The 57,671-nt window shown below is 56.1% G+C and carries 48 protein-coding genes and 1 tRNA gene (1 of these 49 running past the window's edge); 31 read left to right on the top strand and 18 right to left on the bottom strand.

Features of this window, described 5'->3' with window-relative positions:
* The 4 genes from CPJ18_RS05985 to CPJ18_RS27430 form a co-directional block, all read left to right on the top strand.
* Nucleotides 1-1,249, top strand: partial view of an extracellular solute-binding protein gene (locus CPJ18_RS05985; RefSeq protein ID WP_407026463.1) — the 3' portion only. Its footprint begins 74 nt before the window's first position; only the last 1,249 of its 1,323 coding nucleotides appear in the window; its start codon lies beyond the left edge, outside the window; its stop codon occupies nucleotides 1,247-1,249.
* 210 nt (nucleotides 1,250-1,459) lie between these two features.
* On the top strand, nucleotides 1,460-2,872 hold the full coding sequence (locus CPJ18_RS05980; RefSeq protein WP_103657555.1) for a cytochrome ubiquinol oxidase subunit I: 1,413 nt from the start codon (nucleotides 1,460-1,462) through the stop codon (nucleotides 2,870-2,872).
* A complete protein-coding gene (cydB, locus tag CPJ18_RS05975) occupies nucleotides 2,865-3,866 on the top strand; it encodes a cytochrome d ubiquinol oxidase subunit II (protein WP_103657418.1) in 1,002 nt (333 codons plus the stop codon). Before CPJ18_RS05980 ends, cydB begins: the two co-directional genes overlap by 8 nt.
* On the top strand, nucleotides 3,866-3,976 hold the full coding sequence (locus CPJ18_RS27430; protein WP_103657417.1) for a DUF2474 family protein: 111 nt from the start codon (nucleotides 3,866-3,868) through the stop codon (nucleotides 3,974-3,976). The genes cydB and CPJ18_RS27430 overlap by 1 nt, the downstream gene beginning before the upstream one ends.
* Nucleotides 3,977-4,214: 238 nt before the next feature.
* On the opposite strand, the gene CPJ18_RS05965 is transcribed toward CPJ18_RS27430, so the two are convergent.
* The gene (locus CPJ18_RS05965; protein ID WP_103657416.1) at nucleotides 4,215-5,816 is read right to left on the bottom strand and encodes an inorganic phosphate transporter; all 1,602 of its coding nucleotides are present in this window, start codon (nucleotides 5,814-5,816) and stop codon (nucleotides 4,215-4,217) included.
* A 339-nt stretch (nucleotides 5,817-6,155) separates the two neighbouring features.
* Entirely contained in the window at nucleotides 6,156-7,676 is a 1,521-nt protein-coding gene (locus CPJ18_RS05960) for a hypothetical protein (RefSeq protein WP_103657415.1), read from the bottom strand.
* Nucleotides 7,677-7,939: 263 nt separating this feature from the next.
* On the opposite strand from CPJ18_RS05960, the gene CPJ18_RS05955 reads away from it, so the two are divergent.
* The 6 genes from CPJ18_RS05955 to CPJ18_RS05930 all read left to right on the top strand — a co-directional run bounded on the left by CPJ18_RS05955 (nucleotide 7,940) and on the right by CPJ18_RS05930 (nucleotide 15,672).
* Nucleotides 7,940-8,452, top strand: a complete 513-nt coding sequence (locus CPJ18_RS05955) for an RNA polymerase sigma factor (RefSeq protein ID WP_077107404.1) — start codon at nucleotides 7,940-7,942, stop codon at nucleotides 8,450-8,452.
* A gap of 31 nt (nucleotides 8,453-8,483) precedes the next feature.
* Entirely contained in the window at nucleotides 8,484-9,425 is a 942-nt protein-coding gene (locus CPJ18_RS05950) for a FecR family protein (protein ID WP_103657414.1), read from the top strand.
* A gap of 101 nt (nucleotides 9,426-9,526) precedes the next feature.
* Complete coding sequence (locus CPJ18_RS05945) at nucleotides 9,527-11,971, top strand: TonB-dependent siderophore receptor (protein WP_245445342.1); 2,445 nt, start codon at nucleotides 9,527-9,529, stop codon at nucleotides 11,969-11,971.
* A gap of 4 nt (nucleotides 11,972-11,975) precedes the next feature.
* A complete protein-coding gene (locus CPJ18_RS05940) occupies nucleotides 11,976-12,863 on the top strand; it encodes an ABC transporter substrate-binding protein (RefSeq protein WP_245445341.1) in 888 nt (295 codons plus the stop codon).
* Entirely contained in the window at nucleotides 12,860-14,848 is a 1,989-nt protein-coding gene (fhuB, locus tag CPJ18_RS05935; RefSeq protein ID WP_103657412.1) for a Fe(3+)-hydroxamate ABC transporter permease FhuB, read from the top strand. The genes CPJ18_RS05940 and fhuB overlap by 4 nt, the downstream gene beginning before the upstream one ends.
* A gap of 14 nt (nucleotides 14,849-14,862) precedes the next feature.
* On the top strand, nucleotides 14,863-15,672 hold the full coding sequence (locus CPJ18_RS05930) for an ATP-binding cassette domain-containing protein (protein ID WP_077107410.1): 810 nt from the start codon (nucleotides 14,863-14,865) through the stop codon (nucleotides 15,670-15,672).
* Nucleotides 15,673-15,880: 208 nt separating this feature from the next.
* On the opposite strand, the gene CPJ18_RS05925 is transcribed toward CPJ18_RS05930, so the two are convergent.
* Nucleotides 15,881-16,867 (bottom strand): aldo/keto reductase, encoded by a 987-nt coding sequence (locus tag CPJ18_RS05925; RefSeq protein ID WP_103657411.1) that lies wholly within the window; start codon nucleotides 16,865-16,867, stop codon nucleotides 15,881-15,883.
* Between the two features lie 10 nt (nucleotides 16,868-16,877).
* The gene (locus CPJ18_RS05920; protein WP_103657410.1) at nucleotides 16,878-17,648 is read right to left on the bottom strand and encodes an SDR family NAD(P)-dependent oxidoreductase; all 771 of its coding nucleotides are present in this window, start codon (nucleotides 17,646-17,648) and stop codon (nucleotides 16,878-16,880) included.
* A 106-nt stretch (nucleotides 17,649-17,754) separates the two neighbouring features.
* Between CPJ18_RS05920 and CPJ18_RS05915 the strand changes: the two genes are divergently transcribed.
* On the top strand, nucleotides 17,755-18,699 hold the full coding sequence (locus tag CPJ18_RS05915) for a LysR family transcriptional regulator (protein WP_077107398.1): 945 nt from the start codon (nucleotides 17,755-17,757) through the stop codon (nucleotides 18,697-18,699).
* A 103-nt stretch (nucleotides 18,700-18,802) separates the two neighbouring features.
* Here CPJ18_RS05915 and CPJ18_RS05910 read toward each other — a convergent pair whose 3' ends face one another.
* Nucleotides 18,803-19,564: an IclR family transcriptional regulator gene (locus CPJ18_RS05910; protein ID WP_077107397.1), complete on the bottom strand. Its 762-nt coding sequence runs from the start codon at nucleotides 19,562-19,564 to the stop codon at nucleotides 18,803-18,805.
* Nucleotides 19,565-19,688: 124 nt separating this feature from the next.
* On the opposite strand from CPJ18_RS05910, the gene CPJ18_RS05905 reads away from it, so the two are divergent.
* The 6 genes from CPJ18_RS05905 (at nucleotide 19,689) to CPJ18_RS05880 (ending at nucleotide 25,680) form a co-directional block, all read left to right on the top strand.
* A complete protein-coding gene (locus CPJ18_RS05905) occupies nucleotides 19,689-20,666 on the top strand; it encodes a mannonate dehydratase (protein ID WP_077107396.1) in 978 nt (325 codons plus the stop codon).
* A 5-nt stretch (nucleotides 20,667-20,671) separates the two neighbouring features.
* On the top strand, nucleotides 20,672-21,604 hold the full coding sequence (locus tag CPJ18_RS05900) for a carbohydrate ABC transporter permease (RefSeq protein ID WP_103657409.1): 933 nt from the start codon (nucleotides 20,672-20,674) through the stop codon (nucleotides 21,602-21,604).
* 4 nt (nucleotides 21,605-21,608) lie between these two features.
* Complete coding sequence (locus CPJ18_RS05895) at nucleotides 21,609-22,451, top strand: carbohydrate ABC transporter permease (RefSeq protein WP_103657408.1); 843 nt, start codon at nucleotides 21,609-21,611, stop codon at nucleotides 22,449-22,451.
* A 29-nt stretch (nucleotides 22,452-22,480) separates the two neighbouring features.
* Nucleotides 22,481-23,764 (top strand): ABC transporter substrate-binding protein, encoded by a 1,284-nt coding sequence (locus CPJ18_RS05890; RefSeq protein WP_103657407.1) that lies wholly within the window; start codon nucleotides 22,481-22,483, stop codon nucleotides 23,762-23,764.
* Between the two features lie 69 nt (nucleotides 23,765-23,833).
* Nucleotides 23,834-24,577, top strand: a complete 744-nt coding sequence (locus tag CPJ18_RS05885) for a ribonuclease activity regulator RraA (RefSeq protein ID WP_103657406.1) — start codon at nucleotides 23,834-23,836, stop codon at nucleotides 24,575-24,577.
* A 20-nt stretch (nucleotides 24,578-24,597) separates the two neighbouring features.
* Complete coding sequence (locus CPJ18_RS05880; protein ID WP_103657405.1) at nucleotides 24,598-25,680, top strand: ABC transporter ATP-binding protein; 1,083 nt, start codon at nucleotides 24,598-24,600, stop codon at nucleotides 25,678-25,680.
* A gap of 652 nt (nucleotides 25,681-26,332) precedes the next feature.
* Here the strand turns inward: CPJ18_RS05880 and CPJ18_RS05870 are convergent.
* On the bottom strand, nucleotides 26,333-26,479 hold the full coding sequence (locus CPJ18_RS05870; protein ID WP_077107390.1) for a DUF1127 domain-containing protein: 147 nt from the start codon (nucleotides 26,477-26,479) through the stop codon (nucleotides 26,333-26,335).
* Nucleotides 26,480-27,181: 702 nt separating this feature from the next.
* On the opposite strand from CPJ18_RS05870, the gene CPJ18_RS05860 reads away from it, so the two are divergent.
* Complete coding sequence (locus CPJ18_RS05860) at nucleotides 27,182-29,077, top strand: ABC transporter ATP-binding protein/permease (protein ID WP_103657403.1); 1,896 nt, start codon at nucleotides 27,182-27,184, stop codon at nucleotides 29,075-29,077.
* 52 nt (nucleotides 29,078-29,129) lie between these two features.
* Nucleotides 29,130-30,653, top strand: coding sequence for a cryptochrome/photolyase family protein (locus CPJ18_RS05855; protein WP_077107387.1), 1,524 nt, complete (start codon nucleotides 29,130-29,132; stop codon nucleotides 30,651-30,653).
* A 290-nt stretch (nucleotides 30,654-30,943) separates the two neighbouring features.
* Here CPJ18_RS05855 and CPJ18_RS05850 read toward each other — a convergent pair whose 3' ends face one another.
* From CPJ18_RS05850 to CPJ18_RS05825, 6 genes are read right to left on the bottom strand one after another with little or no spacing between them, the layout of a single operon-like run.
* Nucleotides 30,944-31,606, bottom strand: coding sequence for a flavin reductase family protein (locus CPJ18_RS05850; protein ID WP_077107386.1), 663 nt, complete (start codon nucleotides 31,604-31,606; stop codon nucleotides 30,944-30,946).
* Between the two features lies 1 nt (nucleotide 31,607).
* Nucleotides 31,608-33,032: a M24 family metallopeptidase gene (locus tag CPJ18_RS05845; RefSeq protein WP_077122035.1), complete on the bottom strand. Its 1,425-nt coding sequence runs from the start codon at nucleotides 33,030-33,032 to the stop codon at nucleotides 31,608-31,610.
* Nucleotides 33,033-33,056: 24 nt separating this feature from the next.
* The gene (locus CPJ18_RS05840) at nucleotides 33,057-33,884 is read right to left on the bottom strand and encodes an ABC transporter permease (protein WP_077107384.1); all 828 of its coding nucleotides are present in this window, start codon (nucleotides 33,882-33,884) and stop codon (nucleotides 33,057-33,059) included.
* The gene (locus tag CPJ18_RS05835) at nucleotides 33,877-34,704 is read right to left on the bottom strand and encodes an ABC transporter permease (RefSeq protein ID WP_077107383.1); all 828 of its coding nucleotides are present in this window, start codon (nucleotides 34,702-34,704) and stop codon (nucleotides 33,877-33,879) included. Before CPJ18_RS05835 ends, CPJ18_RS05840 begins: the two co-directional genes overlap by 8 nt.
* 9 nt (nucleotides 34,705-34,713) lie before the next feature.
* Nucleotides 34,714-35,754 carry an extracellular solute-binding protein gene (locus CPJ18_RS05830; protein ID WP_103657553.1) on the bottom strand — a complete coding sequence of 347 codons (1,041 nt, stop codon included), beginning with the start codon at nucleotides 35,752-35,754 and terminating at the stop codon, nucleotides 34,714-34,716.
* Between the two features lie 23 nt (nucleotides 35,755-35,777).
* Nucleotides 35,778-36,893, bottom strand: coding sequence for an ABC transporter ATP-binding protein (locus CPJ18_RS05825; RefSeq protein ID WP_103657552.1), 1,116 nt, complete (start codon nucleotides 36,891-36,893; stop codon nucleotides 35,778-35,780).
* 630 nt (nucleotides 36,894-37,523) lie between these two features.
* Here CPJ18_RS05825 and CPJ18_RS05820 point away from each other — a divergent pair.
* From CPJ18_RS05820 to CPJ18_RS05805, 4 genes are all read left to right on the top strand, one after another.
* Complete coding sequence (locus CPJ18_RS05820) at nucleotides 37,524-38,456, top strand: ABC transporter substrate-binding protein (protein WP_103657402.1); 933 nt, start codon at nucleotides 37,524-37,526, stop codon at nucleotides 38,454-38,456.
* A gap of 3 nt (nucleotides 38,457-38,459) precedes the next feature.
* Complete coding sequence (locus CPJ18_RS05815; protein ID WP_103657401.1) at nucleotides 38,460-39,332, top strand: amino acid ABC transporter permease; 873 nt, start codon at nucleotides 38,460-38,462, stop codon at nucleotides 39,330-39,332.
* Between the two features lie 78 nt (nucleotides 39,333-39,410).
* The gene (locus CPJ18_RS05810) at nucleotides 39,411-40,535 is read left to right on the top strand and encodes a sugar phosphate isomerase/epimerase family protein (protein WP_077107610.1); all 1,125 of its coding nucleotides are present in this window, start codon (nucleotides 39,411-39,413) and stop codon (nucleotides 40,533-40,535) included.
* A 139-nt stretch (nucleotides 40,536-40,674) separates the two neighbouring features.
* Nucleotides 40,675-41,427, top strand: coding sequence for a GntR family transcriptional regulator (locus CPJ18_RS05805; protein WP_077122031.1), 753 nt, complete (start codon nucleotides 40,675-40,677; stop codon nucleotides 41,425-41,427).
* 325 nt (nucleotides 41,428-41,752) lie between these two features.
* Here the strand turns inward: CPJ18_RS05805 and CPJ18_RS05800 are convergent, their stop codons facing one another.
* On the bottom strand, nucleotides 41,753-42,712 hold the full coding sequence (locus CPJ18_RS05800) for a bile acid:sodium symporter family protein (RefSeq protein WP_077107605.1): 960 nt from the start codon (nucleotides 42,710-42,712) through the stop codon (nucleotides 41,753-41,755).
* Between the two features lie 284 nt (nucleotides 42,713-42,996).
* Between CPJ18_RS05800 and nhaA the strand changes: the two genes are divergently transcribed.
* On the top strand, nucleotides 42,997-44,187 hold the full coding sequence (gene nhaA, locus CPJ18_RS05795; RefSeq protein ID WP_103657400.1) for a Na+/H+ antiporter NhaA: 1,191 nt from the start codon (nucleotides 42,997-42,999) through the stop codon (nucleotides 44,185-44,187).
* 66 nt (nucleotides 44,188-44,253) lie between these two features.
* Here the strand turns inward: nhaA and CPJ18_RS05790 are convergent, their stop codons facing one another.
* From CPJ18_RS05790 to CPJ18_RS05780, 3 genes are all read right to left on the bottom strand, one after another.
* The gene (locus tag CPJ18_RS05790) at nucleotides 44,254-45,528 is read right to left on the bottom strand and encodes a DUF2254 domain-containing protein (RefSeq protein WP_077107603.1); all 1,275 of its coding nucleotides are present in this window, start codon (nucleotides 45,526-45,528) and stop codon (nucleotides 44,254-44,256) included.
* A 256-nt stretch (nucleotides 45,529-45,784) separates the two neighbouring features.
* Nucleotides 45,785-47,164, bottom strand: coding sequence for a GntP family permease (locus CPJ18_RS05785; protein ID WP_153366932.1), 1,380 nt, complete (start codon nucleotides 47,162-47,164; stop codon nucleotides 45,785-45,787).
* Between the two features lie 462 nt (nucleotides 47,165-47,626).
* Entirely contained in the window at nucleotides 47,627-48,547 is a 921-nt protein-coding gene (locus CPJ18_RS05780) for a LysR family transcriptional regulator (protein ID WP_077122028.1), read from the bottom strand.
* Nucleotides 48,548-48,762: 215 nt separating this feature from the next.
* On the opposite strand from CPJ18_RS05780, the gene CPJ18_RS05775 reads away from it, so the two are divergent.
* From CPJ18_RS05775 to CPJ18_RS05750, 6 genes are all read left to right on the top strand, one after another.
* Nucleotides 48,763-49,455, top strand: coding sequence for a hydrolase (locus CPJ18_RS05775; RefSeq protein ID WP_077107600.1), 693 nt, complete (start codon nucleotides 48,763-48,765; stop codon nucleotides 49,453-49,455).
* A gap of 61 nt (nucleotides 49,456-49,516) precedes the next feature.
* The gene (locus tag CPJ18_RS05770) at nucleotides 49,517-49,807 is read left to right on the top strand and encodes a XapX domain-containing protein (RefSeq protein WP_077107599.1); all 291 of its coding nucleotides are present in this window, start codon (nucleotides 49,517-49,519) and stop codon (nucleotides 49,805-49,807) included.
* The gene (locus CPJ18_RS05765) at nucleotides 49,807-51,789 is read left to right on the top strand and encodes an amidohydrolase (RefSeq protein WP_077107598.1); all 1,983 of its coding nucleotides are present in this window, start codon (nucleotides 49,807-49,809) and stop codon (nucleotides 51,787-51,789) included. Before CPJ18_RS05770 ends, CPJ18_RS05765 begins: the two co-directional genes overlap by 1 nt.
* Nucleotides 51,790-51,958: 169 nt before the next feature.
* Nucleotides 51,959-52,399, top strand: coding sequence for a DoxX family protein (locus tag CPJ18_RS05760; RefSeq protein WP_103657399.1), 441 nt, complete (start codon nucleotides 51,959-51,961; stop codon nucleotides 52,397-52,399).
* On the top strand, nucleotides 52,399-54,000 hold the full coding sequence (locus CPJ18_RS05755) for an MFS transporter (protein ID WP_103587364.1): 1,602 nt from the start codon (nucleotides 52,399-52,401) through the stop codon (nucleotides 53,998-54,000). The genes CPJ18_RS05760 and CPJ18_RS05755 overlap by 1 nt, the downstream gene beginning before the upstream one ends.
* A gap of 269 nt (nucleotides 54,001-54,269) precedes the next feature.
* Nucleotides 54,270-55,106: an alpha/beta fold hydrolase gene (locus tag CPJ18_RS05750; RefSeq protein ID WP_305764698.1), complete on the top strand. Its 837-nt coding sequence runs from the start codon at nucleotides 54,270-54,272 to the stop codon at nucleotides 55,104-55,106.
* Nucleotides 55,107-55,154: 48 nt separating this feature from the next.
* Here the strand turns inward: CPJ18_RS05750 and CPJ18_RS05745 are convergent, their stop codons facing one another.
* Nucleotides 55,155-56,060, bottom strand: a complete 906-nt coding sequence (locus CPJ18_RS05745) for a helix-turn-helix transcriptional regulator (protein WP_244554323.1) — start codon at nucleotides 56,058-56,060, stop codon at nucleotides 55,155-55,157.
* A 277-nt stretch (nucleotides 56,061-56,337) separates the two neighbouring features.
* Between CPJ18_RS05745 and CPJ18_RS05740 the strand changes: the two genes are divergently transcribed.
* The gene (locus tag CPJ18_RS05740; protein WP_077107609.1) at nucleotides 56,338-57,171 is read left to right on the top strand and encodes a helix-turn-helix domain-containing protein; all 834 of its coding nucleotides are present in this window, start codon (nucleotides 56,338-56,340) and stop codon (nucleotides 57,169-57,171) included.
* Between the two features lie 298 nt (nucleotides 57,172-57,469).
* On the opposite strand, the gene CPJ18_RS05735 is transcribed toward CPJ18_RS05740, so the two are convergent.
* Nucleotides 57,470-57,546: transfer RNA gene (locus tag CPJ18_RS05735), tRNA-Met, on the bottom strand.
* Between the last annotated feature and the right edge of the window lie 125 nt (nucleotides 57,547-57,671).

Here is a 57,671-nt window from a genome sequence, read left to right as displayed (position 1 = left end):
AGCCACGGAACTGACCTTGCAGCGCTTTTTTGGTGCCTGCGATGCAGACTTCGGCACCAATACAGATGTTACCAAAGCCGTGGGCGAATGCGGGATCATCACCTCGATCATCAACAAGTTCAACGCCGACAATCCCGACATCCACATTTCGGTCACCACGGTTGAATGGCCGGGCTATGACCAGTTGACCGCGCAGTTCGCTGCCGGTGATCCGCCTGATATCGTCTCGATCCATCACTCGGCGATCTCCGACTACCAGTCCAAGGGATTGCTGCTTCCGCTTGACGAGTTGCTCTCGAAGAACGGCATTACGCCAGACCTCTTCACAGACGCGGCACGTGGCGGTGTGACAAAGGAAGGCAAGATATATGGCCTTCCGATTGATAACTGGACCATGTTGTTTCACATCAACATGGATCTCTTCAAAATGGCAGGTCTCGTCAATGCAGATGGCACGCCGGAGCTTCCGACAAGCGTCGAAGAGCTTCTGGCGCAGGCCAAGCAGTTCCGGGAAAAGACCGGCAAGCCATACATGATCCAGAACCTCGCCAATGAAAAGGCGTTGTTTGCAAGGAATTTCTACACCTACCTCTTCCAGCAGGATTCTGATTTCTTCGCCGATCCGACCAAGGTCAAGCTGCAAACGCCCGAGGCCAAGAAGGTCCTTGAACTCTACAAGGCGCTTTACGATAACAACGATACCACCAAGGACATGGACTATGCGGGTGCAATCAACGCATTTCTGGCCGGCGAAGGCGGCGTGCAGCTAAACGGCACCTGGGTTATCGGCGATTACAATGCCTCCTCGGAAACGAAGGGCACCGCGCTGAACAAGGGCGGCTATGCCGTATACCCCTACCCACAGCTCTTCTCCGGCAAGAAGGCGCAATATGCCGACGGCCATGCCTGGGGCATTTCCCAGAAGGACCGGAGCGAGGAGCAAACTGCCGCCATTGGCAAGTTCCTGAAATTCTTCGCCGACAACGACTTCGAATGGGCGCGCACCGGCCATCTGCCCTCGGTGAAGGCCGTTCTGGACAGCGCAGCATTCAAGGCCCTGCCGCATCGCGACACGGTGTCGGCCATCGCAACGCTGGGTACGCCGCTGCCGCCTACGGTCCAGCGCCAGTTTGCGATCCAGGATATTGTCGGCGAGGAAATGAACGCCGCGATCATCGGCCAGAAGGACGTCGACGCGGCGCTTGCCGATATGGAATCGCGGATCAACGACCTGCTCGCCAATCTCTGAAGGTCCATTCTCCCAGACCTTCAACGCCACGGCCCGCTGCTCTCCATTGAGCAGCGGGCCGTGTGCTTTAATCTGTTGCCAGTTGGGAGGAGATGTGAAAGCGTCACAATGCCGCGTGTGATGTTTTGGCACGCGGTAATTTGGCACGCAGCCGTCCAGCACAAACAGGAATAGAAAGACAAGCAATCTCGTGCCTTGATGGAGGTCAAATTGTTTGATGGTTTCAGTGCGGAGCTTTTGGCACGCATACAGTTTGCGTTTACAGTATCCTTCCACTTTATCTTCCCGGCCTTCTCAATCGGCACCGCCAGCTATCTTGCGGTGCTGAATGCGCTATGGCTGTGGAAACGTGACCCGGTCTATCTGAAGCTCTTCGAATACTGGAAACCGATCTTTGCCATCACCTTCGGCATGGGTGTCGTCTCCGGTATCGTGATGAGCTATCAGTTCGGCACGAATTGGGCGGTATTTTCCGACAAGGTCGGGCCGGTGATAGGCCCGCTCATGGGCTATGAGGTTCTGACCGCGTTTTTCCTTGAGGCTGGATTTCTGGGCATCGCTTTGTTCGGGCGCAAACGCGTGGGCGATAGCCTGCATATGTTTGCCGTTGCCATGGTGGCTGTCGGTACCCTCATTTCCGCCACCTGGATATTGTCTGCCAACAGCTGGATGCAGACACCGCAGGGTTTCACCATTGGTGAAAACGGGCAGTTTCTGCCTGCGGACTGGTGGAAGATCATCTTCAATCCGTCCTTTCCCTATCGCCTCGTTCACACCGTGCTGGCCGCATTCCTGACCACGGCTTTTGGCGTTGGTGCTGTCGGTGCCTATCACCTGTTGCGAGACAAGAGCAATCGGCAGGCGCAGGTCATGTTTTCCATGGCCATGTGGATGGCGGCTCTCGCCACCCCTATCCAGATATTTGTCGGCGATCTGCACGGCATCAACACGCTGGAACATCAGCCAGCAAAAATTGCCGCGATGGAAGGTCATTACGAAACACACCGCGGTGCGCCACTCATTCTCTTCGGAATTCCCGATGATGAAGCCGAAGTGACGAAATATGCAGTAAAGATACCTAGGCTTGGTTCATTGATTCTCACCCATTCGCTGGACGGTGAGATCAAAGGACTGAAAGAATGGAATAAAAACGACCGTCCCAAAGCGCTGATCCCGTTCATCACCTTCCGAGTCATGGTCGGGCTTGGCGTGCTGATGCTGCTTGTTGGCGTTTGGTCGTTGTGGGCGCGGTGGAGAGACTGTCTCTATGACAATCGTCTGCTTCATAGAGCCTCATTAATGATGGGACCATCGGGATTTGTGGCCGTGCTTGCGGGTTGGTACACGACCGAAGTGGGCCGCCAGCCCTATACGGTCTACGGTCTATTGCGAACATCGGACAGCCTGTCTCCCATCGATGCACCCGCGGTCGGCGCATCGCTCATCGCTTTCATCATCGTCTACTTCCTCGTGTTCGGCGCAGGCGTGTTTTACCTGCTTCGGCTGATGCGACGCACACCCGTGCTTGATGAGGATCATGAGCTGGATCACGCCCCAACCCGCACCGCGGGGATAACGCCCGGCCCCACTCAGAACCTTTCGGGAGGCCATCATAATGTTTGATCTCGCGTTTATCTGGGCTGCCATCATCGCCTTCGCCGTGCTGGCCTACGTCATCCTCGATGGCTTCGATCTCGGCATCGGCATTCTGTTCCCATTCTTCCCGAAAAGACATGACCGGGACGTTATGACGAATTCCATCGCTCCGGTGTGGGATGGAAACGAAACATGGCTGGTGCTGGGCGGTGGCGGGTTGATGGCTGTCTTTCCCGTTGCCTATGCCACGGTTCTGCCTGCCCTTTACATGCCTATCATCCTCATGTTGCTAGGGCTGATCTTTCGTGGCGTTGCGTTCGAGTTTCGCTGGCGAACGACGCGCGGTAGCATCTGGTGGGATTGGGGCTTCTGCATCGGCTCGACAATCGCCGCCATGATGCAGGGCATCGCACTTGGAGCGTTGGTGCAGGGCATCCAGATTACCAACCGCGCCTATTCCGGCGGATGGTGGGATTGGCTGACGCCGTTCAGCATCACAACCGGACTGGCCGTTGTCGTGGGTTACGCATTGCTGGGTGCAACTTGGCTCAACCTGAAGACGATCGGCGAGTTGCAAGCGAAGGCACGCAAGATTGCCATGGGGACTGCTGCGGGGACCCTTGCCCTCATCGGAGTGGTCAGTCTCTGGACGCCCTTTATAAACCGGGTTTATTTCGACCGCTGGTTCGGCTGGCCCACAGCATTTTTCTCAGCCTTCGTACCACTGCTTGTCGCATTATGTGCAGCAGCGCTCTGGCAGGGCTTGAAGCAAGACAAGCACCTGCAGCCTTTTCTGGCAGCGCTTGGCATCTTCGTCATCTGCTTCGCTGGTCTGGGCGTCAGCTTTTATCCCTATATCGTGCCGGGAGCTCTGACGATCTGGGAAGCGGCAGCACCGGATAGCTCTCTGGCATTCCTGCTGGTGGGTGCAAGTGTGCTGATACCCATAATCCTTACCTACACAGGCTATGCCTACTGGGTCTTTCGCGGCAAGATCGATCCGGAAGAGGGATATCACTGATGCCAACATCTCTTTCCAGACGGCTGTTGTGGTTCGTTGGCATCTGGCTGAAAAGCGTGCTCATTCTCTCCGTCGTCGCATACGTAATCCGACTGATGATCTTGGGATAGAGCTGATTACGCGTCGAGCGGACGCGATATGGTTACCTTCTGATCACGAGCGCTATCAGTGGGCTCCGTCGGGGTTGGTCACGGACGACGTCGAGTGGATCATTCCGGGAAAGGACGGGCCAGTGGCCGGCACACACTCGGGTATCGCCTATTTTTCGAAGACTGACGCCCTTCGCATGGATGAATGCTCGTCAAAGCGAGATGCCCGATCGGTTGATATCCGGCATCTCCTTCGCCCTCAGAAAATCTGCCGCAAGATGACGTAAAGCACGAAGGCAATAGCGATCGAGGCCGGAAGCGTCAGCACCCACGCGACCATCATGTTGCGAACGGTCGACAATTGCAAACCCGAACCGTTGGCCGCCATGGTGCCCGCTACGCCGGATGAAAGCACATGCGTTGTGGACACCGGCAGTCCAAAATGGTCGGCGGCACCAATGGTGACCATGGCGACGACTTCCGCGGCCGCCCCCTGCCCGTAGGTCAGATGGGTCTTACCGATCTTTTCGCCCACGGTTACAACGATGCGCCGCCAGCCGATCATCGTGCCAAGGCCAAGCGCCAAGGCGACTGCGACCTTGACCCAAGTCGGGATGAACTTCGTCGCGTTGTCGACGGCCATATGATAGGAGGTCACTGCTGCGAGATCCGCCTCCTCCATGGCCAAGAGTTTCTTCTTGTCGATCAGCTTCAGCGCTTCGCCGATCAGGTAAATGTCATTGCGGACGTTGCCAACCATCTCATTCGGGACAGCCTCAAGGGTCGGAAAGGCTGCGACTTCGCCGCTCGTCTGATGAATGAACTGTTGCAAAGCCGGTGTGGTCTGATCGCTCCAGGTTTTTGTACGGACTGCGTCGCCAACAGCTGCCTTGGCATCCGTGACGGTCACTCCCGGCTTCACATATTTTCCAAGAGCCGTTTCGACTTGTGCCGATGCGGCTTTGTACGCCTCGAGGTAATTCACATCCGGGGTCCGGTTCAGCGCAAATGCGGTCGGGACCAGGCCGATGAGGATAAGCATAATCAGCCCCATCCCCTTTTGGCCGTCGTTGGAGCCATGGGCGAAGCTGACGCCGGTGCAAGTGAATATCAGCAGTCCGCGGATCCAGAGCGGCGGTGGGGCGCTGGATTTCGGCTCCTGATAAAGGGCCTGGTTGCGCACAAACACCTTCATCGCCAGGAGAAGCAGGGCAGCAAAACCAAAGCCGATGAGCGGTGACAGAAGCAGCGACAGTCCGATATTGCTGGCTTGCGACCAGTCGACGCCGCTCGTTGCGGTGCCTGCCGGGGCCAGGAATTGATTGGCGAGACCGACGCCGATAATGGAACCAATCAGCGTATGCGAGCTGGACGACGGCAAGCCAAGATACCAGGTGCCGAGGTTCCAGATGATCGCAGCGCTCAACAATGCAAACACCATAGCAAGCCCGGATCCTGAGCCAACCTGCAAGATAAGCTCGACTGGCAGGAGTGCCAGAATGCCGAAAGCGACCGCGCCGCTTGATGTTAGAACCCCAAGGAAATTGAAAATGCCCGACCAGATCACCGCGAACTCCGCCGGCATCGAGCGCGTATAGATCACAGTGGCAACTGCATTGGCCGTATCATGAAAGCCATTCACGAATTCGAAGCCCAGCGCGATCAAAAGCGCGAGCCCAAGGAGAAGCCACGGAACCGCAGCAGCGGTGGTGAGGTCTTGAGCGAGCGCATAGCCCACATACGCAAGCCCACCGAGGATGACGATCGCGAGGACGGGGATGAACCATTTCCCCGCACCGGAATTTTCGAGGGGGTGGGGAACCGGTTCGGTTCGTAGCTTTCCTGCGCTGAGATCGACCATTGGCTTGCTCCAGATGCGTTTCCATTTTGGTAGGACTCTGGAATGAACCTTTCATGACAGTGGACGTAGCAATGCCGAAAGCTTGCCTCACAACTGTTGCGGACCGAGATAACGCATAGCTACATTGCCCGAGAATCAAGGTGCCACGCGTGCACAGGACTTATAGCTGGTGCAACTGGTGTGCGGCAGAAACCGCATCTTGACCGCGACGACCGTCTCTTCCAGATGCCATTTGTCGGCGATCCTTACTTTGGAGCACAGCTGGATGACGGGATATCGTCCCGGCCGAACTTGCCAGCGACGCTTCCAAGGCCCGCTTTCAAAGCGGGCCTTGGTCAATCAGGGCTTGGTATCGTCGGAAGGTGCTGACTCATCCGAGGGAGCCGCCTCATCAGTGGCAGGTTCGTCCGGCCCCTTAATCTGCTGGCCGTTGACGCTGACTGAGCCGTCGCTGGCAACTGCCACGTCCCAGCGCTGCGCGCCATCCGGATCGGCCTTGGCAAAGCCCTTGATCATCATCAGTCCGAACGACACCTGGGTCATATCCGGGTTGGTCTTTGCCAGTTCCTGCACGGCCGCAATCGTCTTGTCGTAATCGCGCGCCACGATCGATGCGTTGACCTTGTAGTCCGTCTGCGTGCTGACGAGGCCTTCCATCTCCCCGGATACCTCGACGTCATAGACGCTAGACTTGGCGCTGACCTTCGGAAAATCAACCTTCAGGATACCGCCCGGGAAGAGCTTTTCGGCAGCCTGTTGCCCCGCCGTCTCGCTGTCGCCGGTCGACTCGGTGAAATCCACCTTCATGAACTCGTCGCCGAGGGCTGCGAAATTCATGCCTGGGACGCCGAACTGGATATCGAGCGCCTGCGGCAGGAAGGCGGTGTAACCGGCAGGAACCAGCACGCTGTCGAGCGTCACGTCGACGGCATCCATAGCCACGCCGATGCGCGTTGCGTTGCTCGGCCCATCGACCGTGAAGTGATAGCCGAAGGACTTGGCACCACCGCTGCCGACAGCGCTGGTGACGCCGAAGTTGTTCAGCCTGATGGTTTCCTCGAGCGAGCTCAGCAGCGGAAATGCATTGTCGAGCATGCCCTTGAACTTGGTCTCGCTATCCTTGGTAAGATGCTCCTGCTCGACGTGATCGAGCACGAACAGGACCATTTCCTTCAAGTCCTTGGCTGCAACGCCATTAACCTTGGCATCAAAATCTACGCTGTCTGCCGAAATCTGGATCGGCGGCATTTCCTTGCCGCTGATCTGCTCCGCAAAGGTACTGAACTTGCCGTTGGCAGCAAAATCGAGGCGGCCGGCAGTGGCGCTTTCGGCAGAGTTCAACTTGTAGATCATGTCGCCGAAGCTGGCATTGACCACTTCGGTATCGGTGGCCGAGGTGAATTTCAGTTCCTTGGCGCTGAAATCACCGGAGCGGAAATAGCTGATTGCCGGGTCGAAGACCGAGTTAAACACCATGTCGGCAACCGAATAGGTGAAGTCCGAGCGCGTCTTGTCAGGACCGGTGAAATGGCCGGTAACATTGAGGTTATTTTTGCCTTCGAGATCCCAGAGCCCGCTGTCCTGCGGTGTCGCGAACATTTTGAAGGGCGTCAGGCCCTTGATGTCGAAATCCTCTTTCTTAACCTTCGCCAGCAGTTTGGCAAAGTCATAGACGATCTCGTAGCGCGACCCGGCCGGTGTGACCGTAACAGGGGCACTCTTGGCGAGATCCTTGGGCAGCAGTTGATTGAGATTGTCACGGATGTCGTTGGCACCGTCCTGGCTGATATCCGCCGCGGATGCCCCCGTGGTCAAAGCTATAATAATGGTGCTCGTCGCCGTGATAAGCCTGTGACGCATCTCGATAAATCTCCCTAGGCAGCCTGAAGGCGCGCATGTGAGATTGCCGCAGACCCGATGTCAAGCCTGCAAAGCGGTTAATGCGAAAGCTTCTAAAAGGGACAATGGCATTCGTCATGTGTGATGATCACTGACAAGCTGCGATCCAAATCAGGGTTCGAATAAAATGCTACCAAAAAACTATCCTCAAAGGTCGGCATAAACTTGATGATGAAATTCATCTTATCTTGATTTGATGCTTCGCCAGTGCTAGCAGCGTTCTCATGGAAAGTGCAAAACACCCTGAAATCCTTGAGACCTTTATGGGCGTTCGCTCTCGTCTGACGCGCGTCATCTATCGCCGCGTCCACTGCCCGGCCACCACTGCCGACCTCCTTCAGGATACTTTTCTGCGCTTTTGGGAACGTCCTGGCCTGTTACGCGATGTTGTCGACTTGGCAGCCTATTTCATGATTACCGGCCGCAATCTTGCGCTTGATCACGAACGCCGCCGGAAGATCGCGCCCTTTGTCGATGGGATCGAAGGCCTCGAATCTATTTGTGATCCAGCACCATCTGCGGAAGCAGCTACCATCAGCCGTCAGGAATTGCTCCGCGTTCAGGCCGCACTTGAACGCATGCCTGCCCGCGCGCAGCAGGTTTTTGTGCTCGCGCGTATTCACGGCCTGACATATGTCGAGATCGGCGAACGACTCGGAATATCGCCAAAGACGGTCTTCGGTCATATGGTGGTGGCGCTCGATCGGCTGCGTGTGGAGATCAACGGCGAGCGCTGAAGTCGTGCGGCGACCGAGAATGAGGCGGCGGATGCAGGATTTTTCACTTCAGGAACACTGTCCCGACAATAACCGAGAGATTTCGCGTTGCGCAGCCGAGTGGTTCGCGCTGCTTCTCGATGAGAGCGCGACACCAATCGACCGTGCCAATTTTAGGGTTTGGCTCGAACAAAGCCCGGCCCATGCGAAGGCCTATGCCGAGTTGGAACGCTTGTGGCTTGGAGCATCGGCCTTGCCAGAGGTATCCGACCCTACCTCTCTCAAACGGCGAAAAATCCTCAAGTCAGGCGGAGCGCTTGTTATCCTGACAGCCGCTGGGCTTAGCACGAATGCATATCTCAGGCAGCAAGCAGATTATCGGACCGGCGTCGGAGAGACCGCGCGCTTCACCTTGCCAGACGGATCGATTGCCGAACTGTCGACAGGCAGCGCCATATCGTTAAATTTCACGGCGGACCAACGACAAGTCATTTTGCAGGAGGGCGAAGCATTTTTCACCGTCCTCTCAGACGCTGCTCGACCGTTCTCTGTTGATTGTAGGGACCTTAGAGCTACGGCGCTTGGCACTCAGTTTTCTGTGGGCATACATGAGGAAGGTATCGTCGTCGCTGTTGCAGAACACACGGTAAAGGTCTCTTCGTCGAGCCAGGAGCGGGTAGTCCGGGAGGGCCAGTCCGTGCTCTTCGCGAATGACAAACTGTCAGCACCATCACAGATGGATATTGAAACGAAACTTTCGTGGCGAGGCGGAAAGCTCGTTTTCATCTCGGCTCCATTCGAGGACGTCGTTGCTACCCTTTCAAAGTGGCGGTACGGCAAGATGATTGTCATGGACAGGGCTCTGGCCCGTCGACCGATCAGTATCATCGTGGACGTGCGCAGGGCTGGGCGAATATTGGAAAGTCTGGAGAACGGCCTGCCTATCCGCATTGCGAGCTACTCACCTTTGCTGACGTTGATCTATCCGCAATAAAAAAATGGAAAATCGACCAAGGTTTTTTCGAAGCTGAAGCGTCCCCTGTTTAGAAGCCCGAAAATGCTCGGGTATTGGTCCGTTTGCAGGGGGCAAAACGAGTGACACAGAAAAACCAAGTCGGCGGCGTTTGCATCAGGCTGTACCGTATCATGTTGCTGGCGGCCTGCGCCAGTTTCACCGCAGTCGTCGTGTCAACGGGAGCAGGTGCTCAGACTGCCAAGAGCTACGAGTTTGCGATCTCCGGTCAGCCTCTGTCGGCTGCGCTGGTGCGCTTCTCATCGGTGACCGGTATCGATGTCGCTTTTGACGGCCCTCTGCCGGCGAATCTGCGCAGCGTTGGTACAGCGGGAAATCTCTCGGCCGAGGGCGCGCTGAGACGCCTTCTCGCGGGCACGGGCCTGACCTACCGATTTACGACCGCAAATACGGTCCTTCTGGTCAACCCGCAAAACTCTCCGTCAAGCGGCAGTGCGACTGGCGAGACAATCCTTGAGCCGATCGTTGTGCAGGGCGAGAACGCTCGTGGGCCTGTAGACGGGTTTATCGCTACACAAAGTGCCACAGCGACCAAGACCGGCACCTCACTTAAAAACACTCCACAGGCTGTCAATGTTGTAACGAAAGACCAGATCGCTGCTCAAGGTTCGGCCACGCTGACCCAGGCGCTTCGCTACACGCCAGGCGTCATCAGCCAATATGGCGACGATTCCCGCTATGACTGGTTTACGATACGTGGGTTTCGCCCGAGCCGATATTTGGATGGCCTGCGCCTGCCGTTTGGATCTCGCGGCTATGCCCAGCCACGCGTCGAGCCATTCAGCCTCGAGCGCGCCGAAGTCCTCAAGGGTCCAGCATCGGTCCTTTACGGCCAAGGCGATCCCGGTGGTCTGATCAATATGGTATCAAAAAGGCCAAGCGCAACCGCTCTCAATGAAGTGGAGATGCAGTTCGGCACCGATAAGCGTCTACAGACAGCGTTCGATCTCGGCGGCGGTGCTGGTGACGATGACAGTTTTCTCTATCGCATCGTCGGCGTCGGCCGGTTAACCGATACCCAATATGACTATGTGCGCGAGAAGAAGGGATACATTGCGCCTTCATTCACCTTCAAGCCGGATGAGGGAACATCGCTGACGTTCTACGGGAGCTATCAGCATATTGACTCTCCCGGCGGCGGGGGAGCGCCGGCGCTTCCCGCGAATGGCACACTTTATACCGGCATATATCCAGAACTGCCGCGCAGTGCGTTTCCAGGCGAACCCGGCTACGACCACTACAAGAGCGATCAGGCATCTGTGGGTTACGAGTTCGAACATGAGGTCGATGACACCTGGACAATCAGACAGAACCTTCGCTACTCCTATATCGGCACAGATACGCAGCGTGTTCAGCCCTATTGCCCGACGGTCTGCGACCCGACCGCCTTCTATCGCTACGCTTGGGCCTTTCCCGAGAGCGCTCGGGCGGTTACCGTGGACAATCAAGCCATCGGAAAGTTCCAAACGGGCGACGTTGCTCATACCGCATTGTTCGGCCTCGACTATTCCTACGAGAGCAGCCGGTACGAAGAGTCGGCGCTTTCTCCAATATTCACTCCGTTCAATGGTCTTGATCCGGTCTACGGTGCGACCCCGATCGCGCGCCCGCCGATCGCAACCCGGATCGATCAGAACCGTAGCCAAATTGGTCTCTATGCTCAGGATCAAATGGAGTGGAACAATTATGTGTTCTCTCTCGGTGGCCGTTACGATTGGGCAAATACCGATACATTGACCCGGTCAAGTACTGGCCGCCAGCTCGACCAGAGAGATGGCAAGTTTACTTGGCGTGCCGGCGTCGTCTATAATTTTGACAACGGTCTCTCTCCATATGCTGGTTACTCAACATCGTTTAGTCCGGCGGGGACTGATGCTAGTGGCAACGTCTTCAAGCCGACCACCGGTGAGCAGTTCGAGGTCGGTGTCAAATATCAGCCTGACGGAAGCAACAGCTTTGTTACTCTTTCCGCTTACAATCTGACACAAGACAATGTTCTAACCCCAGATCCTAATAATACGAACAGAAGCATCCAGACGGGTCAGGTCAGAATGCGCGGCGTCGAGCTTGAAGGCAAAGCGGAGCTTACAGACGCGTTCTCCGTCTTGGCATCTTACGCATACACCGACAGCGAGATTGTCGCCGACACCAGCAACGAGGGAAATCGCTTTGCCTTTGTCCCCCGCCAGCAGGCGTCGCTTTGGCTGGACTACACACTGCAGACATCAACCATCTGGGATGGCCTCAGCTTCGGCGGTGGCGCGCGTTATACCGGTCAGACCTTTGGCGACAATGCCAACAAGTTCGACATCCCCTCTTATACGGTCTTCGATGCCGCCGTCCGCTACGATTTCGGCAAGGCAGACCCGAAATTGGAAGGTCTGAAAGCGTCGCTCAATGTGAGCAACCTGTTAGACCGCAAATATGTCTCAACCTGCATTGCAGCCACGGGATGCTACTGGGGCGAGGGTCGCACCGTCTACGCTACTCTCAAGTACAGCTGGTAGGATCGTGTCCGACGCTCTTCACCCACATCGTGACCACAGGCTGACACGGCGGCAATTCACCGCCGGGTTGGCTTCGGTTTTCCTGTCAGCAGAAGCGATAGCAAGCACGCGAACGCAAAAGCTCGCCGTGTTAGACTGGGGATGGGCGGAAAGCCTTCTCGCTCTAGACTTTCAGCCATTCGCCGTCGCCGAGGCTCCTCTTTACGGCGACCGCGTCGTGACCCCTGCACTCCCGACCAACACAGTCGACCTTGGGCTTAGATCATGGCCGAACGTTGAACTGCTCAGAGCCCTGAAACCAGATCTGATTCTGTCTCAAGCAGGATATGGTATCTCCGCTGAACGTCTCAGCGCGATTGCACCAACCCTCGCGATGCCGCTTTACAGCCCCGCGCGGCAGCCATTGCTAGCAGCGGAAAACGCCCTGAACGAAATTGCACATCGCATTGGCCGGCAAGAGCTCGCGACACGTTATTTGGAACGATCCTATGCCAGATTGGACACGATAGCCCACAATTCCAAGGACTACGACGGGTGCCCTCTTTTGATCATCAAGTTTACGGACGATAGGCTTGTCGATATCTACGGCGCGGGTGGCTTATTCGATGATGTCCTGAAGCGGATCGGCATCGCCAACGCGTGGAATGGCAAGACCAATAACTGGGGCTTTGCCACGGCAGGATTGGAGGCGATCGCCCGCTATCCCGAGGCAAGACTGGTCATTATCGAACCGGGTCCACCCGGATCTTTTTTGCAAAGCGCGCTGTGGAACGCCCTTCCGGCTGTACGGAAAGGTCGTGTCTCGATGATCCCACCGACGTGGGTATTTGGAGCGTTTCCATCAGCGATACGGTTTGCCGAAGTTCTGCGGCAGAGTCTCGGCATCGCATGACAAACCGTTTGATCACCCCGCCGCGCCTCGTCTTAATCGTCACACTGGCAGCGATCGCGCTCCACGCCATTGCCATTTGTCAATATGTATCGATCTCCGACCTTCCAAGTACCTTATGGCAGCCAGATCAGACTTCGTTCGAACAGATCTACGTCCATTTCTCGATTATTCCCCGGATACTCGTCGCTCTGCTGGCTGGTGGCGCGCTTGCTTTCATAGGGGCGATATTTCAGCAGCTCCTGAAAAACCCGTTGGCAGAACCCTCGACGCTCGGCATTCTTTCGGGCGCTCAGTTGGCGATCACCCTCGTTTCCCTTTCCACTGTTGCTGTTACAGCAGGCCAGCGCGAGATGGCGGGACTGGCAGGGGGCCTTATCGCTGTCGCACTCGTTGCGGGACTCGGTAAGGCGTCAAACTTCGCACCGTTGACACTCCTTCTTTGCGGCATGGTCATCAGTTTTTCCGCCGGCTCGGCCTCCGTCATCCTAGCCTTGTTCCACCACGAATATCTGCGAGGGGTGTTCATCTGGGGAAGTGGTTCACTCATCCAGAATGACTATTCCAACGCGACCGCATTGGCCCTACGCATGATCGTGCTGATACCGGTGCTGCTGCTTTTCTTTCGACCACTTTCAATTCTCGGTCTTGATGAAAGCCGTGCCCGTAGCCTCGGACTATCCCCGGGTGGGTTGCGCGCTGCGGTACTGTTTATTGGAACCGTGCTGTCAGCTGTTGTTGTCGCCCGCGTCGGCGTCATCGCATTTGTCGGCCTTGCAGCCACCAACCTTGCCCGAATAGTTGGCGCTCGAACGCTGCGCCAACGATTGCTGTGGGGAGGATTACTTGGTTCCGCCCTACTGCTCCTCGCGGACAGTCTGGTGCTTGCTGGAGCGCCGGTCGTCGGTGAGGTGCCAACGGGTACCGCCACCGCAATCATCGGCGCTATAATGATGTTGGTGCTCATCAAACATGTACCCCACTCCGTTGACCAGCTTAACAGCAACACCTTGAACCAAAGAGAGAACCCTCTGGCAGGCGGCTTCTTGCTCGCGGGTTGTGTTGCTATTGCGGCCGTTACCGCATTGTTCTCGCTGACGGAGAGCTTCACAGCTGGCGGGGTGGAAACATCCCTGTTGCTTGCTGGTCGATGGCCGCGAGTCCTGACTTCAGCCAGCGCCGGCGCAATGCTGGCCATTGCGGGTGCCGTCACACAAACGATAACGCGCAACCCAATAGCGAGCCCGGAAGGGCTCGGAATCAGTGCCGGAGCCGGACTTGGGATCATCGCAGCCTTCTTCGCCGGAGGAATGGCGTCGCCAATTTTGCCGCTCGCTGGCGGCGTAGTCGGTGCAGTCGTTGCGTTTGCGATCATTTTGGCGGTGGCAAAAGGGAAAAGCTATGCGCCTGGACCTGTTCTTCTGTCCGGCATAGCCATCAGTGCGCTCGCGACGGCGATAATTTCGCTCATTGTCGCGAGTGGCGATCCGCGGGCAAGTTACATTTTGGCATGGACTATGGGACCTACCTTTCGTGCAACCAGCGTCGTCGCAAGCATCGCTGCAGTGTTGGTTTTGATCGGGCTGGCTATCTCGCCACTCTTGCGCCGCCCGCTAGAAGTCTTGCCGCTTGGGGACGGCACGGCACGCTCTCTTGGACTCAATCCGGCGCGATCCCGCCGAATGCTTTTGCTGTTCATTGCCGTCCTGACGGGAGCTGCGACAGTCATTGTTGGCCCGTTAAGCTTCATCGGCATGATGGCACCGCACATCGCTAGAGCGGCTGGGGCACGCGGCCAAATCCGCACGCTTCTTACCGCGAGCGCGATCGGCGCAACGCTGATGATCTCGGCCGACTGGTTGGGACGGGCTGCTGACTTTCCATATGAGGTTCCCGCAGGTGTCATCGCCGCCTTTATCGGGGGGCCATACTCTCTCTGGGTGATCCGCTCGCGGGGCAGACACAGCTCCAGGTTCTCAAAGAGGTAACCGCCTTGGTTCAGATATCCGAAGACAGCAAAACAAGAACCTTCTCAAGCGCACCCCTGTTTGAATTAGAACAGGCCAGTTTTTCCGTTGGAACTCGGGTTTTGCTCGAACCACTGACAGTAAGTTTGCCAGCACGGCGAATTATTGGCCTGATCGGGCACAACGGCTCTGGCAAGTCGACATTGGTCAAGCTCCTGGCTCGCCAAAATCCACTCACTGCTGGCAAGATTTCGTTCGATGGCAAATCATTGAATGAATGGGGCAGCAAGCCATTCGCCCGTAAGGTGGCTTATTTGCCTCAGCAGGCACCACATACCCCAGGGATGCTTGTGAGTGAGCTCGTCGCGCTCGGACGATATCCATGGCACGGCGCTCTTGGTCGGTTTGGCCCGGAGGACAAAACGATGGTGGAGGAAGCAATGAGGCTGACCGACGTTGCGCGGTATCGCGCCCGCCTCGTTGATACGCTTTCAGGCGGGGAGCGGCAGAGGGTATGGCTCGCGATGCTGGTTGCGCAAAACCCCGACTGTCTCCTCCTTGATGAGCCGACCTCCGCCCTCGACATCGCCCACCAGATCGACATTCTCGCGCTTGTTCGCCGACTGGTTGACGAACGTGGACTTGGGGCCATCGTCGTGCTCCATGACGTGAACATGGCAGCTCGCTTTTGCGACGAAATCCTGGCACTTCATTCTGGAAAACTCATCGCGCGCGGGAGGCCAGAGGAGATCGTGTCTCCGGATCAACTGCAAGCAATCTATGAGACTAAAATGGGGGTCATGCGCCATCCTGATAGCGGTATACCGCTGGCATATCCTCGGTAAACCAGCCGCTCGTCGGCAGGATGCTTTGAGTAGCAATCCATGCAGTTAAAGGCATACGAACCGTCGACATCACTCTTCGACGCAGCGAAATATTGCTGCGTCCCTTCTTGTTGGAAGACCATGCGCGTACTTGGTTCGACACCGTGATCGCTCACCACCCATGAGACCGGTAAATCCTTGCAGGTCTCATGGGAAGAGGTTGGAACGCTTACCAAAGCTGATGGACGTGAGGAGCAATGCGGTTTTCGTAGATAGTTTTGATTGTCTCCATCGTTGATGGCGAAAGCTCGGCGATACTGCTCCCCAAGGCATTGGCATTCGCCTGTTCGGCGCTCTTGGCTCCTGGAATGACCGTGCTGACAGCCTCGTTCATGAGAATCCAGCGCAGAGCAAACTGGGCCATAGTCACGTCATCGGGAACAAGCTTTCTAATATCCTCAACGACCTCAAGTGCCACGTCGTAAGGTACGCCAGAGAATGTCTCGCCCTTGTCGAAGGCTTCTCCGTTGCGATTGAATGCCCGATGGTCATCGGCAGCAAACGTCGTCTGGGCGTTCATCTTCCCAGTCAACAGACCGGATGCGAGAGGGACCCGGACGACGACCGCAACACCCTTCCGCTTGGCCTCTCGGAAGAAGAGATCGGCTGGTCGCTGCCTGAAAACATTGTAGATAATCTGGATTGACGCCACGCCTGGATATTCAATCGCCTTGAGGCCTTCTTCAACTTTCTCGACGGAGACACCGTAATTCCTGATCTTTCCTGCCCCGATCAGCGATTCCAGTGCTTCGAAAACATCGGGGCGATAGTACACCCCCGTTGGCGGGCAATGGAGTTGAAGGAGGTCCAGGCAGTCCGTTTCGAGGTTCTTGAGTGACCTGTCGACAAACGAGGTCAAGTTCTCTTTGTTGTAACCCGCGGATACGTGCGGCGACAGGCGACGTCCTGCTTTCGTGGCAACGAATGGCCTTTCACCGCCACGTTCCTTCAGAACATGAGCAATGATCCGCTCTGATCGCCCGTCACCGTAAACATCGGCGGTGTCGATAAATGTCGTTCCTGCATCCAAGGCAGCGTTCAGCGCTGCGCGCGCATCCGCTTCGGAAACATCGCCCCACGAACCGCCTATCGCCCAGGCACCGAAGCCGATTTCCGAGACCAAACGTCCCGTCGTGCCAAATTCTCTATAGTTCATGTGTATCTCCTTATGGCATCAATTGTCCGCCGTTGACCTCGATGACCTGCCCGGTGATGTACCCGGACATTGCCTCTGAGGCGAGGAAAAGGAACGCGCCGACGCACTCCTCCGGCGTCCCCTCCCGTCCCATGGGAATGGTGGTTCTCTGTGCGGCCATGATTTCCGCCGATGTATACCGGTCGTGAAATGGTGTCTGGATCAGGCCAGGGGCGACCGCATTGACCCGGATCCTGTCCTTGATGAATTCCTTGGCCTGTCCTCGGGTCAGACTGCTGACGAAAGCCTTGGCTGCTGCATAAAGAACGGCACCACCGCCGCCGCCGTTTCGGGCCGCGATCGACGTGGTGTTGATGATGAACCCACCCCCGGATGCAACGAGATGGCGATGAGCCGCGACGCTTGCCTCCCAGAGTGACTTTGCATTCAGCTCCAAAACGCGGTCGAAATGCTCGGAAGTGGCTTCTGTGGTCGGAACTCTCCCCAACATTCCGCCCGCATTGTTGATGATGCCATCGAGCCCTCCGAGAAGACGTGATGCCTCGTCTACGACCTTTGCGCCCATACCTGGGGCACCAAGGTCTCCCTGAACGAGCACCGTATTTTCGGAATGCTGCCCCTGCAGCATGGCGGCCGCTTCGCGGCTTTCGTTGAAATGAATGGCGACGCGAGCACCTTGCGCGGCAAAGGCCGATACGGCCGCCGCACCGATTCCAGTCGAACCTCCTGTTACGAGGACACGCTTGCCCTTTAGATCACCGAACACAAAGCCATCGAACATGTTACTTCCTCCACGAATTCTCCCGACATGTCATAGCAATTGCCACGCATCTCGCCGCATGATTTATGATGAAATCCATTCATTCTATCGATGAAAGACAGGCATCATGGATTTTTTTGAGCGGATCGATCTGGCAGATTTGAGACTTTTTACGACCATCGTGAGGAGGCAGAGCTTCAAATCTGCGGCAATCGAGCTTGGTATGACGCCGTCGGCAGCCAGTCACGCGATGCGGCGTCTGGAAAGTCGGCTCGGGGCAAAGCTGTTGAACCGCACAAGCCGGGCCGTAGCACCAACGGACCTTGGTGTTGAACTCGCATCCCATCTCGCCGAAGGCTTCGATGTTATTGGCGCGGCACTGCACTCGCTAAGAGCACCCGGTGCTGCCAGGTTCGGCGAGCTTCGCCTCAACGCATTTGCCGATGCTGCCCATCTGCTGATCGCGCCTGCGCTGCCCGAGTTCGCACGGCAGTGTCCGGATGTCAGAATAACGGTTGTCGTGGAAGATCGTCCGATCGATATTGTCGCTGAGGGATATGACGCAGGCTTCCGCTACGGCGACACGGTACCGGAAGACATGGTTGCGTTGCCGCTCACCGGCCCGCAGCGTTGGGTGATCGCGGCGTCACCTGCTTATTTGCAGGCACGAGGCACTCCGAACACAATCGACGAACTGGCTCAACATACCTGTCTGCAACTCCTTCTTGGCGATAACGCCGCATTCAAATGGGAGTTGTCGGACGGTACCGAGACCGTAAGGTTGCGATTGCCCGGTTCTGTCACCATCAATGACACGGCCACCACCATAGCGGTGGCAAAGGCTGACGTTGGATTGGCATATGTGTTGGAGGCGCGGATTGCGGACGAGATCAGAGACGGAACCTTGAAGGTGGTCTTACCTGACCATGCCTCTCCGGGTGAACCATTCCATGTTTATTATGACAGCCGCCGCCACGGCCACCCGGGCCTACGATCCTTGGTCAACATCATTCGCCAGCAGAACGGTCTCACCAGATTGTTCGACGAGAGAGGCGCTATGGCTACCCCATGAACATCAGCGATGGCGCGGCAAGGCAAGAAATCGGCACTGATCGCGTACCCATTAGTCGTGTTGTCGCACATTTGACGATTGCCAGCAGCGTACTGAGCATCATTCAGGTGAAACGACCATATTCATCTGAAAGCTTGCGGGCACCAGCGATGGTCCCATTGAGAATTGCCGCTCTGTCAACTTCGCTTGTCCCCGACATGAATGGAACACTCAGGGCCGCAATCACTTCGGCACCTTTGCCACGGATCGGCGCTGCGTAAGAGCATACGCTTAGGCTATATTCGCCCGGATCTTCGGCCCACTCTCGTTCCTGAACAAGACGCATCTCACGCTCGAACTCATCCATGTCGACAATGGTCCGCTCGGTGAGCGATGGCCTGTTGCTACCCAAAAGGCGCTGACGTAGCTCAGTTTCTAGGTAAGCCATTAGCACTTTACTCGCGCCACCGGCATGAAGAGGCAAATATTCGCCTATGCTGTAACTCATTGCATGTGGCGTGCGTGCACTGGCACCAGCAACCACCATGATTGCGCCTCTCTCCAGCACCGAAATCTTGCATGTCTGGCCGATGTCGAGCGCAAGTTTGTCGAGCGTGGGTTGCAGGAACCGCAACCGCGAAATGAAGTCGGAGCCCGGCGTCACTTTTTCAGCAAGCTGCAGAAGTCTGCCACCAAATGCAAAGCGCCCAGCCGAAACCTCGCGCAACATGTCGCACTCGATCAATGAGTTCAGCAATCGATAAACCGTGGAACGCGCGAGCCCTGTCCTTTCCACAAGTGCTGCCTGTGAAACGGCATCGCCGGTGCTCTCGATAACCTCAAAAATCTGCATCATTCGTTCAATTGTTGGATTGCTGTTCGGCATGCGGCGTCCCTGTGTCTTGACGGATGAACAAATTTCAGGCTAATGTTCAAATAAGAAACATATTAGTTCATATATGAACCTTTATGACATGTCCAGCAAAAAAAGCTGGTTGGGAGGAAAAGTTATGAGAATCGCGATGTGCCTCGAGCCGGAGGTCAACTCCAAATGGCATTACGGTCGTGAAATGGGCGTTCTTGACGGCGTTACCATTCGTGATGTGACCACAGAGGTTCCGATCTGGGAGCTCCCCACTCTGGCGCGTGTTCAGCAGTCGTATCAGGATTTCGGCTTCAAGATCGGCGTTGTTGAAGGCTGGGTTCCAATGAACAACATCAAGCTGGGCCTACCTGAGGGTGAGTTGGAGTTGGAGCGCGTCATCCGCGTCATCGAAAACATGGGTGCGTTGGGCATCGAGGTCTTCTGCTACAGTTGGATGGCAAACTACGGTTGGATGCGTACCTCATCCACGACGCGCCTGCCTGGCGGAGCGCTGACAACGAGCTACGACCACTCCATCCTCCAGAAGGATCAGCGCGCGCAAGGCGCGGTTAGCGTCACCGAAGACCATCTATGGGGTACGCTCGAAAACTTCATAAAAATTGTCACACCGATTGCCGAAAAGGCGGGCGTAAAACTTGCGATGCATCCCGACGACCCGCCACTGTCGCCTCTCCTCGGCGTTGGCCGCATCATGCGCAGCATCGATGCTTTCGAGCGTTTGCTCTCGCTATCCGACAGTCCCGCCAACGGCATTACGTTCTGCCAGGCGAATTTTGCAGCCATGAACGCTGATGTCCCAGCCACGATCCGCCAACTCGGGCGTGATGGCCGCATTCACTTCGTGCATTTCCGTGACATTGAAGGCGATGCCGAGCACATGACCGAGGCTTTCCACGGTCAGGGCAAGACAGACATGTACGCCACTATCAAAGCCTATCGCGACATTGGCTTTAAGGGCGTCATGCGGCCAGACCACGCTCCTGTCATGTGGGGAGAGCCGAACGCCAACCCCGGTTATGAAGGTCTGGGGCGCATTTACGCGGTCGGCTACATGCGCGGACTGATGCAGGCGGCGGAAGCCGAAGCAGCAAACGCGAGGTAATCACCATGGCTACGTCATCGGTTCCAGCAGGCTTTTCCAGCCCGCCACTGCCTTCGCGCAAACCTCGCCACAAACCGGATTGGCTGGTGGCGTATCTCTTCCTTGCGCCTGCCGCTGCAATTTTCGCAGCTTTCGTCGCCTATCCGCTGATTGACGGCATCTCCACGGCATTCACCAGCCGTGCCGTTGCACAGCCAGGTGTTTTTGTCGGCCTGCAGAATTTTGCAAAACTGTTCGCCGACCCACAATTCAGGCTCGCGGCCTGGAATTCTCTGGTGCTCACCATCGGTACGGTCGCTGTTAAGCTCGTTCTCGGTCTGACATTTGCGGTGCTGTTGTCCCAGCCTATGCCCATGCGCGGCGTGATCCGGGCGCTCGCATTTCTACCGTGGGCCGTGCCCGGCATGATCGCCAGTCTCTCTTGGAAATGGATTTTCGACGAACAGAGCGGCGTTCTTCAATATCTCGTCTTTCTGCTGGGGCTGTCTGACAAGCCGGTCTACTGGTTGTCCGACCCCTCCGTCGCTCTCTTTGCTGTTGCCATCGCAATGGTTTGGCAGGGTCTGCCGTTCTTTACGATGATGTTCGTGGCCGCACTGGCTTCTATTCCGTCCGATCTCAACGAGGCCGCCGCAATCGATGGCGCGGGCATCGTTCGTCGCTTCTTCTCTGTCACGTTACCTCAGATGCGCGGTGTCATGGCCGTCACCGTTATGCTGTCCACGATCTGGACATTCAATTCCTTCGAAATGGTCTTCGTGCTGACGGGTGGCGGTCCGGCGGGGCGCACGCACATCATGCCGACACTGGCCTACGACTTCGCCATAGCCCAGAGCCAGCTCGGCCTCGGTTCGGCAGTCATCGTGTCGGTCGTGCCGGTGTTTGTCATCCTGATCTTTCTGCTGACCAAACGCATGCTCAACCGGGACGGAGAATAAGACCATGGTGGAGAGAAAAAGAACCAAGCTCATTCGCAATATTGTGACCGCAATCGGCATCCTGATCGCCCTGTTCTGGTCACTCGCTCCGGTCTATTGGGTCGTCGTTACCTCGTTCAAAATCCCGCGAGAAATCTACGCGCTGCCACCAACGCTGTTCCCGCATGAGCCGACGCTCGAGAACTATCGCGAAGCCTTGTTCGGCTCACCGTTTCTTCGCTATCTCTTCAATAGTTTTGTGGTTGCCGTTGGGGTGACTATGATTTCAGTATGCCTTGGCGCTTTGACCGCCTATCCGATTGCCCGCATGAGGTTCAAGGGTCGCGTCAACGCCGCTCGTCTCATCGTCGCTGCCTATCTGTTGCCACCATCGCTTCTGTTCATTCCGCTGTTTCTGGTGTTGCAGAACCTCGGCCTCATCGATACGCGCCTTGGCCTGATCGTCGCTTATCTGACATTCACCGTGCCGTTCTGCACATGGATGATGATCGGCTACTTCCACACGATCCCGATGGAGTTGGACGAGGCTGCGCAGATGGATGGCGCAACTCGTCTTCAGACGCTGATCCGTGTGGTGTTGCCAATCGCCACACCGGGCCTTGCCGTGGTTGCGCTCTTTGCCTTCACGCATGCCTGGAACGAGTTCCTGTTTGCGCTGGTCTATGTTTATTCGGATCAAGCGAAAACCTTTACGGCCGGCCTCTCCGGGCTGGTTATGGGCGACACTTTCATTTGGGGCCAGCTCATGGCGAGCTCGGTTCTGGCGATCATCCCCATACTCATCATCTACCTTGGTGCCCAACGCTACATCGTCGAAGGACTGGCAGCGGGAAGTGTCAAAGGCTGAGACTTTTATCAACCTGAGGAGGACATGACATGATAAAATTTAAGACGACATTGATGGCGTCCGTACTAGCGCTATGCGCCGCTACGGCAGCCAATGCAGCAGATCTCACGGTTTGGGGCCTGCAAGCCTTCAACAAGGACGCCGACGCGCTGATGGGCCAGATGGCGAAAGACTTCGGTAAAGCAAAGGGCATCGACGTCCAATATGTCGTCGTTCCCGCAAACGTCCTGACCGAACGTCTGGCCTCTGCCTTCGAAGGCAAAGCTGCACCAGACGCCTTCATGCAACTCGGCCAGAATTCGCAATATTATGCGCAAAGCGGTTTGACCAAGCCTGTCGATGATATTCTCGCATCCATGCGCGCCCGTGACGGCGGGGTTTATGAAAGCATGGTTCCGCAGGCCATCTATGAGGGTCACGCGCACTCCGTTCCGATTGAAATCGACCTTGTGCCGATGTTCGCACGCAAGGACCTGATCGGGGAAACCGGCTTGCCGGTTCCCGAAACCTGGGAAGACCTGCGCAAGGTCAGCCAGGCTATCATCAAGAAAAACCCACAATATGTCGGTCTTGGTATTCCACTTTCCAATGCAAACGATGCTGAATCGCAGCTTCGCATGCTGTTCTGGTCGTTTGGTGGCGCGATGTTCTCCGAAGACAGCAAAAGCGTGACATGGAATTCTCCCGAAACGGTGGCCGCATACCAATTCATCAAGGACATGTATGAGGAAGGTACTATTCCCCGTAACGTCGTGACATGGGACGACGGCGGCAACAACACGGCCTACCAGACAGGGCGCGCCGCATTCATCATGAACCCGCCAAGCGTCTATTCCTGGATGGTCGAAAACGACAAGAAGCTGCTCGAAAACTCGGTTCTGATCAACATTCCGAAGGGCCCGGGCGAAAAGGGACGGTCCGCAACGCTTCTCGGCTCTTTCTCCTGGCTGGTCAGCAGCCAGACGAAGCAGGAAGCGCTTGCCAAGGAATGGATCCAGTATTTCTTCCAGTCTGAGAACTACGAGAAGCTGATCCAGACCACCGGTGGCCGCTGGTATCCGATCTTCCCGGCACTGGCAAAGTCCATGCCGCTCTTCAAGGACAATCCATCCTTCGCAAACTTCGACAAGCTTGCAACAGATGGCCTAACAATCGGCTTCAAGGGTGCCCCGACCCCGCTCGCATCGCAGGTCTATACCGCCAAGATCCTCTCCTCATCCGTGCAGCAGATGATCGTTGACGGCAAGTCTCCGCAGGATGCCGCAGCCTGGGCGCAGGCCGAAGTCGAAAAGCTGGCTTCTGCAAAGAAGTAGTCACTGATCGTCGGGCAGAGATATGTCCCTGCCCGGCTCCCAACCCTCTTTAAAGATGCAGGATCTCCCATGAAGATACCGACAATTGTCCGCCCTTCCAAAGACCTGATCCGGGCGCTTGCCGAAGTCGGCACTGCGACGCTGAGCGGTGAAATGAGTAAAATCGGCATTCGAGATGCGCATATTTGCGGACCTGTTTCCGTTTCTCCCGGCAAGACGATTGCCGGTCCTGCGCTGACCTTGCAGTTTCTTCCCAAGCGCGAAGACGTTTATGACGTCGATGAGTACGGCAACCCAGAAGCGCAGATGCACCGGCAGGTTCTATACCAGGTCGAAGAAGGCGATGTCGTGGTGGTCGATGCGCGGGGCGATATGCGCAGCGGCGTTTTCGGGGAAATGATGATCACCTATCTGCAGGGCCGCGGTGGTGCTGGCGTCATTGTGGATGGCTGTATTCGCGACACCCGTAGGGCGCGCGACATTGGCCTGCCGATGTGGACCCGTGGCTCCACCCCCAATTTCCATACGCAGACAAGTCTGTTTCCACACGCCGTAAACGTTCCCATCGCCTGCGGCGGTACGCTCGTCATGCCAGGCGATATCATTGTTGCGGATGATGATGGCGCGATTGTCGTGCCCATAAAATTTGCCGAGCAGGCGCTGAAGATCGCGAGCGAACATGCGGAGTGGGAAGACTTCTCTCGCCTTCGCCTCTCGCAGGGTGGCGATCTGCGCAAATATTACCCCCTCAAGGACGAAGTACGCGCCGAATACGAAGAGTGGCGCGCGGCTCAGTCCGCCACGGGTCTGTAAAGAGTAACGGGAGGAAAATCATGTCTGGAATTTCGTTACAGCAGATCAAAAAGTCGTTTGGTGCCGTTTCGGTGCTTCACGGCGTAGATCTCGACATCGCCAAAGGGGAGTTCGTCGTATTCGTCGGGCCCTCTGGCTGCGGTAAATCCACGATGCTGCGCATCATTGCAGGTCTTGAAGAAATCACATCTGGAACGTTGAAGATCGGCGACACTGTCGTCAACGATGTTCCGCCTGGCGAACGTGGCATCGCCATGGTTTTCCAGTCCTACGCGCTATATCCGCACATGTCGGTTTACGACAACATGGCCTTCGGCTTGAAGGTCAGCGGCATGGCAAAAGCCGAAATCGACACACGCGTCCGCCGCGCTGCTGAGATGTTGCAACTCATGCCCTATTTGGACCGCCGCCCGAAGAACCTTTCGGGTGGCCAGCGCCAGCGCGTGGCTATCGGTCGTGCCGTCACACGTGATCCGGAAGTATTCCTGTTCGACGAACCCCTGTCGAACCTGGATGCGGCCTTGCGGGTGGCGACACGTATGGAAATTGCCAACCTGCACGAAGCGATGCCGGATACAACGATGATCTACGTCACCCACGATCAGGTCGAGGCCATGACGCTGGCAGACCGGATCGTCGTGTTCAATGCTGGCCGGATTGAGCAGATTGGTTCGCCGATGCAGCTCTACGATAAGCCACACAACCTTTTTGTTGCACGTTTCATCGGTTCGCCGGAGATGAATATCGTTACGGCAAAGCTACAGAAGAAAGACGGTCGTGCTGAAATAGCCATCTCGGGCAATATCATCGATGTAACGGACCGTAGGGACCTGGTATCTATTGCAGACAATTCGGATATTAGCGCCGGTATCCGGGCCGAACATCTTTATCCCGCGACCGCAGAGACTGCGAGAATTAGGGGCAAGGTCGTCCACAGCGAAAAGCTGGGCGAAGTCACCATCGTTTATCTCGATGTCGGTGGCTCGGCATCTGTCGCAGCGAAACTGCCCGGCGTCTCATCTCCTCGAAAGGGAGATGAGATCATGCTGACGTTCGATAACGCAAACCTGCATTTCTTCGGAAGCGATGGTCTAAGGATGTGAGTGAATTAACCGATCAAATGCTGCTTCCCTGAGACGCTGAAACTGCGAACGCGTCTCTTTCATCGAATAGCTCCTTACCGTGCCAGTCATCAAACCTTTAGACGGCGTTTTGCAGGAAGTGGCAGATCCGCCACGGTCGAACTCAGACATCGACATAATCCTGAAGATTGCAGTGACCCTACTCGCCTCGGTGACCCCGTTCAGACAGCCGGCTCGGCACATAGGCATCACCCTGTCGCCCCTTAACACTGAGGAAAGCGGACGAAAACCGCAGCTAGCTTCCGAGCTCCGATCAGCAAGTATGCAAAACGAAAAAGCCTGCCGCGGGAGGGGGTGCGGCAGGCTTTCAGAAAATAACCGAACAGCGACTGGGAGGAGGAGTGCCGCTGTTACCACAGACATCCCTTGGGAGGAGGATTGGGCCGTCTGAACTTGAAGCTATGCGGGAGGATGTGCAACGCTTCAATGAAAACCAAGATACCTATTTTCGCAGCACATTAAATAGACTTTACTGCAGCACAGTTATGCGAAAAACGCACGCCTTGTTTCTGATGAGAGCGATCTCCAGCACAGTGCCTAGTGGCGACCACACACAAAAACGCCCGCGTCGTCGGCGGGCGTAATGTCATTCAAGACAGCTTGGGTCAGTTGATTAGCGAGCGACCGACTGGCGAGCAACGCTGTGGATGTCGGCGCGATTGATACCGAGGTCGTGCAGTTCGCGCGAGCTCATGCGGCCGAGTTCGGTAACGGTCTGACGGTACTTGCGCCAGTTGTTGAAGGAGCGTGCTACGTTCATGATTGATCCCTTTCGTGAGGTCTCTTGACGCCAGCAACCTTGCTCTGGCTCCAACGTCGTTTCGATGATTGGAATATAGCCCCTTGGCCGCCCGTCGATAAGACACAAGGTCTCAAGTCGGCTATGCGCTCAAAACATGGGTCCGATCAAAGATAAGCTGAAGGAAGCGAGGAGTCCTAAGCTATTCGACAGACTGCCCGGAGACGCGGGTGACGTCTTTCAAAAAGTTGCCGTGCTACGCGGGAAGGCACTGGACTTGCGGGCGGTGGGCTTGCCGTCCTCTCATATATTGTTGCCTAAGGAGGACATTGAAACAGGATATCTGATCCAGTTCATGCATGACTTTCCAACGGCTCGATGACCGATCAACGTCGTTTAAGCGTCCTGTTGCAATCTGCTCTCCCGGTTCGTACGGCTGTGGGATTTCTAGCCGATGCTGCCAAAGACGACGACCTCATGGTGCACTTTTGCGCCTGCATGAGTTTTTAAGACTTCTCTCGGATGACTTATCCAGCTGTGTCGTTATGACCATGGAATGATTCCGTATTTCTGATGCTTCTGAGAGGAAACCAAAACACCATTCCATTCGTATAGCCACCAGAACAGATTACAAGTTCAGCTGGCCCATCCTATCGATCGGCTATCGGAACACCGCAGACATCGTAGCCGATAGGCTCGACATACAAATGATTGGGAGTAGACATGGATTCTGGGCTCGCGCCATCGTCCGCGGTTTCTAGTGGCAAAAATGAGCTCACCCCTGAAGATGTTGAAGACGCACGCAAAGCCTTTCTTCTGAAACGTTTCTGGATCAGTGCGAGAGGATTTTGGGGTCGTGGTGGAGATGTCTTCGCCTGGGCAGCCTCACTGGGTCTTCTCATCATGATTGGCATCAATGTAGGCTTCCAATACGGCATCAACGTTTGGAACAGGGGCCTGTTCGACGCGATCGAACAGCGCAACGCAGCCGATGTTTATTACCTCGGTTCTCTTTTCCCGCCCTTGGTTCTGGGTAGCGTGGCACTGGTTACCGCACAGGTCTATGTGCGCATGAGGATTCAGCGGCGTTGGCGCACATGGCTTACGAAAGGCCTGATCGGGCGTTGGCTCGATAACGGCCGGTATTACCAGCTGAACCTGATCAAGGGCGACCACCAAAACCCGGAAGCCCGTATTTCAGAGGATATGCGGATTGCCACGGAAGCACCCGTTGATTTTACAGCAGGTGTGATTTCTGCATTCGTTTCTGCCTCGACATTCATCGTCGTACTTTGGACGATCGGCGGTGCACTGACCCTGCCGATTGCCGGAACGGTCGTAACGATCCCAGGGTTTCTCGTCATCGCCGCCGTCATATACGCGACCATTACGTCGAGCTCGATTGCCTTCATCGGGCGGAATTTCGTACGCGTTTCCGAGACCAAAAACCAGGTGGAAGCCGAGTTTCGATATACGCTGACACGCGTCCGCGAAAACGGCGAAAGCATCGCCTTGCTTGGTGGTGAAGAAGAGGAGCGCGAAGACCTCGATCGCAGGTTCGCCAATGTCCGAAAGCAATGGAGATTGCTTTCGAACCAATATATGCGCACCACATTGGTATCTCACAGTTCGATGTTGATTGCCCCAGTCGTGCCAGTCCTGCTCTGCGCTCCCAAATTCCTGGATGGAAGCATGTCCTTGGGTCAAGTCATGCAGGCCGCGTCCGCCTTTACAATCGTTCAGGGAGCATTTGGATGGCTAGTTGATAATTACCCGCGTCTTGCAGACTGGAACGCCTGCGCACGACGTGTGGCATCGTTGATGACGTCGCTGGACGGGCTTGAACATGCGGAGAAGAGCGAAGACGTAGGGCGGATCAAACGCGGCGAAACGACGGGTGCCACGATGCTCAGCCTTAACGATCTCTCGGTCTCGCTTGGCGATGGAACTGCGGTCGTGAAGGAGACAGAGGTTCAGATCGAGCCGGGTGAGCGAGTTTTGGTTGCTGGAGAGTCTGGTTCTGGCAAAAGCACTCTGGTGCGCGCCATTGCTGGATTGTGGCCATGGGGAGGTGGCAGTGTCAATTTTCATCCCGAACATCAATTGTTCATGCTGCCGCAAAAACCTTACATTCCGACCGGGACACTCCGCCGTGCCGTGTCCTATCCCCGCCCTGCCGACAGCTGGACGGAACAGGAAATCCACGCTGCGCTGGAAAAGGTTGGTTTAGGCCAGCTCAACGAAAAGATCGAAGAGGACGCACCATGGGATCACACCTTGTCAGGTGGTGAGAAGCAGCGTCTCGCCTTTGCACGGCTTCTGCTCCATAAGCCGAATATTATCGTTTTGGATGAAGCGACTTCCGCGCTCGATGAAAAAACGCAAGACAAAATCATGGGAATGCTCATTGAAGAGTTGCCCGACGCGACCGTATTAAGCGTGGCGCACCGTGTAGAACTCGAAGCTTTTCACACCAGAAAGATTACGTTGGAAAAACGAGAAGGCGGCGCCAAACTCGTTAGCGATGTCGGTTTGATGCAGAAAAATCGAAAAGGCAATACCCTGTCACGGCTGATAAAACGCGGACGCTCCCGCAAGAATTCAGGGAGATCGCAATGACATGCCGAACGTGCCGGGCCATTGAAAACCATCGCGTTGGGGAAAGCCTTCAATGACGAGGTTGATCTTCATTCTTGGCGATCAGTTGTCACCACACATTTCATCGCTTGTTGGTGCTAAAAAGGAGAAGGATACGATACTGCTGTGTGAGGTGATGACGGAGGCGACTTATGTCGGTCATCATAAACAAAAGCTGGCCTTCGTATTTTCGGCAATGCGCCATTTTGCCGATGAGCTTCGAGCCGATGGATATCAGGTTATTTATACCCGCATTGACGACAAGGATAATGCGGGTTCATTTTCTGGCGAGTTGAAGCGGGCAATCTCGAGGGTCAAGCCCGTTTCGGTCCGAATTACCGAAGCGGGAGAATGGCGTGTTCGGGCCGAAATCGAGTCCTGGAAAACCTGTCTGGGTATTGACGTCGAGGTTCGACCTGATGATAGATTCTTGTGCACACACGATGAGTTCGCGAACTGGGCTGGTGGCCGCAAGACGCTGACGATGGAATATTTCTATCGCGATATGCGCAGTAAGACCGGCTTGTTGATGAACGGCGATGATCCCATCGGAGGACGCTGGAACTTTGACGCGGAAAACCGCAACCCTGCACGCCCTGATCTCTTCCGCCCACAAAATCGCTCTTTCCCACCAGACGCGACAACCCGCGAGGTTATAGAGACAGTCGCCCGGCTATTCCCCGGCAATTTTGGTAGGCTCGACAAGTTCGGCTTTGCGGTCACGCGATCAGATGCAGAGCGCGTGCTGCAATCGTTTGTCGATGATTTTCTTCCCAACTTTGGCGCAACGCAGGATGCGATGCTGCAAGAGGATTCCAACCTTAACCACTCGCTGCTGTCATTCTACATTAACATCGGCCTCCTGGACGCTCTCGAAGTCTCTCGAGCCGCAGAGCGAGCCTATTTCGATGGCACTGCACCGCTCAATGCGGTTGAAGGCTTTATTCGCCAGATCATTGGCTGGCGAGAGTACATGCGCGGTATCTACTGGTTGGCTGGCCCTGATTACGTCGAAAGCAATTTTTTCGACAATACGCGACCTCTCCCTGACTTCTACTGGTCGGGTAAGACTGAGATGAATTGTCTGGCGACAGTCATCACGGAAACGATCGACCATGCCTACGCCCATCATATTCAACGGTTGATGATAACTGGTAATTTTGCCTTGATCGCGGGGATAGATCCAAAGGCAGTCCACACTTGGTACCTGGAGGTTTACGCCGACGCGTACGAATGGGTCGAACTACCCAATGTGATCGGCATGAGCCAATTCGCGGATGGCGGATTTCTCGGGACCAAACCATACGCGGCAAGCGGCAATTACATCAACCGCATGTCCGATTATTGTTCGACCTGCCACTTCGATCCGAAACAGCGGGTCGGCGTCAGAGCCTGTCCATTTAATGCGCTGTACTGGGATTTCCTTGCACGCAACAAGGCAAGATTAGCCGGAAACCCTCGCTTAGCTCAACCCTACGCCACATGGTCTAAAATGGATGACGGGGTCAAAGGAGGAATCAGACAACAGGCTGCGAAGTTCTTGTCCCAACTCCAATGATAGTCGACTACCAAAAAAGGAAACTGCTGCCGATATATAACATCGGGTGACGCTCACATAGACATCAGGAGAGGTATACTGGGCCGCAAACATCTCCTGGACGGGTATCGTGAGGGGCTTGATATTCTGCATCCTTTAAATGTTGAGATCTATTGATTTTTTTTGTTATAGGGGCCTGAGCGCACGGAGACTTGCAAAAATCGGCTGCCTTGAAGGGATTCGAACTCCCAACATCCAAACTTAGCCATTCTAAACTGGAAAGGCTCCTGAATTTACAAATTCTAGTGACTTCATTCCGCCGCCACCTTCTCATCCGCCGTCCGACTTTCCCATTCCTGCGGCGTCAGCGTCTTGATATCGAACTGATCGCGGGTGCGGGTATAAGTGTGTCCACCCATGCGGCCGACGGCATCCATGAGCTGTTGGTCGATATGAAGGTTGGCCGCGTTGACAGCATCGCTGCGAACGAAGACGCCAACGACTTCGCCGAGAATGATTTCGCGGGCCGGACCGACCTGGAGGGTCGTGTGGCGGCGGCATTCCAGGGCAGCGGGAGCCGACAGAATACGCGGGCTGCAGACCATCTGGCCAGGCACGGTCGCGAGGCCCGCTTCTTCCATCTCGTCCACCTCGGGGCCGAACTTGATGGCACAGATTTCCATCTGGTCGACCAGCGCGTTATCGCAGATATGGACAGTGAATTCGCCGGTCTCTCTGATATTGCGGGCAGTGTCCTTGAAGCGCATGTCCGAATAGTTCTCGACGCCGATTGCGACGATGGCTGGATCATGGGTCAGGACATTGAAGAAGCTGAACGGGCCGGCGTTGGGTGTCCCGTCCTTGCTGACCGTCGTCACCAGTGCAATAGGGCGCGGGATGACGGTGCCTATGAGTATTTTGTAGCGTTCCCGTTCGCTGAGTTTTGCGAAATCGAAATGGGTGTGTTCGGTCATATCAGGCCTCGGCAGCGATACGGTGGGTTTCAAGCGGGGTGTGGCGGGAAAGGTTTTCGAACCCGTCCTTGGTGACGACATACATATCGCCGACATTACAGCCTGCCGACAACGGCTCAAGCCATTGCGTGTGCAGCACGAACGCCATGCCCTCTTCCATCCGGTCATAATTGTGGGATGAGATATTGAAGCTGTTCTGGCCACCAGCCATACCGACCGAGTGACCCAGATTGGGGTTATGCGGCCCATGCGTCGCCGGGTAAACATGCATCAAAGTGCGGCCCTGCGCCTCCCAGTCGATATTCTTGACATATTGGCGCGGGATCACCCGCGCGCTGCCATCATCCATCGGTGCCCAATTGTACGGCATGGTGCGGGCTTCCGGTGAGGAAAGCATGCCGCGCTCAATCATTGGCTCGAAGGCCGCATTGTTGACATCCCGCATCAGCGCGCCGGGACGGATCAGCTTTTCGGCTCGTTTGACGCCTTCAGTGCAGGCCGCCAGCACCTCTTCCTGCCGTTTAGTGATATCACCAACCGCGATCATGCGCGCCGTCTGGGCGGTGTAACCGCGATAGGTGATGTTGGAGACGTAAAGATTGATGAGATCGCCCGGACGTGCGACATGGCCATATGGCTTGCCGCAATGGGTGCCGAACTCGTTGATGCCGATCTGATAGCCATCACCGGTCTCGCCGCCAAAGGAGAGCTGTGCCTGCGTGAAGGCGGCATAGATTTCGTGGTCGGTGATACCAGGTTTGGCGACATGATAGGCCGCCTGCGTGGCGATGCTGACGAGTTGGGCTGCCGCTCGAAACATTTCGATTTCGCGCGGCGAGCGCACTTTCTGCATGCGGTCGAGAATGGCATTGTCAGAAACGAATTTGCTTTTCGGCATTAACTCATAGAGGGCCGCCCAGAAGGTGAGCGAGGTACGGTCACCGATGCGTCCGATCTGCGCCTTCGCCAGGCCCATACCGGCCAGCAGTTCGGCACATTTTTCAGCCGTCTTGATCACGCTGTCGCCGGGACGATCGGCATATTCGCGGCCAATTGGACCGATCTGCCAGATGTCTTCTACCAGCACAGGCTCACCGCCCGGCGGCAGGAGCACAGATTGCGTGAAGAAGGACAAGAGCACCATCGGCTTGTCGGCATCCGTCGGGATGATCAGCACGCCTTCGCGCATCCAGTCGCAGATATAGCGCAGATAGTGGTTGGACGTATGGAACCAGCCGACGCCTCCGGTGTGGACGAGGAGCGCATCGTGGCCAGCTTCGACGGCCTGGCGGCGAATGCGGCGTAGGCGGTCCTCGAATTCCTCGATGGGTAGAGGCAGGGGTGCGACAAAGTCGAAATCCGGCTGGAAATCGGCAAGCAGCGATCCGATGCGATAGTTGCCTGCCTTATTGGCGTGTATGTTCATTGGGTATTCCTTCCAGAAGTATTTTTATTGGTTAGGTTGCCGGGATGGTGCCAGCACGCGCCTCGCCACCAGCATCACGATGAGAGTCAGTCCAATCAGGATTCCCGACATCGCGGCGACACGGACATCGAGAGACTCTTCGATCAGCGCGAACATGCGAAGCGGCAGCACGGTCGTTTGCGCATCGGCGAGAAAGAGCGAGATGGAGACGTTGTCGAGCGACTGAATGAAGACGAGGAAGGCACCAGCCAAAATGCCGGGTGCCAGCAGCGGCAGGATCACACGCCTCAACGTCGTGTACCACGTCGCGCCCATGACGGTGGAGGCTTCCGCCAGCGACGGGTTGATGCCCTGCGCAACAACGGATGCGGCACGGTACATAAGCGGCCCGAAGACGACGATATGGCCAATGACGGTCAACCAGAGCGACGGCTGGAAGCCGACGAAATTTGCCACGATCAGCGCCGCCAGACCATAAACAAGGCTTGGCAGAACGAGCGGTGCGAGCAGAAACGGCTCCAGCGCATTGACCGCGCGGCGTCTCATCCGCGCCATGCCGATTGTAGCAGGCACCGCAAACATCAGCGATCCCAGCACCGCAAGACCAGCGATTTTCAGCGAATTACCGGCTGCGATATGTTCTGTCCCTGAACGCACAGGATCGATCAGCGCCTCATACCACCGCAGGGAGAACCCCTCCGGCGGATATTTGAGTGTCTGGCCAGAGGTGAACGACATGGTGATGGCAATCACGATCGGTGCCACGAGATAGATCAGACTGAGACTGCCGAAACCGAAGACAAACGCTTTGTAGAGAAAAGTCGGGATCGGGTTTTCGCGATGATTATGCATGGCCGACAAGCCTCCTGTGACGGGAAATCATGGTCATGGCGACGAGAAGAATGCCGGTCGACAAAAGCAGGATGACGGCGATGGCCGAGGCCATAGGCCAATCGAACAGTGTGCCGACCTCGCGATAAATCAATTGCGGCACATAGACATTGCGCGCACCGCCGATGACGGCTTGGGTGACGAAGGACGCACTGGTGCTGGCAAAGACGAGGATCCAGCCTGCCAGCAGACCGGGCAGCATCATCGGCAGCAGAACCGTCACCAAGATACGCCATGGCCCGGCACCAGACACCTGCGCGGCCTCGGTGAACTGCACCGGCGTTCGCGACAGGATGGCGATCAGCGGCAGGATGATCAGGGGCAAGTCGATCTGGCACATGGCCATGACGAGACCTAACTCGGTGGAGAGCAGCGTGAACGGCCGCTCCGCAAGTCCAAGCGCCACGAAGGCCTCGCTGATCGGTCCCTGTCGTCCAAGAATGACGATCCAGGCGAAGGTTCTCACCACATTGCTAGTCAGCATAGGAACAAGCGTCAGGAAGATGATGATCTGCCGCGCAGTCTTGCTACTGTGCCAATAGAGCAGCGCAATGGGAATGCCGAGCAAGGTGGTGCTGGCGATGGTCTGGAGACCGAGTATGGCGGTGTTAACCAGCACACGGTAATTGAATGCATCGCCAAGAAAGCGCGCATAATTGTGCAGCGACACGCCGTCAGGGCCGATGAAGCTGAACCCGACAAGAACGGCGAGCGGCGTCGCAAAAAACGCCACCGACAGCAAAAGCATCGGGATAACGTATGGGAAACCGCTCGCTTTCATGTGCTTACCTCAACCGGCGACGAGAGCGTCGAACTGGCGGATCCATTCCGCACGGTTCTTGTTGATTGCAGCCCAGTCCGGATAGACCAGCGATGCCAGTTGTTCGCGCTTCACATAGGCCTCGATACCAGGTGTCAGTTCCACTTCCTTGTTGGTCGGGAACATCTCCGTCGGCGGCATTTTCAGCTTGTCCTGCGCTGCCTTGGAGATGGCCGCATCCATATAGGCATAGGCCGCATCCGGGTTTTTCGCACCCTTGGTCAGATGGATGTTGACGGGCGCCGCTGGCGAACCCGTTTCCGGTTGGACGAATTCGGCCTTCAAGCCCATGGACTTGAGACGCGCAACATTGCCGGTCGAGCACATGAAGACGGCGATTTCGCCCTGCTGGAACAGCGTCATCTGGTTATTGGTGCTGGCGACGACGCCCTTGATGTGTTCGGGATGGTCCTTGAACAGCTTGAACACGGCGTCCATATCTGTCGGGCCTTTGCCGAATATCTTGGCGATTTCGGTATAGGCCATGACGCCGGTGTTGGAGGCAAAACCAGTCCAGGAGACAAGGCCCTTGTAGACAGGGTTTTCGAACAGGTCGCGGTAACCCTTCGGCGCTGGCACCAGATCCGGGTTGTAGGCGATGCCGTTGACTTCGACCGTCACGGTCGGGCCGTACTCGCCCTGGAATGCAGGATCGAGCATGCTCCAGTTCTTGAGCTTGGACGGATCGATCTTCTGGATCAGATCATTCTCGATGGCGACGGCCATCTGGCCGGGCGACATCAGCAGTGTGTCGTAAGGCGGGTTGCCGGGGCTGGCCATGACCTTGGCCAACTGGTCCTGCGCCATCGCTGGCGCGACCGTCAGATCGAAACCGGCTTCTTTGACGAGTGGCGTCAGTACCGTGCGATAGCCGTCTTCCCAGTTGCCCGGAAAGGTCGCGGCAATTGCGGTGCCACCGGCAGCACGGGCTGCAAAGGGGGCGGTGACGGCTACTGCCGCACCAGCGGCAAGCAATCCGAACTGACGTCGTGTAATGTTGAAGTCCTGCATCTGTTCACCTCTGTTGTTGTTGTTCATTCACTGGATGCTTCCGGTTCGCTCGGAAAGGCGTGACACCTTGCGGTGTCAATCTCGGCAAAGAGCTGTGCTCCCGGCTCGGGAATGAAGGTGGAAGGTCCGCGTACCTGCGAAGCTCGCAGGCCCGTTCCGTCCTCAAGAAGAAGATCATGGACGAGCGTTGGCCCAAGGGGCACGGACACTGTCAGCCGTGCTGGCAGTGCGAATTCGCTTGGGCTCGTTGAAAGACGGACGTCTTCGGGGCGGAAGGTGATGGTGACCTTGGAGCCAACCGTAAAGTTCAGGCGACGCGGCAGAACGAGTGTTCTGCCATTCGTGAGCGCAATGGTCGTCGACTCCGCATCCAGTCGCTCCACCGTGCCATGCAGCAGATTGGCCTGGCCGATGAAGGTGTTGACGAAAAGCGTCTTCGGCCGGTCATAGACGGCCATCGGCGTGTCGATCTGCTCGACATTGCCCTTGTTCATCAGCACCAGACGTCCGGCAAGGCTTTGCGCCTCTTCCTGATCATGGGTGACGATCAGTGTCGTGATGCCGAGGGTTTTCTGGAGATGCAGGAGTTCGACCTGCAGATCGAAGCGAAGCGCCCGGTCGAGCGCACCGAAGGGTTCGTCAAGCAGGAGGAGCGAGGGCCGTCCGGCAATGGCACGGGCAACCGCCACGCGCTGCTGCTGGCCGCCGGAGAGTTCACGTGGCAAGCGGTTTCCAAAACTGTTCAACTGCACGAGCGAGAGCATTTCCTCCACCCGCTCCCTGCGCTGCGTCCGCGGTACTCGCTGGCAGGCCAGTGGATAGGCGATGTTCTCTGCCACCGTCAGATGCGGAAACAGGGCGTAATTCTGGAACACCATGCCGATGCCGCGGGAGCGCGCAGAAACATGGGCGAGGTCCTGGCCACCGAGCTGGATGACACCGCTCTTCGGCTGGATCAAACCAGCAATCGCCCGCAGCACCGTGGACTTGCCGCAGCCGCTGGGCCCCAGAAGCGCAACAATCTCACCAGCCGCGACCTCGAACGAGATATCGCTGATCGCATTCTGCCCGCCATAGCTATGGGTCAGGCCACGAACGCTGAGCTGCTTACCATCGCCTGCCTTCGAGCCCTCTGCCATTGATATCCCTTTGGGTTGCCTGACGCCGTCAAAGTTTTCTGCGCCCGATGTTACGAAGCGAAGATGGGATCGATCAGCGATTTGGGTTTCTGTGTTGGTCATGCCAAGGGATTTGCAAGCTGTGTGCCAGTTTGCGATTTTTAACGGAAAGCCATTATCAACATACTGATTAAAAATGTTTATTTCTGTTTTCTATGTTTGCGAATATTCATAATAATATTAAACCGGATTTATTTTCGGATTTAAAAAATGTGCACTTCCTATCGATACCGCTTATTCGATAAGCAGTATTTCAGTGCAAAAACTGAAAAAATTGCCGTTGATTGATCGAAAGTAGTTGGCAGATCATGGCCGCCGCCATTTGAAAAATTAGCGGATACGCCGCGAAAGCAGAAACTTAGGCTGTAGAGCGCGCAACCTGCGGCATGAAGATCGTTAGGAGGGATGATTTTTTAATCATTATATTTACGAATTTTGATGCGAATATTTGTGCGAAATATTTCTTTGACTCAAGAACTAGAAAATAGGTCTTTAAAAACAATGCGCTGAATATCCATCCATCAAGCTGGCATGCAGATTGCTTCGTACTTCCCGTAAATTCAGACCGATAAAAATCAAAAAGGGGATCGCATGCGCAGCTTCAAGACAAATCTCAAGAATGGCCTGACGGGTATCGCTCTCGTATTGCTGGCCACCTCCGCACATGCAGCAGAGGGCAACGCCATCAAAATGGTGCCCGATGCCGTTGTCGCTAAACTGCCGGGCGTCGTGTTCGACAAGGCGCTGGCGGACCGTCTTCCACCTACGATCAAGGACAAGAAGGTGCTCAAGGTGGCAACCGATCTGACGCCACCCATCAGCTTTCAGGCGGAAGACGGCAAACTGATCGGGATCGATGCAGATATCGCCGCAGCACTTGGCGTCATTCTCGGCGTCGATGTTCAGATGACAAATGTCGGTGCAGGTACAGCAATCGTACCCGCTGTCCTCTCCAAGCGTTTCGACATGACCATTTCCGGCATCAATGACGATGTGGAGCTGGAAAAGCAGGTCGATGTAATCGACTACATGTTTGATGCCACGACAATCATGACCATCAAGGGCAATCCGCTCGGCATTAAGAGCATGGAAGACCTCTGCGGCAAGAAGGTTGCCGTGCCAGTGGGTACATTTCAGGCGCGCATGGTGGAAGCGGCATCGGCGAAATGCGCGATACCCATGAACATCATGTCGATCCCGAAAATGCCTGACGTCTTGCAGGCCGTACGCACCGGCCGCGCTGACGCAACCGTCAACGGTTATGCCACGAGCGTCTATACAACCGAAAACCAGACCGGCAAGGGCGTCGGACTTCGAGCACTCCCAGATGTCCGTCTCGCCGTCGGCTATCTCGGTATGCTGGTATCGAAGGACAATCCGGACCTGCGCGATACGGTCATCGCCTCGCTTCAGCATATGGTCGATACCGGTGCCTATAAGGCCATCATGGAGAAATGGGGTCTTGGCCCACTGGCTGTGACGACCGTCAAATTCAACGACGCCGCCAGCATGCCGGTGAATTAAGCCATGTCTCTTTTTGCTCAACCCATCAGCATGGCCATCGCCCCACCGCTCGGCAAGCCGATACGGTGGGGGCAGATCACATCAGGCACCAGCGCGATCCTCGCGCTGGCTCTCTTCATCCTCACCATCGCACGCAATCAGACTGTCCAATGGGGCGAAATCCCACGTTACATGGTCGACCCGGTTATCCTCGACGGCGTCATTCTGACGTTGCAACTGACGGCCGGCGCCATGGTGTTCGGCATCGCTTTCGGCTGCATCGTCGCCGTCATGGCCACAAGCCAGAATATCGTTCTGAAAGCGATGGCTGTCGCCTTCGTGTGGTGTTTTCGCGGCGTACCGCTCATCGTCCAGATTTTCTTCTGGTTCAACATCGCGCTGTTCATTCCGCAAGTGGGCATTGGTGCCTATTCCATATCGATCAACGAACTCGTCACCCCTGCCCTTGCAGGCTTTCTGGCACTTGGCCTGCATGAAGCCGCCAATATGAGTGAAATCATCCGTGGTGGATTGACCGCCGTGGATCGTGGCCAGCGCGAGGCCGCCTCGTCACTGGGTTTGCGACCGCTCCAGACCCTCCGAACCGTGGTTCTCCCACAGGCCGTCCGCCTCATTGTTCCTCCGACTGGCAACCAGGCCATCGGCATGCTGAAGGCAAGCGCCATCGTTTCCGTCATCGGTATGCAGGACCTACTGACCCAGGCGCAGGCCATCTATGCGCGCAACTTCCTTGTCATCGAGCTGCTGTGTGTCGCCTCGCTCTGGTACCTCCTCATCACGTCAATCGCATCCGTCGGCCAGCATTTTCTGGAGAAGCGCCTCGCACCGAAAGGCCGTGACGCCGGTGCACAGAAAGACAACACACGTCGCGCCTGACGCGACGCAAACTCAACCATCAATCAAATGGAAATGCCGTTGCAGCAAATCCGACCAGGAAACATCGAGGAGCAGATCATGAAATTAGGCATCGACGGACAGAAACTGCCCGAAGCGAAAAAACGCGGACCACTCAAGAGCCTCGAACACGTCAAGGAAATCGGTCTCGGCGGCATCTTCTTCAGCACGATCCTCGACATGAGCGAAACATTGGACAAGGGCGAACTCGCTGATATCAGAGCCAAGGCCGACGAACTTGGCCTTTATCTCGAAGCGGGCGTTGGCAAGATCAACCCCTATTGCAGCGCCGAGGCCCCGGAGTTCCGCGCGATCGGCGGTGGCGATGTCATCCTCGGTTTCACCCGCATGATTGAAGCGAGTGCGGCCATCGGTTGCCGTGAATTGTGGGTATCGCCGGGAAATTTCAAATCGGAATATCGCGGACGGCTGGCCAATGACCGGTTCCGTACCGATGTGACCTGGGACGAGCAGTTGATGGGTATCGAAAAGGTACTACTAAAGCTCGCACTCGTTGCGCGCGCAAACGGCGTTCATCTCAATATGGAAACCCATGACGAGATCACCTCGTTTGAAATCCTGCGGCTGATCGAAAAGGTCGGTGAAGACTGCATGGGTGTCGTGTTCGATACGGCAAACGGCCTGCAACGGGCCGAGCATCCGGTTTTTGCCGCAAAAAGGGTCGCCCCCTATGTGCGCCAGACCCACATCAAGGATGCCTATGTCGGACATGCCACCGGTGGCCTCGATTTCCAGACTCGCCCGGTTGGTCGCGGCATTGTGGATTTCGCTGAAATCATCCCCGTCCTCGCCAAGGCCAATCCCAACCTGAACCTCTCTCTGGAAGTTGCGGCCTCCGTCGAAGACAAGCCGCGCAAGGCCAATCCTCGTCAGTGCATCGAGATCAACGACCCCATCTGGCGCGCAGGCCACCCTGATCTGACGCCGGAGGAACTGGAAGCCTATCTCGGATTGGTTGATACCTTCGAGAAACGTGTGGCCGCTGGAGACATCCCTGATTGGGAGACCTATGAGTCCAGCCAGTACGGCTACCCGACCTATGAGCAGCAGTCCTATGGTTTCAACGAAGCGGTGACCTTCATAAAGAATTCTGCACGCCACATTGAAGAGGTTTGCCGCGACAATGGAATTTTACTCTCGACGCCAAAGCGGCAGGCGGCCTGAGGATCGCGCATTCCATCGAGAACATGTTTCATCAACTTTAAAAACCATGGGACGAGCTGGATTTTTACGATCAAGCGCATATACGCAGGAATATTCCCATGAAAATAATCATATCGCTTGATCCGATCTGGAGACGACAATGAAGACCACAAGGCGACGTCTAAGCGCCAAGACCGCACCTAAGGCCAGCAGCCCGGTGGATACGGCCGAAACCGCCAATGACGACGTAACAGAGCGCATTCGCAACACACTGGCAGCAGCCATTGGTGAGGGTGCGCTTAAGCCAGGCGTCAAGATTCTGGAGGACGCAATCGCCGATCATTTCGGTGTCAGCCGCACCGTCGTGCGCGGCGCGCTGGGCGTTCTGGAGAGCGACCATCTGCTCGATCGCAAAAAGAACCGTGGTACTTTCGTGGCAGAGCCAGGCATCGAGGAAGCAAAAGCCCTGTTCGAAGCACGTCGCAAGCTAGAACATGTCATCCTTGAACTCGTCATGGACCGCGCCACCATCGATCAACTGGATGCGCTGGAAAAACTGACCGACGAAGAAGAGCACATCCATCACCATGGCGACGAAAAGTCGAAGACGGTCCTATCCGGCAAGTTCCATGTCGTGCTGGCGGAGCTTGGTGGCAATGCCGTCATGACAGAGATGCTCTCCAAAATCGTCGCTCGGCTTTCCCTCGTCATGTCCCTCTACGAGGAGGAGCGGAAGGACGATTGCGGTGCAGATCATCATCGCTTGATCGTCACCGCTTTGAAGGCGAAAGACCTAGCGAAGGCGCAGCAATTGATGGACCATCACCTCGCCGACATTGAGGGTAGAGTTCGGCTAACCGAGGGACAGGGCGATCGGCATACGTTTCTGGCTGTGCTGGAGAACTTTTCCTGATAACCGCCTTAAATCAATACAATCTAACTACACCTGATTGGAAGCTAACCGGCTTGATCATCTAATATGGCGGATTTTATCCTGCGTAAGTGGACTTAAGGTCAAACGGAAAAATGGATCAAACTCACACGAAAACTCACAATGGTTCGCTCAAGATACTGAAGTTGCAAAAACCGGATACGGCAAGATACAGATCGAAGCCACGCCGTTTCCAGGCTTTAAATTCGAGTTGCGATAGACGGCTCGCTTAATGGTGACTGGCATGTCGCGCACTTGTTGGCGAGGCCCGTATTAGGTCAACGCCGGAAGCGTGTATGAGACAACGTCACGCTCGGTGATCCGGCCGTGACTCGGTATCGCCATCAACACGTCCCGAAAACCAATTTGCCAAAAGCGCGCCAGAAATGTTGTGCCACACGCTGAATATGGCGCTTGGAACCGCCGCAAGAGGCGAGAAATAAGCAGTTGCGAGCGCCGCACCCAGACCGGAATTCTGCATCCCGACTTCGATGGCGATCGCCTTACGCTTTGCAAGCGAAAGCCCTGTAGCCTTAGCCGCGAAATAGCCGAGCAGATAACCAAGGCCATTGTGCAAAACGACGACTGCAAAGATCATCAGGCCGGACTGGGCGATCGCGCCTTTCGATGCACCAACAACCGCCGAAACGATGAGCACGATGCCGATGACGCTAACCAGCGGCAGCGCAGGAACCGCTGCCTTGACCACGCCGGGTAGCACCTTCTGCAAAGCAGCACCCAAAGCTAACGGCACCAGCACCACCTTAACGATGCTCAGGAACATCGCCCAGCCATCGACCGGCAGGAACTGGCTGGCAAATATCCATACCAGGAACGGCGTCACCAGCGGTGCTGCAAGTGTCGTCACCGAGGTGCAGGCGACCGACAGGGCGACATCGCCTTTCGATAGATACGTCATGACATTGGAAGAGGTACCGCCCGGGCAGCAACCGACCAGAATGACGCCAGCCGCGACCTCTGGAGGCATTGGGATAATCCGTGTCAGCAACACGGCCAGCAAAGGCATAATGAGGAATTGGCCTAGCACGCCGATGGTGACGTCGAATGGACGCTTCACAACTTCGCGGAAATCATCCACGGACAGGGTGAGACCCATTCCGAACATGATGATCGACAAGAGCGTTACGATCCAGGGCGCGATCTGCTTGAAGGTGTCAGGGAAAAAGAAACCGAGGACGGCAAAAAGAATGACCCAGGCGGCGAATGTCTTGCCGACAAACGTCGAGATGGTTGCCACTGTTTTCAAATCCTCACTCCCTAATTCCAGAATAGTCGCGAGGTCTAAATGGCAGGGCTGAAGTGTCAAGGTCATGCACAGCCTTCTACGGTCCTGCGGTAAGTCAGCGGTGCCTAAAACACAGACATTTGCGCACTCTCCGGCAAACTTCATGTCACGAAAGACCGATTTTTATAGTAAAGACAGACCGCCTCCCCTAAGTTGAAGGTCTTGGCGCGTGCTGCGTGCGCCACGGGTTCCTTCCCGAAATTGACGGAGACTTCGATCAACCTCTCACAAGGGAGCGAGACCCCATGTCTTCAGAAACAAGACCCGGTCGCATCCAATCCACTCTGCGCCATTTCCTCGACAAAGAGGCATCTGGTGGCATCGTCCTCATGGTCGTCGCAGTTTTGGCGATCATCACCGCCAACTCACCGCTGGCGAAAACCTACTTTGACCTCCTTCACATCTACATCGGGCCACTCAGCCTGCAACACTGGATCAACGACGCGCTGATGGCCGTCTTCTTCCTGCTCGTCGGGCTGGAAATCAAACGAGAAATGCTGGACGGCCAGCTTTCGACCTGGAGCCGACGTATCCTTCCAGGCGCAGCCGCCGCGGGTGGAATGCTGTTTCCTGCGCTGTTCTATGTCTATTTCAACTGGAATGATCCGGCGGCGTTACGCGGATGGGCCATTCCAACCGCGACTGATATCGCTTTTGCACTTGGTGTTCTATCGCTTCTGGGCAGCCGGGTTCCGGCCTCGCTCAAGATATTTCTGGCAGCCCTTGCGATCATCGACGATCTTGGCGCAGTCATCGTCATCGCAATCTTCTACACAGCCGACCTTAATATCTTGGCCCTTGCGGGCGCGGGCATCGTGGTCGGCAATCTGATCATCTTCAACCGGATGGGCGTCAAGGCGCTCTGGCCTTACCTTGTGCTGGGTGCGGTGCTTTGGGTTCTCGTGTTTGCTTCTGGCGTTCACGCGACATTGGCCGGTGTTATTCTGGCACTGACAATCCCACTGAAGCTGACACCCGGCACGCCGGAGGCCGCCCATGACGAATCTCCTCTGCACAGGCTCGAGCACCTGCTCCACAAGCCCGCTGCTTTCGTGGTCGTACCAATATTCGGTTTTGCCAATGCCGGCGTATCGTTTTCAGGTATTTCCATGTCGGTCTTTTCCGAGCACCTGACGATGGGTATCGCCGCCGGCCTGTTGCTTGGCAAACTGGTCGGCGTCCTCGGCACGGTGGCTCTTCTGGTGAAGCTTGGTGCTGCAGATCTTCCCGCCCAGGCAAGCTGGGGACAAGTGGCGGGCACGGCGCTGCTGTGCGGCATCGGCTTTACGATGAGCCTGTTTATCGGCCTTTTGGCATTTGACGATCCGGGCGTTCAGGATCGTGTGAAGATCGGCATTCTCTTAGGCTCGATTCTGTCGGGTGTGCTGGGGGCTACTGTGCTTTTGATATCCGGACGGCGTAGAGCAAAGCCATAGGCATTTCGGCATCCCGGCTGGCCATGCAGACGATTTTTGCGTCGCGTCAGGGCGCTCGATACGGGGTTATTGCGCGATTTTGATGCTGTGGGCAACGTCCCTTACCCGCTGCCTGTCGCTCTCGAGTGTCAATGCCAGTTCGGCACGCGCAAGGGCTTCCTTGGAGTGTCGAACGGCATTGTCCCGAAAGCGGGACTGATCAAAGCGTGCAAGAATGCCAAACGCCTTCTGAAGACGAAGACAGACTTCAACGAGGGCTGCACCGTCGCGTGCAATCGGCGTGAACAGGTCATCGAAAATGTCGTCAAGAAGGATTGGCGGAACGTAAACGTTGTCAAACTCGATTTCATCGTGCGATGAAGGGTCTACCGGCTCATTCCAGACCGCCAAAACGCGCAGCGAGCGGTTGATGACATCAATGGCAGTGCCTGGATCGTTCACCGCCGGAGACAAGGCGCGAGACGCGATTTCTGATAGAACCGACGCGCCGAACCGCGGATCCTGGTCGTAAGAGCGGGTATCATCGACCGAAAAGCATGTCCTGATGGCACCAAGGGTCTGTTCGAGGTCATCACTTTCGATACCCTCGACTGATGCGATCGGGCTGGTCGGATCGATCAGTTGTCCTGAGATCATCCGCACGAAAATCCGTGCCTTAGCATCTTTGCCAATGCGCGACAGCGCGGCGATATCGAGGTGCTGGATATAACCGATTCTGTCGATAAATACATTGATTGCAGAGGTTGGAATGTCCTCGGTATCGGCCAATTTATGGCCCCGAAGATAGGGGCGCTGGCGTCGCGAGCGCATAGCTTCGATTGTCACCTTTTCGACCCGCTCCGTGGTCTCCGTGACGCGACCAAGACGTGAGAGATGGTCGATCCAGCGCAAGAGCGTCCCGACGATCAGCACGATAACAGCGATCGTGACGATAAACAGCACGACCCGACCACGATCGCCATAGGCACCGGTGCTCAGCGCAATGATGCCGACAAGGCTGAATAGGAACGAACCGACAAAGGTCGCCAGCACATTTTGCGTCGTGCTGTCTTCCATCACCAGCTTTGTCGCACGCGGCGTCACATTGGTGGTGGCTGCCGAGTAGGCGGACACCATTGTGCTGAGAGAGAATGTCGTGACCGTCAGCATGCTCGAAGCAATGATGCCAAGGATATTGTCAACGGCGTCAGCGCCGATTTGGGTCGGTAGGTCACTCGGAATATAGGGACTGACAAAGATGGCAACCAAGGCGGTGGCGACGGCCAGAATGGAAAACAATGTCGCGCGGAACCAGATGCGGCGCGCGACTTTTGCAAAAAACCAGCCCCAGCGTGATGTCATTAGAATTCCATATTCAAAGAATGCAGGGTGTCGATTAACACGATGCTTTCCTGATCAGCAATGCGTGCAATTCGCGCTCACGTTCACAGATCGACAAGCCGTAAAAGGCGGAGTCCCTCTCATAGGCTAATTTCATCACCTGGCGGTGGTCTGCTTATGCTTGGAGCACATTACCATTTTGAATGTTTCGATGACCACCACTCTGACGCCAGGCCTTGAGAAAAGTGGTCATCGAATTTGGATCCATTGGCGCGGTTCAAGCCAAGGTGAAGATCAGCCCCGACAAGGCGAAGCCCAATAGACCAACCAAAGTCTGCATCACCGTCCATGTCTTGAACGTCGTTTTAATATCCATGTTGAAAAACCGGCCAACAAGCCAGAAGCCGGAATCGTTCACATGGGAGAGCATAACAGAGCCCGATGCGACTGCTATCACGATAGCAGCCAGTTCAATGCCTTGGTAACCAGCAGCCTGGACCGCAGGTTGGATAAGTCCGGCGGCGGCGATGAGAGCCACAGTCGCCGAACCCTGCGCAACGCGTAGCGCCGTAGCGATCAAAAAGCCCGCAACAAACACGGGCATCCCGATATCTGCCAGTGCGCTCGAAAGCGCGTTACCAATTCCAGAGGCGCGAAGGACACCACCAAACATGCCACCCGCCCCGGTGATCAAGATTACCGAGCAGACAGGGCCAAGAGCGGACTCCACGATGCGTTCAACCTTCAGGGGATCTCGACCACGCATTGGGCCTAGCACGACGCCAGCGACCAAAACCGATATCAAAAGTGCGATCGGCGTCGAACCAATGGCCCGAAGCAGCTGGAACCAGGCAGCGTCTTTGCTGACCCATTCTTGGGCGCGCGCAAAATCCAGCCCGGTGTTCATGAAGATCAACAACAAAGGCAGAAGCAAAAGCGCGACCACCAAACCGGCGCTCGGCAAGGACACGTCGCCTTCCACCGAATTTTCCTCAGAGACATTGTCTGGAATAGGTAGAAAGATACGCTTCCCGATCCATTGTCCAAAAAAATGGCCAGCAACGATCCATGTGGGAATAGCGACAATCAGCCCAACGATAATCAGCAAGCCGACATCAGCACCCAATAGCTCAGATGCTGCAACTGGTCCTGGATGCGGTGGTACAAAAACGTGCATGCAGGAAAACGCAGTTGCGACCGGTATGCCGTAAAGCAGCAGGCTACCACCGAGACGGCGACCAACCGTAAACATCACCGGAAGCATGACGACCAGGCCTGCGTCAAAGAAGATCGGAAAGCCGAAAAAGAGAGACGCAATTCCCAAAGCCATTGGCGCGCGTTGCTCTCCGAAACGCCGAATAAGGTCATCGGCCAGAGCCTGCGCGCCACCGGACACTTCCAATAGCCTGCCAAGCATCGCACCAAGCCCAACGAGAAGCGCCACGCCACCGAGCGTGGAGCCGAAGGCCGTCGTGAGCGTGTTCATAATGTTTGCCGTCGGAATGCCCGTAACAAGCGCAGTCAAAAAACTGACGAGAATGAGTGCCACAAAGGCGTGAACACGAAATTTGATGATGAGCAATAACAGAAGCGCCACCGCGCCCACTGCTATGGAAATCAAGGTACCTGCAGACAACGTCTGTTCGAATTCCGGCAAATGAATACTCCTTTAATGCGGACGCTGACTTTCGCCGCCTGCATCAAACAGTCGCTTGTAGCTAAATGTTTGAGCTCACAAAAACCAGTTCGGTCCTCTTATGAAGAAGCAGCCGCTCGGCTTCAACGCGAGACGATGATTTACCAGTAACATTACTGAGTGTTGCGCTTTTTAGGGCATGCCCATGCTTTTGATAGGGGTCGAACGCCCGCCCGCTTCGTTTCAGTGACGATATTTGTATATTTTTTTGATTCCACCCAAATACTTGTTCTTCGTATTGGCCGGTGCGGAGCCGTAAGCGGATGTACCATGTTTGGGACGGGGATGGAAAAGCCGTCATGGAATACGGGCAGTCTCATCTGCGGGTTGAATTTTCTTCTTCTGCGGCGGCTGCAGGCGTAATCTGATTCACAACAATCACGGTCATCACAGCTAAATTTGGTTTTTTGACAGAGGCTATCTTTATGATTGCAAAACTTCGCAACCACCATCATGAGCCATGAAGCCGGGGACCTCCTCTTCGAAGAATTTCGAGAAGGACGCAATTCGGGGCGGTAGCGCTTGATAGGGTGGATAATAGAGCGTCAGCCACAGGTCCGGGGGTGTCCATTCCGCCAAAATGTGGACGAGTTTTCCCGATCTCAGATGCCCGGAAACGTGAAATTTTGGAAGTAATGCCACGCCTTTGCCTTCCACTGCCATGCTCGCGAGCACCTCGCCGCTATTGGCACTGAACGCTCTGCCGGCTGAGATGCTGGCGCTTCCATTGCCATCGGAAAGTGCCCAATTCTCCCTCCTGCTTTCCCCGCTATAGGCGAGGCAATCGTCCGGCGTCAGTTCACTTGGATGCTGTATATCCGCAAACCGGCTTCCCGGAGCCGCAACAAGAATACGCTTTACCACGCTAATTTTACGCCAGATCGTGAACTTGTCCGATGGTGCCGCCGAGATGCGGATCGCCAGATCGAAATCGTCATCGATGATGTTGACCAGACCATCACCGAGGGACACTTCGAAGCTGATCTTTGGGTTACGCTCCCGGAACACGGACAGGATCGGCGGCAGGACCTGCTGGCCGAACCATGTGGGCGCGCTGATCCGCAGGCGGCCGTGGTCGGCTTTGTGGGTGTTCATCACGTCTTTTCGGGCATTTTCCAACGCCTCAAAGGCGGGCTGTATCTGCGCCGCATAGATTGCGCCGTCGGTTGTCAAAGAAACCTGCCGCGTCGTGCGCACGAAGAGCTGAACGCCGAGATCGTCCTCAAGTGCAGCGATTGCCCGAGTCACCGCCGCAGGCGTCATATCCAGTTCGCGCGCGACCTGCGCGAAATTGCGTTTCTCCGCAGCCATCAAAAAGGTTCGCAACGCCTTATAGTCGTTCATCTATTATTTCACCTAACGCAATTCATTGACAATTATTATTGCAATTCTTCCGCGTGATCAACTGGTTTAAATTTCAAATCACACCAGACAACGAACTCAGAAAAGGAAGGCCAGCAGCACGATGTCACTTTCAGACAATCGGTCGGCATAACCTTCAAGACTTAACTCCTCCCCTCCTCCATTCCCTTAGTCAACACATCGAAGGAAAGACGACAATGTCCAACAAGCTTCAGGTTCTAACGCCCCAGAACAGCCAGATCATCTTCATCGACCAGCAGCCACAAATGGCCTTCGGCGTGCAATCCATCGACCGGCAGGTATTGAAGAACAATGTCGTAGGCCTTGCCAAGGCCGCTAAGATTTTCAACATTCCGACTACGATCACGACTGTCGAAACAGACAGCTTCTCGGGCAACACGTTCCCGGAATTGCTGGCTGTCGTGCCAGACAATGACATTCTCGAACGCACTTCGATGAATTCCTGGGATGACCAGAACGTCCGCGATGCGCTTGCCAAGAATGCCGCAAACGGTCGTAAAAAGGTCGTCGTCGCCGGTCTTTGGACGGAAGTCTGCAACACGACCTTCGCGCTCTCCTGCATGAACGACACGGATTATGAAATCTACATGGTTGCGGACGCCTCCGGCGGCACCTCTGTGGATGCGCACAAATATGCCATGGATCGCATGGTTCAGGCGGGTGTTGTCCCCGTCACCTGGCAGCAGGTACTTCTGGAATGGCAGCGCGATTGGGCACGCAAGGAAACATACGATGCCGTCACGACCTTGGTCAAAGAGCATTCCGGCGCTTACGGCATGGGCATCGATTACGCCGTGACCCACGTCCACGGCGGTGCCGAGCGCGTCAGCCACGGCAAGCGCATCGGCCCGAACCCGGCCGCCATCTGATTTGAAGCTGCCCCGCCTGAATTGTCGGGCGGGGCCGTCATTTTGGAAAAGGAACGCTTCGATGAAAATCTACCTGCTCTCACTTGCCGTCGGCCTCCTCGTCGGAGTTATTTACGGCCTTCTCAACGTCCGCTCACCCGCCCCGCCCGTCATCGCTCTCGTCGGTCTTCTTGGCATTCTCGTTGGCGAGCAGATCGTGCCGCTGGCAAAGACGATCTGGAACAAGGAGCCAGCAGCAGTCTCGTGGCTCAACCATATCAAGCCGCACATGTTCGGCCACATGCCCAAGGGCGGGCAGACCACTGTCGATCTTGCGGCCTCCAGACAAGACGCGCCTGAAGGTAAAGGCTGATGACGACGCGCCGCACATTCCTGGGTGCGGCTTCCAGCCTCGCCTTGTCCAATATCTTCTCGCCGGCCAAAGCCGCGGATCCAAACAAGACCGGAGCAGACACCATGCATCCCGATATCATCCTTCACAATGGTCGCGTCACGACGCTGGATCGTGCCAACCCCAATGCGACGGCCATAGCCATCAAAGACGGTCTCTTTAACGAAGTGGGCAGCGATGACGATGTCATGGCACTTGCCGGACCGGACACGAAGATCATCGACCTCAAAGGCAAACGCGTCCTGCCGGGCCTAATAGACAACCATACCCACGTCGTGCGCGGCGGGTTGAACTTCAACATGGAACTACGGTGGGATGGCGTTCGCTCGCTGGCCGATGCAATGGATATGCTGAAGCGACAGGTGGCAAACACCCCTGCCCCGCAATGGGTACGCGTGGTTGGTGGTTTCACCGAACACCAGTTTGCGGAAAAGCGCTTGCCGACAATCGAAGAAATTAACGCGATTGCGCCGGACACGCCGGTGTTCCTGCTGCACCTTTATGACCGGGCGCTTCTCAATGGTGCCGCCCTTCGCGCCGTTGGTTACACGCGTGATACGCCCAACCCGCCGGGCGGCGAGATCACCCGCGATCTCAACGGAAATCCGACAGGGCTGCTGCTGGCCAAGCCGAATGCGGGCATTCTCTATTCCACGCTGGCCAAGGGTCCTAAGCTGCCGCTGGACTATCAGGTCAATTCCACGCGCCATTTCATGCGGGAACTGAACCGGCTGGGCATTACCGGCGTCATCGATGCGGGTGGTGGTTTCCAGAATTATCCGGATGATTACGAAGTCATCCAGAAACTTTCCGACGAAAACCAGATGACGGTTCGTCTGGCCTATAATCTCTTCACGCAAAAGCCGAAGGAAGAGAAAGAGGATTTTCTCAAATGGACATCCTCGGTCAAATACAAGCAGGGCAACGATTACTTCCGCCACAATGGCGCAGGCGAAATGCTGGTGTTTTCCGCAGCCGATTTCGAAGATTTCCGCCAGGCGAGGCCTGAAATGGCCCCGGAGATGGAGGGCGAGCTGGAAGAGGTGGTGCGGGTTCTGGCAGAAAATCGCTGGCCATGGCGCCTGCACGCCACCTATGACGAAACAATCACGCGCGCGCTGGACGTCTTCGAAAAGGTCAATAAGGACATACCGCTTGAAGGCCTGAACTGGTTCTTCGACCATGCAGAGACGATTTCGGATCGCTCCATCGACCGGATCGCGGCGCTCGGCGGCGGCATCGCAACCCAGCATCGCATGGCCTATCAGGGCGAATATTTCGCCGAGCGCTATGGCCACGGTGTTGCCGAAGCAACGCCTCCGATCCGCAAAATGCTGGACAAGGGCGTCCATGTCTCAGCCGGTACAGATGCGACCCGCGTCGCCTCCTATAATCCATGGGTGTCGCTGTCGTGGATGGTAACGGGCAAAACAGTCGGTGGCATGCAGCTTTATCCGCGCGCAAACTGCCTGGACCGGGAAACCGCGCTGCGCATGTGGACGGAAAAGGTCACATGGTTTTCCAATGAGGAGGGTAAGAAGGGTCGCATCGAAAAGGGCCAGTTCGCCGATCTCGTCGTGCCGGACAAGGACTTCTTCTCCTGCGCTGAAGACGAAATCTCGTTCCTGACATCGGACCTCACTATGGTCGGAGGCAAGATCGTCTACGGTTCGGGTGACTTCAAGGCGCTGGATGAAAACGACGTGCCGCCAGCCATGCCGGATTGGTCCCCGGTTCGAAAGTTCGGCGGTTATGCCGCCTGGGGCGAACCGGAAGGTGCCGGTCAACGGTCGCTGCGCCGCACGGCCATAACCTCCTGCGGCTGCGCGAGTGATTGCGGCGTTCACGGCCATGATCATGCAGGTGCATGGACGTCGAAACTGCCGATTGCCGATCTCAAGGGCTTCTTCGGGGCGCTGGGTTGCTCGTGCTGGGCGGTGTGATCGCTCCTGCTCAGGCGAACGGGTCTTGCCGCCCGTTCGCTCTCATAATTACAAAAAATGCAATTAAATCGAAACTATTGATGCAATTGTTAGCGGCAAGTTTTCGGCCCAAGATCGCTCCATCGCAAGACGACAACCCTTCAAACCGGGCCAACCTGCAGGAGCAGCCATGACCTACCAAACACCTACCACCAATCGACTGAAAAGAGGTCTGGAGGGCATTATCGCAATACCAGCGGCGCGTACCGTTGCGCTGCTCGCGCTCTGCGCCGCCTATATTCAGGGTCCGCTGACCAAAATCTTCGATTTCAACGGTGCCATGGCCGAGATGGACCATTTTGGCCTGCATCCAGCCGCCGTCTTCGCATTCGTCTTCATCATTTTTGAGCTGACGGCGTCTGCCATGGTGATATCAGGCGTTCTGCGCTGGGCAGGAGCATTAGCACTTGCGGGCTTCACGCTAATGGCCACTTTCATCGCGCTCCGGTTCTGGGACATGGATCCCGGCATGGACCGCATGATGGCAACCAACGCTTTCTTCGAACATCTCGGCCTTGCCGGTGCGTTCGTCTTCGTTGCCGCCTCCGACCTCGCCAAGGGAGCGAAGTGATGACGGCTCGCACATCCACAGGCGGGAGCTTTGCCCCGCTGCGCCAGCCTGTTTTTGCAGTCCTTTGGGCAGCAACCGTTCTGGGCAACACCGGCAGTTTCATGCGCGATGTCGCCAGTTCCTGGCTGATGACCGATCTTTCCGCAGCGCCCGCAGCGGTGGCTCTTGTGCAGGCCGCCGGTACGTTGCCGATCTTCCTTCTGGCAATCCCGGCAGGCGTGCTCTCCGATATTCTTGATCGCCGCAAGTTCCTTATCGCCATCCAGCTTCTGCTTGCCAGCGTCAGCATATCGCTGATGACGCTGTCCTATCTCGGCATGCTGTCGATCAGCGCATTGATCGGTCTCACATTTCTGGGCGGCATCGGCGCAGCCCTGATGGGGCCGACATGGCAGGCCATCGTTCCCGAACTGGTGCCGCGTGAAGATGTGAAAGGCGCGGTTGCGCTCAACTCGCTTGGCATCAACATTGCCCGGTCGATAGGCCCTGCGGCGGGTGGTCTGCTGCTTGCGGCTTTCGGAGCTGCTGTCACCTATGGCGCTGATGTTGCCAGCTATATCCTGGTCATAGCGGCGCTGATCTGGTGGCCACGTGCCAAAAATGCGGACGACGCTTTGTCCGAAGGTTTCTTCGGCGCCTTCCGCGCAGGCCTGAGATATACCCGTGCCAGCAAACCGCTGCATGTGGTGCTGCTGCGCGCCGCGATTTTCTTCGCCTTTGCCAGCGCGGTCTGGGCACTCCTGCCCCTCGTCGCCCGCCAGCTTCTCGGCGGTGATGCCAGCTTCTACGGGCTTCTGCTCGGATCGGTCGGTGCGGGTGCCATTGGCGGTGCGTTGGTGATGCCTAAACTACGCGAGCGTTTTGATTCCAATGGCCTGCTTCTCGGCTCTGCCATCGTGACAGCCCTCGTCATGGGCTTTCTTTCTCTGGCCCCACCTCAATGGCTAGCCATCGTCATCCTGCTGTTTCTCGGAGCATCCTGGATCACGGCGCTGACGACCCTGAATGGTGCAGCGCAGGCCGTTCTGCCCAACTGGGTCAGAGGCCGTGGACTTGCGGTTTATCTAACAGTCTTCAATGGTGCGATGACGGCGGGCAGCCTTGGATGGGGTGCCGTCGGTGAAGCCGTTGGCGTCTCGTCAACGCTGCTCATCGGAGCAGCCGGACTAATGGTTGCGGGCTTCATCATGCACCGCGTGAAGCTTCCCGCAGGCGATGCGGATCTGGTATCCTCCAACCATTGGCCGGAGCCGCTGGTTGCCGAGCCTGTCGCACATGATCGCGGCCCGGTTCTGATCCTGATCGACTACCATGTAGAGAAGCACAACCGCACCAAGTTCCTGCATGCGCTCGATGAGATGTCATCCGAACGACGTCGCGATGGTGCATATGGTTGGGGCGTTACAGAAGACTCCGCCGACCCCGAGAAGATCACCGAATGGTTCATGGTGGAATCCTGGGCAGAGCATTTGCGTCAGCACAAGCGCGTGTCCAATGCGGACGCGGATGTTCAGAGCAAGGTCATCGCATTCCATACCGGTCCGGAAAAGCCCGTGGTTCGGCACCTTCTGACAATCAACAAACCGGGTAAAACGACATGATAGAATTATTGCAATTATCGAAATATATTCGAGACTTTTGTTGCAATTGTTAGCCGTTCGTTTTCGACGCATTCTTAGACAAACGTATTGCACACGAAACCACTTCAAACGAACAGGGAGCCATCATGGCCAACGACAGTTTTACTCTGAGCCGCCGTGATGCACTTCTTGTCGGCGCTGCCATGACTGCGGGAGTGCTGCTTCCAACCCGCCCAGTCCATGCTGCACCGATTGCCACAAACCCAAATCCAACCACAGGAGACACGACAATGGGCTTCGTTAAAACCACAGACGGCACCGATATCTTCTATAAGGACTGGGGTCCGAAGGACGCACAGCCAATCGTATTCCATCACGGCTGGCCCTTGTCTTCCGACGACTGGGACGCGCAGATGCTGTTCTTCCTCGCAAACGGCTACCGCGTGGTTGCCCACGATCGTCGCGGCCATGGTCGCTCTTCCCAGGTCTCCGATGGCCATGATATGGACCATTACGCTTCCGACGCGTTCGCCGTTGTCGAAGCATTGAACCTGAAGAACGCCGTTCACATCGGCCATTCCACAGGCGGCGGCGAAGTTGCCCGCTACGTCGCAAAGTACGGCCAGCCTGCCGGTCGTGTCGCGAAGGCCGTCCTCGTGTCCGCCGTCCCACCGCTGATGCTGAAAACAGAAGCCAACCCTGAAGGCCTGCCGATGGACGTCTTCGATGGCTTCCGCTCAGCCACTGCTGCCAACCGCGCGCAATTCTTCCGCGATGTCGCTGCCGGTCCATTCTACGGCTTCAACCGTGAAGGCGCGACCGTTCATGAAGGTGTGATCCAAAATTGGTGGCGTCAGGGCATGATGGGCAGCGCAAAGGCTCATTATGATGGCATCAAGGCGTTCTCGGAAACCGACCAGACGGAAGACCTGAAGACGATCACCGTGCCAACGCTGGTTCTTCATGGCGAAGACGACCAGATCGTGCCAATTGCGGATGCGGCTCACAAGGCCATCAAGTTGCTGAAGAACGGCACGATCAAGACCTATCTCGGTCTCCCGCACGGCATGCTGACCACCAATGCCGACGTACTGAACGCCGACCTGCTGGCCTTCATCAAGGCATAAGCCAACTCAACATGATGCCGACGGCCAAGTGTCGTCGGCATCATCAGCCTAGTGGCGATTGCGCGAGCGCCACTCGTCCGGCGTAACACCTACGGAATGCGTGAAATTTTCAATGAAGGTCGGCTGGTCGCTGAAACCACAGGCCTCTGCAACCTGATCGATGCTCTCGCCAGTCTTGGTGAGGTAGGCTTTTGCTCTGGCAATTCGGCTGGCCAACAGCCACTCGCTAATTGCATGACCCGTCGTTTCCTCAAAGCCGGAGGATAGCTCTTCCACCGAAAAGCCGCTGGCCACGGAAATGTCCTCAACGCCGATGTCGCGGGAAAGATTGGTATTAATATAGGTCTTGATCCGCTTTTCCTGCATGGAGGTGAGCTGACCGGATGCCGAAAGACGTTGGGCGGGAGACCGGCCGTATTTATGGGCAAGATGGGCGATGAAGGCGAGACCGATGTGGGGAACGAGCGTATCCCTCATCTCATCCGGCATGTCAAACATGGGCATAAGCGCTGCGCCCATATTGCGAATCACCTGATCACGCAAACCGCGACAGGTCAGGAAATCATCGATCCGAGGCTCGCCTGCTTCCTCGGTCAGTTCGTCAAGATGCGAAAACGGAACATGGAAGGCGAGCACATCCAGCCGACCATTGATGGAAATCGCCGCACCCTGTTTCAGACTCACGAGACAGATGGAGGCCTTGCGATAGATCTTGATCGGTTCCAACCGCTCGTCCGACCCGATATCGGAATGCTGGGCATCCTCAAGATAGAGCATGACGAGGAATGCGTTATCAGGCTCCAGAATGACGCGGCTGTTGCCATGCTCATAACATTGCTGAAGATGCACAACGGTGAGTTGGGCATCCCGTAAAGGCCTGATGACCAATGCTCTTGCCGCTTTTACACCAAAGCTCGCTGCAATTTTTTCACTGACTGCCAACCATTCACTCACATTTGTATCGTTCTTGCATAAACTACGTTGCGGGCCTGATTGCGGATCATCTATCGCAGTTTTCTACACATTATTTGTCAGGCTATCTTGTATAAAAGCATTCTTGTAGAGTGGTTACAGTCAGTAAACTGATTGCAATTCTGAACCCATTTCGCCCTTAACGGACGCCGCTGCTGCAATCAAAAGGAAGGTGGGTTTCATGAGTGCCGCTCCAGACGATAAAGGCCTCCCCATCCCCGGCAAAACCTCCGACAAGTTCGGCTGCACGTTGACGCAACTGTCGATCAACCAAAGCCTGTCATCCTCGAACATAGACATTTTCCGCAAGGCGACGCAGTCCACCGCGCTTGATCAGGTGAAGACTTTCGGCAGCAATCAGGGCTTTGTGGTTGGGGTGTCATTGCGCACCGGTCATCAGCGGCGGATCTTTCACGAGAACCATGCAACCAACCATGATTTTTCTGAAAACGCGATCTACATCCGCGACCTCTCCGACAATTACAAAGCCGATCTCAGCACGCCTTTCGATTTCATGCTGTTTCAGATTTCGCCCTCTTCCCTTGCAAAGATTGCGGAAGATGCGGATGTGGGTGGCGTAACTCTGCTGACGACAGAAACGGCATGCAAAGACATCGTCCTTGCCAACCTAGCCCGCGCCCTGCTTCCCGCGCTTCAGCGTCCAGAAGAGGCGAATGCTTTGTTCGTTGACCAGATGACGACGGCTATCGGCACCTATCTGGTTCAGCGTTACGGTGGAAAGACCGTCCCTGCCGTCAGCAAGGCGCGAACATTGTCTCGCGCGCATCTGGAGATGGCAAAATCGATCCTTCTCGAACATGTCGAAGGCCAAGTGTCGATCGCCGATGTGGCCGAAGCCTGCAACCTGTCGCGCGGCTATTTCATTCGCGCCTTCCGGGAAGCAACTGGCCTGACGCCCTATCAGTGGCTCCTGAACCAACGTATCGATCGCGCCCGGCACATGATCAGCGCCACCAGCATTTCGCTCGCCGAAATTGCGGTAGCTTGCGGATTTGCGGACCAGAGCCACTTCACGCGGGTGTTTTCTGCTTTCATGGGGACAACTCCTGGGACTTGGCGACGAAACATATGACCTAGCTTCTCCGACAACATTTCGGCTGGTCTCGCATTTTCCGCACCGTGATATTGCCAAGACACCCGACCGTCAGCCGTCATCCTTGTATGTTGACGAAGACATAGCCACCATCATGTGATTGTTGGAGGTTCTGAATCCTCTGGCGCAGCGTTTCCGCGCCGCTGCCCAGACCGAAGTGGTGGCGCGGCTTGCGTCGTGTGAGATCGCCCCTCATGCGCACCGCAAACAACTCCTGGACACGTGTGGTGAGGAGTTTGGCATTCTTTATCTTGATTGTGGGAATTTTCGTAAAGTTTGGTTGCGGGGGCAGGATTTGAACCTGCGGCCTTCAGGTTATGAGCCTGACGAGCTACCGGGCTGCTCCACCCCGCGTTACCAGCGTAAATCCCGAGGGGATTTATCGCGCCAGAGCAAACTCGCAGAGTTTGCGTCTCTACCCGACTTTTGCCGGAGGCAAAATGTCGTCTTTTCCCGGTATTTTACCTTGGCAAGATACC

It is taken from the genome of Agrobacterium rosae, from assembly GCF_002915175.1.
GTDB lineage: Bacteria > Pseudomonadota > Alphaproteobacteria > Rhizobiales > Rhizobiaceae > Agrobacterium > Agrobacterium rosae.
Note: the sequence above shows the minus strand (reverse complement) of the source record. Positions and strands in the feature narration are given on the sequence as shown.

What these genes read in the sequence shown, in the direction of transcription:
- CPJ18_RS05835 (WP_077107383.1), bottom strand. Translation starts at nt 34,704, where the DNA reads ATGAAAGCGAGCGGTTTCCCATACGTTATCCCGATGCTTTTGCTGTCG.
- CPJ18_RS05805 (WP_077122031.1), top strand. Translation starts at nt 40,675, where the DNA reads ATGAAGACCACAAGGCGACGTCTAAGCGCCAAGACCGCACCTAAGGCC.
- CPJ18_RS05925 (WP_103657411.1), bottom strand. Translation starts at nt 16,867, where the DNA reads ATGAACTATAGAGAATTTGGCACGACGGGACGTTTGGTCTCGGAAATC.
- CPJ18_RS05915 (WP_077107398.1), top strand. Translation starts at nt 17,755, where the DNA reads ATGGATTTTTTTGAGCGGATCGATCTGGCAGATTTGAGACTTTTTACG.
- fhuB (WP_103657412.1), top strand. Translation starts at nt 12,860, where the DNA reads ATGACAAACCGTTTGATCACCCCGCCGCGCCTCGTCTTAATCGTCACA.
- cydB (WP_103657418.1), top strand. Translation starts at nt 2,865, where the DNA reads ATGTTTGATCTCGCGTTTATCTGGGCTGCCATCATCGCCTTCGCCGTG.
- nhaA (WP_103657400.1), top strand. Translation starts at nt 42,997, where the DNA reads ATGTCTTCAGAAACAAGACCCGGTCGCATCCAATCCACTCTGCGCCAT.
- CPJ18_RS05880 (WP_103657405.1), top strand. Translation starts at nt 24,598, where the DNA reads ATGTCTGGAATTTCGTTACAGCAGATCAAAAAGTCGTTTGGTGCCGTT.
- CPJ18_RS27430 (WP_103657417.1), top strand. Translation starts at nt 3,866, where the DNA reads ATGCCAACATCTCTTTCCAGACGGCTGTTGTGGTTCGTTGGCATCTGG.
- CPJ18_RS05895 (WP_103657408.1), top strand. Translation starts at nt 21,609, where the DNA reads ATGGTGGAGAGAAAAAGAACCAAGCTCATTCGCAATATTGTGACCGCA.
- CPJ18_RS05920 (WP_103657410.1), bottom strand. Translation starts at nt 17,648, where the DNA reads ATGTTCGATGGCTTTGTGTTCGGTGATCTAAAGGGCAAGCGTGTCCTC.
- CPJ18_RS05820 (WP_103657402.1), top strand. Translation starts at nt 37,524, where the DNA reads ATGCGCAGCTTCAAGACAAATCTCAAGAATGGCCTGACGGGTATCGCT.
- CPJ18_RS05825 (WP_103657552.1), bottom strand. Translation starts at nt 36,893, where the DNA reads ATGGCAGAGGGCTCGAAGGCAGGCGATGGTAAGCAGCTCAGCGTTCGT.
- CPJ18_RS05860 (WP_103657403.1), top strand. Translation starts at nt 27,182, where the DNA reads ATGGATTCTGGGCTCGCGCCATCGTCCGCGGTTTCTAGTGGCAAAAAT.
- CPJ18_RS05830 (WP_103657553.1), bottom strand. Translation starts at nt 35,754, where the DNA reads ATGCAGGACTTCAACATTACACGACGTCAGTTCGGATTGCTTGCCGCT.
- CPJ18_RS05755 (WP_103587364.1), top strand. Translation starts at nt 52,399, where the DNA reads ATGACGGCTCGCACATCCACAGGCGGGAGCTTTGCCCCGCTGCGCCAG.
- CPJ18_RS05760 (WP_103657399.1), top strand. Translation starts at nt 51,959, where the DNA reads ATGACCTACCAAACACCTACCACCAATCGACTGAAAAGAGGTCTGGAG.
- CPJ18_RS05750 (WP_305764698.1), top strand. Translation starts at nt 54,270, where the DNA reads ATGGGCTTCGTTAAAACCACAGACGGCACCGATATCTTCTATAAGGAC.
- CPJ18_RS05905 (WP_077107396.1), top strand. Translation starts at nt 19,689, where the DNA reads ATGAGAATCGCGATGTGCCTCGAGCCGGAGGTCAACTCCAAATGGCAT.
- CPJ18_RS05855 (WP_077107387.1), top strand. Translation starts at nt 29,130, where the DNA reads ATGACGAGGTTGATCTTCATTCTTGGCGATCAGTTGTCACCACACATT.
- CPJ18_RS05885 (WP_103657406.1), top strand. Translation starts at nt 23,834, where the DNA reads ATGAAGATACCGACAATTGTCCGCCCTTCCAAAGACCTGATCCGGGCG.
- CPJ18_RS05765 (WP_077107598.1), top strand. Translation starts at nt 49,807, where the DNA reads ATGACGACGCGCCGCACATTCCTGGGTGCGGCTTCCAGCCTCGCCTTG.
- CPJ18_RS05950 (WP_103657414.1), top strand. Translation starts at nt 8,484, where the DNA reads ATGCAGGATTTTTCACTTCAGGAACACTGTCCCGACAATAACCGAGAG.
- CPJ18_RS05845 (WP_077122035.1), bottom strand. Translation starts at nt 33,032, where the DNA reads ATGAACATACACGCCAATAAGGCAGGCAACTATCGCATCGGATCGCTG.
- CPJ18_RS05870 (WP_077107390.1), bottom strand. Translation starts at nt 26,479, where the DNA reads ATGAACGTAGCACGCTCCTTCAACAACTGGCGCAAGTACCGTCAGACC.
- CPJ18_RS05840 (WP_077107384.1), bottom strand. Translation starts at nt 33,884, where the DNA reads ATGCATAATCATCGCGAAAACCCGATCCCGACTTTTCTCTACAAAGCG.
- CPJ18_RS05955 (WP_077107404.1), top strand. Translation starts at nt 7,940, where the DNA reads ATGGAAAGTGCAAAACACCCTGAAATCCTTGAGACCTTTATGGGCGTT.
- CPJ18_RS05780 (WP_077122028.1), bottom strand. Translation starts at nt 48,547, where the DNA reads ATGAACGACTATAAGGCGTTGCGAACCTTTTTGATGGCTGCGGAGAAA.
- CPJ18_RS05900 (WP_103657409.1), top strand. Translation starts at nt 20,672, where the DNA reads ATGGCTACGTCATCGGTTCCAGCAGGCTTTTCCAGCCCGCCACTGCCT.
- CPJ18_RS05890 (WP_103657407.1), top strand. Translation starts at nt 22,481, where the DNA reads ATGATAAAATTTAAGACGACATTGATGGCGTCCGTACTAGCGCTATGC.
- CPJ18_RS05770 (WP_077107599.1), top strand. Translation starts at nt 49,517, where the DNA reads ATGAAAATCTACCTGCTCTCACTTGCCGTCGGCCTCCTCGTCGGAGTT.
- CPJ18_RS05775 (WP_077107600.1), top strand. Translation starts at nt 48,763, where the DNA reads ATGTCCAACAAGCTTCAGGTTCTAACGCCCCAGAACAGCCAGATCATC.
- CPJ18_RS05910 (WP_077107397.1), bottom strand. Translation starts at nt 19,564, where the DNA reads ATGCCGAACAGCAATCCAACAATTGAACGAATGATGCAGATTTTTGAG.
- CPJ18_RS05790 (WP_077107603.1), bottom strand. Translation starts at nt 45,528, where the DNA reads ATGACATCACGCTGGGGCTGGTTTTTTGCAAAAGTCGCGCGCCGCATC.
- CPJ18_RS05810 (WP_077107610.1), top strand. Translation starts at nt 39,411, where the DNA reads ATGAAATTAGGCATCGACGGACAGAAACTGCCCGAAGCGAAAAAACGC.
- CPJ18_RS05815 (WP_103657401.1), top strand. Translation starts at nt 38,460, where the DNA reads ATGTCTCTTTTTGCTCAACCCATCAGCATGGCCATCGCCCCACCGCTC.
- CPJ18_RS05960 (WP_103657415.1), bottom strand. Translation starts at nt 7,676, where the DNA reads ATGCGTCACAGGCTTATCACGGCGACGAGCACCATTATTATAGCTTTG.
- CPJ18_RS05965 (WP_103657416.1), bottom strand. Translation starts at nt 5,816, where the DNA reads ATGGTCGATCTCAGCGCAGGAAAGCTACGAACCGAACCGGTTCCCCAC.
- CPJ18_RS05850 (WP_077107386.1), bottom strand. Translation starts at nt 31,606, where the DNA reads ATGACCGAACACACCCATTTCGATTTCGCAAAACTCAGCGAACGGGAA.